The sequence below is a fragment of the Salipiger bermudensis HTCC2601 genome (genome assembly GCF_000153725.1).
Classification (GTDB): Bacteria; Pseudomonadota; Alphaproteobacteria; order Rhodobacterales; family Rhodobacteraceae; genus Salipiger; species Salipiger bermudensis.
The window spans coordinates 120,625-176,921 of sequence record NZ_DS022279.1; the positions used below are offsets into that span (position 1 = coordinate 120,625).

Sequence of the window (56,297 nt, forward strand, 5' to 3'; positions counted from 1 at the left end):
CATCCTCGCGGGCACGCTGATGGGCTCGCTCGGCATCGCCGAGCGGATGATCCGTTTCTTCCGGGTGCTGATCGGCGCGACCCCCGGCGGCATGGGCGTCGTCGGCACCGTGGTGTGCCTGTTCTGGGGCGCGGTCAGCGGCTCGGGGCCGGCCTCGGTCGCGGCCATCGGGCCGATGATCATCAAGGGCATGGTCGAGGACGGCTACCCCAAGCCCTATGCCGCCGGGCTCGTCTGCACCGGTGCCGCGCTGAGCATCGTGATCCCGCCCTCGATCGGGCTGGTGATCTACGGCGTCATCGCCGAGACGTCGATCTCGAAACTGTTCCTCGCCGCCATCCTGCCGGGTCTGTTCATGGGGCTGATCATGCTGCTGACGCTACCCCTTGCCAAACCAGGAGGTGGCCGATCCGCGACGCTCGAGGCGCTGAGCCCTGCGCCCCATGCCGGCCGGCCCTACCTCGTGCAGCTGTGGCTGTCCTTCAAGGACAGCTTCTGGGGCCTGATGACCCCGGTCGTGATCCTCGGGGGCATCTATTCGGGCATCTTCACCCCGACCGAGGCGGCGCTGGTCGCGACGGTCTATGCGCTGCTGGTCGGCGGGCTGATCTACCGCACGCTGACGTTCCGCGGCCTTTACGACTCGCTCTCGAACGCCGCGGCCTCCTCGGCCACGGTGATGCTGGTGGTCGCCTACGCCAGCCTGTTCGGCTGGGTGGTCACCGTCGAGGATCTCGTCGGCAGCTATTCCGGCGCGCTGCTCGGCCTGAGCGGCAACGAGATGACGATCCTTCTGGTCATCATGCTGATCCTGCTCGTCGCGGGGATGTTCATGGACGCGGTGACGGTGATGTTCATCTGCCTGCCGATCTTTCTGCCGGTGGTGCGCGAGCTTGGCTGGGATCCGGTCTGGTTCGGCGTGCTGGTCATGGTCAACCTCGCCATCGGGCTGATCACGCCGCCGGTCGGCATCAACCTCTACGTCGCCGCCAACGTCACCCGCCTGCCGATCGAGCGCGTGGCCAGAGGGGCGACGCCGTTCCTGCTGGTCTGCCTCGTCGGGCTCGTGGTGATCGCTTTCGTGCCGCAGCTGTCGCTTGCACTGCTCGGCCCCGCCAACTGAGGAGACCTTTCCATGTCGCAAACACCCGAGCAGAAGACCGCCATCGTTACCGGGGCCGCCCGTGGCATCGGCCTCGCCACCACCAAGCAGTTCCTCGCCGAGGGGCGCCGGGTGGCGATGATCGACCGCGACGCCGAGGCGCTGATGGCCGAGGCGGGCGCGCTCGAGAACGTGTTGCCGGTGGTCTGCGATGTCTCGCAGCCCGAGCAGGTCGACGCGATGATCGCAGAGGTGGCCGGCGCCTTCGGTCGCATCGACGCGCTGGTCAACAATGCCGGCGTGGCGGATTTCGGCCCCATCGAGGAGACCTCGTTCGAGCGCTGGCGCACCGTCATGGCGACCAATCTCGACGGCGTGTTCCTGTGCTCGCAGGCGGCGATCCCGGAGCTGCGCAAGACCTCCGGCGCCATCGTCAACATCGCCTCGATCTCGGGGCTGCGCGCCTCGACGCTGCGGGTGGCCTACGGCACCTCGAAGGCGGGGGTGATCCAGCTGACCCAGCAGCAGGCGGCAGAGCTCGGCGAGTACGGCATCCGGGCCAACTGCGTGGCCCCCGGACCGGTGCGCACCAAGCTCGCCATGGCGGTGCACAGCCAAGAGATCATCGACGCCTATCACGATGCGATTCCGCTCAACCGGTATGGTTCGGAGGACGAGATCGCCTCGGTCATCGTCTTCCTGTGCTCGGACAAGGCCAGCTACGTGACCGGTCAGACCATCGCCTCGGATGGTGGCTTCCAGTCCACCGGTGTCGGCCTGCCGGCCCTCCGGACCTGAGCCGCAGGTCGCGTCACCGGGCGCCGTGGCCTAGGCGCGAGCAGCGCCCTGTTCGCCCCACTTGTCGAGCGAGGCGCGCAGCTCGGGATGATCGCCGGCCATCTCGTCGAGCGACCGTCCCGCCACCGCCGCGTCCCATGCCTGCCGGATCGCGCGGACTCCGGCCGATGTGCCCATCGGGTGGCCGTGGATGCCGCCGCCGCCGAGATACATGAGGTCGAGGGTGCGGCCCGTGCGTTCGTAGGTCTCGACGGCCTGGCCGCCCCATTGGCCCGAGCAGACCACTGGCAGCGGGCGGTCGTCCTCCGAGAAGATCGGCGTCATGACGTCGTGGAAGGATTTGACGAAGCTCTCGTCGGGCTCCCAGTATTTCGCGGCGATGCCGTTGATCTGGAACTGGTCGACGCCGAGCAGCCGCCAGATCTTCTGGTACGCTCGGAACTCCAGCCCGAGGGCGGGGTGCCGGGTCAGGATGTCCCAGCCGTTGCGGTGCGCATGCAGGCACAGCTGAGAACGCTTGCGCAGAAAGCTCATGCCGCCGTGGCCGATGGAGTTGATGTTCACCACCGCCGCGTTGCCGCCCCGCGCCGCGACGTAATCGTGATTGCGCATCATCCGGTCCGGGTCGGCCGAGGAGATCCCGAACGCATACATGACCCGTTTTCCGGTCTTCTGTTCGTGCGCGTCGATCACCGGCATGATGGCATCGACCCGCGCCTTCAGCGGCGCGTAGCCCGGGTCCATCATCTTCTCGTCGTCCTTGATGAAATCGACGCCCGCGGCGCAAAGCTCGGCGACCACGGCGGCCGTCTCATCCGGCGTGAGCCCCAGTGATGGCTTGATGATCGAGGCGATCATCGGTCCCTCGGAAACACCCATGAGCCGCCGCGACCCGCGGATGCCGAATTGCGGGCCGGGATGGCAGGCCCAGCTTGGGGGCAGGTCGATGTCCATCACGCGCACCCCGGTGAGCCCGCTGACGGCGAAGACACCGCCGATCGCGACGGTCATGAGGGCGGCGATATCGGTGCCGATGGCCTCGATCGGGAATGCGATGACCACGTCGGCGCGGTTGTAGGGGCCGGGGACCTCGGTTGGAAATCCCGGGAGCATGGCCTGCTCCAGCGCGGTGATCCGTTCGACCCGCGCTGCGCATCGCTTGCGCACGGCATCGGTCTCGCCCGGAAGCGCGGTGAAGGTCCCGGTCGACTGGTCCGACGCGATCTTTTCCGCCATCGCCTCGACGCTGCCCGGGCACTCGATACGGTAGGTGACGCGGATCATTTCATCAGACATGGGCTCTCCTCAATTTTCTCAAACAGTAGTACTCATCATACCTGTTGACAATCACAATATCATAACACAGGCTGACCCTCGATCAGGGAGGAACAGGCTCCGGTCGGGGCCGGTCTGATCAGTGGAGGAGAGTTACATGAGCATTACCCGCCGCCTTTTCGTTTCCGGACTGGCCGTCACCGCCGTGCTGCCCACCGTTCGCGCCGCCCACGCGCAGGACAAGGGGCTGATCGCGATCATCACGCCGAGCCACGACAACCCCTTCTTCAAGGCCGAGGCCGTCGGGGCCGAGACGCGGGCGCAGGAGCTGGGTTACGAGACCATCGTGCTGGTGCACGACGACGATCCGAACAAGCAGTCCGAGATGTTCGACACCGCCATCGCGCGCGGTGCCTCGGCGATCATTCTCGACAACGCGGGTGCCGATGCCACGGTGGCGCCGGTGCAGCGCGCGAAGGATGCGGGCATCCCGTCCTTCCTCATCGATCGCGAGATCAAGGAAAGCGGCATCGCGGTGAGCCAGATCGTCTCGAACAACTACCAGGGCGCCCAGCTCGGTGCCGAGGAGTTCGTCTCGCTGATGGGCGAAGAGGGCCCCTATGTCGAGCTTCTTGGCCGCGAGGCCGACACCAATGCCGGCATCCGTTCGGCGGGCTACCACGACATCATCGACCAGTTCCCGGATCTCGAGATGGTGGCCCAGCAGTCGGCCAACTGGTCGCAGACCGAGGGCTACGAGAAGATGGAGACCATCCTTCAGGCCAATCCCGGCATCAAGGGCGTGATCTGCGGCAACGACACCATGGCGATGGGCGCGTGGGCCGCGCTCGAGGCCGCGGGCCGCACCGAGGTGATCGTGGTGGGCTTCGACGGTTCGAACGACGTGCGGGATTCGATCCTCAACGGCGGCATCAAGGCAACGGTCCTGCAGCCGGCCTATCGGCAGGCGCAGCTCGCCGTGGAGCAGGCCGACCAGTATCTCGAGACCGGCTCGACCGGCCAGCCCGAGAAGCAGCTGATGGATTGCGTGCTGATCACCTCCGAGAACGCGGGCGACCTCGAGACCTTCGCGCTCTCGAGCTGAGCCAAGACGCGACGGCCCGGCCTCGCGCCGGGCCGCCCCACTTCCAGACAAACGCCGGATATCCCATGCGCCAAGCGATACTCTCGGGGGCGCTCGCCTGTCTCATGCTGCCTGCCGCGGCCTGCAAGATCGTGCCGAACCCCGATCCCGACGCCCAGTCCGAAGCCTCGGCCGCCCAGACCGACGAAGCCCGCATGGCGGTCTATGTCGAGGACCGGTGGCAGGGCGAGGTTCTGCCCGTCATTTCCGAGAACACCGTCTCCTACGACGACCTGCGGGCAAGGCTCGACGATGGGCTCGATGCCGCCGGCGCGGCGCACGGGCTGCGGCCCGAGGGCGAGGCCAACCCGTGGAATTTCGTCGTGACCGGCAGCGGCACCGTGACCGAGGCAAAGCTCGACAGCCGCGCCGCAAAGATGCAGGTCGACATGGATGGCGACGGCAGCGCCGACGTGACGCTGCAGCTGGGCCCGGTGATCCGGGGCACCGCGCTGCGCGATGCCATGCCGTTCATCGTCTTCACCGATTTCCGCGACCAGATCGAATTCGCCAAGCTTGCCCGGGCGATGAACGACCGCGCCAGCGCCGGGCTCGAGAAGCCCGAGGGTGACGTGGTGGGCAAAGAGGTCAGCTTCACCGGCGTCTTCACCCTGCGCGCGGCGGGCGACACCCCCGAGATCGTGCCGACCGAGCTGTCGATGGGCGGTGCGCCATGAGCGGCCTGGCGCATCCCATAGGCCTCAGCATCCGCGAGGGCACCAAGGTCTATCCCGGCACCGTGGCGCTGAAGGCGGTGGATTTCGACCTGCGCATGGGCGCAGTGAACGTGCTGGTGGGCGAGAACGGGGCCGGCAAGTCGACGATGATGAAGGTCATCGCCGGGGTCGAGCAGCTCAGCTCGGGGCGGGTCGAGATGGACGGCCGCGAGGTGCGTTTCCACTCGACCGACGAGGCCGAGCGCCACGGCATCGGCATTGTCTTCCAGGAGCTGAACCTCTTTCCCAATCTCACCGTCGCCGAGAACATCTTCATGGCGCACGAGAAGACCCGCCTTGGCGTCGATATCGATGCCGAGGCGCAGCGCGCCGAGACCCGTGCGCTGATGCGGCGGCTCGAGCACGACATCGACCCCGACACGCTGGTGGGCGACCTCAAGGTCGGGCAGCAACAGATCGTCGAGATCGCCAAGAGCCTGTCGCGCGACGCCCGCATCCTGATCCTCGACGAGCCGACCTCGGCGCTGTCGAATGCGGAGGTCGAGATCCTGTTCCGCGTCATCGAGGAGCTCAAGGCAGAGGGCGTGGGCATCGTCTACATCTCGCATCGCCTCGAAGAGCTGATCCGTGTGGGCGACTACATCACCGTGCTGCGCGACGGTGTGATCACCGGGGCGCAGTCGATGGAGGGCGTCGACATCGCGTGGATCGTGCGCAACATGATCGGCGAGAGCTCCAAGGACTTTGCCAAGGAGATCGAGCACCCCTTCGGCGAAGAGGCTCTGCGGGTCGAGAACATGCGGCTGGCCGACAGCGGCGGCGGCTTTGCGGTCGACGGCGTGTCGCTGTCGCTGCGGCAGGGCGAGATCCTCGGCATCTACGGGCTGATGGGCGCGGGCCGCACCGAGCTGCTTGAGGCGATCATCGGTCGGTACCACCACGTCACCGGCGATGTCTGGGTGCATGGCGAGAAGATGGGCAAGCCCCGCGTCGCCGACCGCATCGCGAAGGGGCTCGCGCTGATCCCCGAAGACCGCAAGCATGACGGGCTGGTTCAGATCCTGTCGATCCGCGAGAACATGACGCTGTCGTCGGTCGAGGCCTTTACGCAGGGCTTTCACATGGACCTGCGCGGCGAGCGCTCGCGCGTGGCCGAGTTCGTCAAGCGCATGGTGATCAAGATCGCCTCGCCCGAGAACCCGGTCTCGGCGCTGTCGGGCGGCAACCAGCAGAAGGTGGTGATCTCGAAGGCGCTGATGACCGGGCCGCGGGTGCTGCTCATGGACGAGCCCTCGCGCGGGATCGACATCGGCGCGAAGGCCGAGGTGTTCCGGGTCATGCGCCAGCTCGCCGCCGAGGGCCTCGGCATCGTCTTCGTGACCTCGGATCTCGAGGAGGTGCTGAGCCTCTCGGACCGCATCATCGTCATGTCGAACGGCCGGATCACCGGAGAATTCAGCAAGGAGGAGGTCACCGAGACGAAGCTCGTGACCGCGTCCGCCGTGGGCCATGCGCCCGACCGCGCGGAAAGGGAGACCGCATAATGACCGACACCACCGCATCCGCCGCCGCACCGCAGGCGGGGCCAAACAACACGCTTCTGCTGCTGCTGAAGGCCCGGACCTTCATCGCGCTGATCCTCGTCTTCGTCTTCTTCTCGATCTTCGCGCCGAACTTCCTGTCGACGGCGAACATGGTGATCATGTCGAAGCACGTAGCGCTGAACGCGTTTCTTGCCATCGGCATGACCTTCGTGATCGTGTCGGGGGGCATCGACCTGTCGGTGGGCTCCATCGTCGGTCTGTGCGGGATGGTCGCGGGCTACCTGCTGCTCAACGGCATCGACATCGGGCTGGGCTGGTCGGTGCAGTTCAACACGCTCGAGATCTGCCTGATCGTGGCGCTGGTGGGCATCGCGATCGGCGCGATGAACGCCTTTCTTGTCACCAAGCTGAACGTGGCCCCCTTCATCGCGACGCTGGGCACGCTCTACATCGCGCGCGGCGCGGCGATGCTGTCGAGCGAGGGCGAGACCTTTCCCAACCTCACGGGCAACACCGAGTACGGCTCGCACACCTATCGGATGATCGGCTCGGGCGACTTCCTCGGCATCCCGATCTCGATCTGGATGCTGATCGCCGTGGGCCTGCTGGCCGCCTACATCGCCAAGCGTACGCCGCTCGGGCGCTTCATCTACGCCGTCGGCGGCAACGAGCGCGCGGCCGGCCTCTCGGGCGTGAAGGTGACCCGGGTCAAGTACTTCGTCTACATGTTCTCGGGGTTCTGCGCGGCGCTGGTGGGCATCATCATCTCGTCGCAGCTGGTGGCCGCCCACCCGGCGACCGGCGACACCTTCGAGCTCAACGCCATCGCCGCGGCGGTGCTCGGCGGCACCTCGATGTCGGGCGGGCGCGGCAAGATCGGCGGCACCATCGTCGGTGCCTTCGTGATCGGCGTGCTGTCGGACGGGCTGGTGATGATGGGGGTCTCGGCCTTCTGGCAGACCGTCATCAAGGGTATCGTCATCATCGCCGCCGTGGTCATCGACCAGGCGCAGCAGAAGGTCCAGGCCAAGGTCGCGCTGCAGGCGCAGGCCGCGGTCGGCAAATGAGGGAGGCCACATGAGCCGCATCAGGGGCGCACTCATCGGTTGCGGGTTCTTCGCCCGCAACCAGCTTCACGCCTGGGAGGGGATCGAGGGGGTCGAGATCGTGGCGATCTGCGACCGCGACGAGACCCGCCTTTCCGAAACCGGCGAGGCCTTCGGCATCGCCCGCCGCTACACCGATGCGGAACGGATGTTCGAGGAAGGCGGCTTCGATTTCGTCGATATCGCCACGACCGTGGCCGCGCACCGGCCGCTGGTCGAGATGGCGGCGCGGGCCGGGGACGGCGCCGGTGTGCACGTCATCTGCCAGAAGCCCTTTGCCGAGAACATGGAGGACGCGCGGGCAATGGTCGCGGCGATCGACGCCACCGGCAAGACCCTCATGGTGCACGAGAACTTCCGCTGGCAGTCGGCGGTGCGTGCCGCCATCGAGACGCTGCGCGGCGGGGCCATCGGCACGCCGTTCTTCGGTCGCGTGAGCTTCCGCTCGGGCTATGACGTGTTCTCGGGCCAGCCCTATCTTGCCGAGGGCGCGCGGTTCATAATCGAGGATCTGGGCATCCATATCCTCGACATCTCGCGGGCGCTCTTTGGCGACGTGGCGCGGATCAGCGCGACCACGACGCGGATCAACCCCGAGATCCGGGGCGAGGACGTGGCCACCATGCTGCTGGCCCACGAGAGCGGCGTCACCAGCGTGGTCGACTGTTCCTATGCCACGCGACGCACCCCCGAGACCTTCCCCGAGACATTGCTCGAGATCGACGGCACCGGCGGCACGCTGCGGCTCGACGCGGGCTACCGGCTGACGATCCAGGCGCGCGGCGGCGAAGAGGTCCGCGACGTGGCGCCGCCGGTGCTGCCCTGGGCCGAGCGGCCCTGGCACAACATCCAGGAGAGCGTGGCGCTGATCCAGCAGCATTTCATCGCGTGCCTGTGCGACGGCCGCGCGCCGGAGACCTCGGGCGCGGACAATCTCCGGACCCTCGCGCTGGTCGAGGCCGCGTATCTCTCGGCTGCCGAGGGCCGCACGGTGGCGCTGGCCGAGCTATGACCGATCCCGTCGCGCTTTACGGCACTGCGGTGCCACCGGCCCCTGCCACCGAGCTCTGCCACGGCGAGGTGACGCTGACCCTGCAGGAGGGGGCGCTGCGCCACATCCGCGTGGGCGGCACCGAGATCATCCGGTCGGTGGCCTTTCTCGCCCGGGACCGCGACTGGGGCACCATCGCGCCCGAGATCGGCGCGCTCGAACGGCACGAGGAGGACGGCACGCTGCGGCTCGTCCTGCCCCTGCGGTTCGACACCGGCAGCGCACGGCTCGACGTGTCGCTTCAGGTGCAGATCGCGGATGGGCGGCTTTGCGTTGCGGCCGAGGGGCGGACGCATGGCGATTTCGAAACCAACCGCGCGGGGTTCACCGTGCTGCACCCGATCGAGGGCGTGGCCGGCTGCCCGGTCCGCGTCACCCATGGCGACGGTCGGATCGAGGACAGCCGCTTTCCCGAGCTCATCGCGCCGTGGCAGCCCTTCATGGACATCGCAGCGCTCGAACATGAGGCGAACGGGATGCGGGTGCGCTGCGCCTTTGCCGGCGACACCTTCGAGATGGAGGACCAGCGCCAGTGGGGCGATGCATCCTACAAGACCTACAACCGGCCGCTCGCGCTGCCCTGGCCCTACATTCTCGGCGATGGCGCGGCGCTGGTGCAATCCTGCGAGATCACCTGGAAGCCCGCCCCGATCAGCGCGCCGGCGCGTCCCGCAAGCGCGGCTCAGACTGCCCTCGTGCCGCAGACCGCGCTCGTGCTGACCGCCGAGGATGCGCGTCGGCTGGCGCGGCAGCCGGAAGATCTCGACGTGGTCGGCCCGCAGCGGCTGCTGTGTCATGTCGACGCAGCGGCGGGGCCCGCGGCACCGCAGATCGCCGCCTTTGCCGAGGCGCAGGCCGCGTTGCCCGGCATCCTCTTCGACCTCGAGCTCATCTGTCGCTTCGACGGCAGTCAGTCCCCCGGCGAGGAGCTTGCCGCCCACGCCGCCGCCGTGCGCGACAGCGCGCTGGCGCCGGCGTCGGTGTTCGTGTGCCCCTCTGTCGACCGCCAGTCGACGCCGCCCGGCTCGGACTGGCCGGACTGCCCGCCGCTCGAGGAGATCCACGCCGCCGCGGCCCGTGCCTTTCCAGACCTGCCGAGGGGCGGCGGAATGGCGAGCCTGTTTACCGAGTTGAACCGCAAGCGGCCGCCGCTCGGCCATCTGGATTTCGTGAGCCACGCCTTGTGCTCGATCGTCCATGCCGCCGATGACGGCCATGTCATGGAAACCCTTGAAACCATTCCGCATATCGCGCGCTCGATGCGCGAGATCATCGGCGGATGCGGCTACCGGATCGGTCCTGCGACCATCGCCATGCGGCAGAACCCCTACGGCTCGCGGACCATCCCCAACCCCGAGGGCGGGCGGGTCTGCATGACGGATGACGACCCACGCCATCGCGGGGCCTTTGGCGCGGCCTATGCGCTGGGGCTGGTGGCGGCGCTCGCGCCCTTCGACATCGCTGTCTGGACGCCCGCCGCGCTTTATGGGCCGCGCGGGCTCTTTGGCGACAACGGCCCGCTGCCGCTGGCCGACGCGCTGCGCGCGGTCTCGGATCTGGCCGGCAAGCCGGTCCGTGAGGCGGGCATCGCCGACGGCATCGCCACGCTGGCGACCGACGACGCGCGGCTTTCGGCCAACCTCACGCCTGCCATCAACAACGGTCTGCCGCGCTATGGCTGGCATCTCTCGCGCGGAGCCGAGATTGAGACTCGCGCCCAGAGAGGCTACTTATCAGGTTAACAGACCAGTAGACGCCGGAGGGCTCACGTCATGGAAAGCGGAACGCACGCCAAGGGCGACAAGATCGTCCGCCGCAAACTCTCGGAGCAGGTGCTTGAACGGCTGCACGAGATGATCCGCACGCATGAACTCAAACCCGGCGAATTCATGCCCTCGGAACGGGCGCTGATGGAGCGCTTCGGGGTCGGGCGGCCCGCCGTGCGCGAGGCGCTGCAATCGTTACACAATAGCGGCCTGATCACCATCAACCACGGCGAACGCTCCCGCGTGAACGAGCTGAACGCCGCCAGCGTGCTGTCAAAGTCCGACGAGCTGGCGCGGCTGGTGCTGGATTCCGCGCCCGCCAACCTCGATCACCTGAAACACGCGCGGCAGATGTTCGAGCTGGGCATGGTCCGCGTCGCCGCCGAGAACGCCACGCCCGAGGACATCGCCGAGCTGCGCGGCCTGATCGAGACGCAGCGCGGCGAACTTGGCGATGCGACGGCCTTCATCTCGACCGACATGGCGTTTCACCGCAAGCTCGCGTCTCTGGCGAACAACCCGATCATCCTGTCGGTCTCTGACGCGATGCTGGGCTGGCTCTTCGAGTACCACGTGAGCCTTCTGCACCGCTCGGGCAGCGAGGACGTGACGCTGGCCGAACACGCCAAGATCGTCGATCACATCGAGGATCACGACGTCGAGGGTGCCGTGGAGGAGATGCGCCGCCACCTCGAGCGCTCGCGCATCGTCTTCGAGCCGCGCGAGTAGCCTCCGCCGCGCCGCCGGTCCGCTCATCGCGGGCCGCCGCCGTCGCGGATCCAGCCGAAGAAGTCCTCGCTGCCCATCTGTCCGCCCTTGAGCGCGATCTGCAGCCCGTCATGCGCGCCACCGCCGTGACCGGTACAGAGCGCCGCGCCGGGAATGGTCGGTGCCAGCGCCTCGAGCGCCTCGAGTCCGAGCGCGCGCATCCCGTGGCCCGAGGTGTCGCCGCCCGAGATCACCGCCCGGCGCAGACCGCTCTGGCGCAACACCCGGTCCAGCACGCGTCCCAGCGCCTGGCCGATGCGGGCGTTGGCGGTTTCCATGTCAGTCGCGCTGCCCGAGAGCGCCGTGCGGAATGCCGCGACGCGTGGATCGTCCGGCCCGCCGGCAGAGGTGACGAGCGGGCTCGCGCCGCGCTCTGCCGCGCTCAGCGCGGCTCTGGCGCAGCGGTCGATTTCCGCCTCCAGCGCCTCGGGTGATCCCAGCACCGCGCCCGTGTCAAAGGCGATAAGCTCGAAGCCATGCGCCGCGGACCAGTCGAGCTGCTGCGCCGTGCTGGGCGAGACCGAGCCAGAGACCGCGGCGATCCGGTCGACCCCGCCGGCGCTTTCGGGGGCGGGAGGGGGCGGCAGCGTGCCGGTCTCCTGCCAGTGTCGCACCAGCGCGTATTCGAGCCCCTGCGAGCCCACAGCCACGCGCAGCCGCTCCCGGTTTTCCCAGACCAGCCGGCCCACCGCTGCCTCGCTTCTGGGCTCCATGCTGTCGAACGACAGGATGCGCGCGCCCGCGGCCAGAGCCGCGTCGAGCGCGGCCTGCGGATCGTCGGACCAGAGCGCTTCGAGGTCGACCAGCCGGGAGGGCAGGTCGGTCTGCTCGGCAAGGTGGCGCAGCAGGTCGGCTTCGGTCATCGGTGTCACCGGGTGGCGCGACATGACCGGGTGGCGGTCCAGCCGGAAGACGCCGTCGAAGGTGCCGGCAAAGAGATGCCCAAACGACTGGTAGCGGCGCATCTGCGGCGCGGCGGTCACAAGCGGCACGGCGTCGGACGGCCGCTGCGCAAGGCAGAGCGCGAGGGCGGTGCCGATGTTGCCGGAGTTGGGCGAGGAATCGAAGGTCGAGCAGACCTTGTAGTGCAGGATTTCGGCCCCCGTCGCATCAAGCCAGGCGAGCGGCGCGGGCAGATGCGCGCGCATCCAGTCCGGCCCGTGGGTGCGGGCGGTGGTGGCGATGCCCACCGCTTGGGCCGTGGCGAAGCGTGCGGTCAGCGCCTCTGAGGGGATGTCGGAGAACAGCACCGTCTTCAGACCTGCGAACGCCAGAACCTCCATCACGGCGGCGGAACCGGTGAAATCATCCCCAAGCCAGGCCAGTTTCGGCGTCATCGTGTGCTCCTCCCCCTGCTGCCACCGCGGACAATCGCAGTTGACATTACTTGTTGCATATTATCTGATCATACCAGTTGAACAACCCCTGAACCCGGAGGAGAACCTGCAATGACCAAAGTCGCGCTTTTCGGAGCCGGCGGCAAAATGGGAGTCCGTCTGTCGCTGAACCTTGCGAAGACGGATTTCGACGTCGCCCACATCGAGATCAGCGACCCCGGCAAGGACCGGCTTCGCGCCGAGGTCGGCGTGGAGGCCGTCGATGCAGAGACCGGGCTGGAGGGGGCCGAGGTCGTTATCCTCGCGGTGCCGGACACGGTCATTGGCAAGGTTGCGGCGAAGGTGGTGCCGGAGCTCGCGCCCGGGACGATGGTGGTGATCCTCGACGCGGCGGCGCCCTTTGCCGGGCATCTGCCCGAGCGGGACGACATCACCTATTTCGTCACCCACCCCTGCCACCCGCCGATCTTCAACGACGAGAGCACCGAGGCGGGCCGCAACGACCATTTCGGCGGGGTCGCGGCGCAGCAGGGCGTGGTCAACGCGCTGATGCAGGGACCCGAAGAGCACTACGTGCTGGGAGAGGCGGTCGCAAAGGCCATCTACGCCCCGGTGGCGCGCAGCTACCGGGTTACCGTCGAGCAGATGGCGCTGCTCGAGCCTGGTCTTTCCGAGACCGTCTGCGCCTCGCTTCTCGTGGTGATGCGCGAGGCCATGGACGAGGTCGTCTCGCGCGGGGTGAGCTACGACTGCGCCCGTGACTTCCTGCTGGGGCACATGAACATCCTCGGCGCAGTGATCTTCGACGAGGTCGAAGGCCAGTTTTCGGACGCCTGCAACAAGGCGATCGAGTTCGGCAAGCCAGCGCTGATGCGCGACGACTGGAAGAACGTTCTAGAGATGGAAGAAGTCGCGGCCAGCATCCAGCGCATCACCTGACGGCACCGTCGCGACCGCGTGCCGGCACACCGGCGCGCGCCGGGAGATCGCCGGCCAAGGCGCAGGGCGACCGGCATTCGCGATGCCCGGTCTCGTCATCTTGCCGGCAAGAGGGGGACCCTCTTGCCGGCAAGCCCCATTGATCTTCAGCCGCGTCCTGCCGTTGCCGCGCGGGCAGAGACCCTGCGGTCCACCAGGGTCATCACCAGAACGAGGGTCGCGGCCAGAGGCACCAGAACGGTGATCCCGGCCACCGGATCCGCAAAGACGGCGGCCAGCGTCAGCGACCCCACGAAGCCGACGCCGATCTGAAGGAAGCCGAGCACGGCAGAGGCGGCGCCGAACGCCTCCGAGCGACGGCGCAGGGTCTCGGAGACGAGACCGGGCATGGCCAACCCGTTCCCCATCACCCAAAGCCATATGCCGGCCATGTAGCTCCACGGGGCAGGGTGGGTTGCGACGGGCAGCAGGACGAAGAGCACACCCCCGCAAAAGATCGCCGCGATCCCCAGAGAGGTGACCCGCGCGGAGCCGATCCGCCGCGACAACCGGGTTGCCAGCAGCGACCCGGCGACGAAACAGCTGGTCTGCGACATGGTGACGAGCCCGAAGCCGAGCGTCCCGAGCCCCAGCCGGTCCATCATCAGGAAGGGCAGGCCGGCGGTCATAGTGTAGATCCCGCCGATGCAGAGGCCGATGGTCATCGCCATCCGAAGGAAGGCGCCGTGGCGCAGAATTGCCACGTAGTCGTCCAGCCGCGCACGCAGCTGCATCGGGCGCCGGTGGGAAGGGGGCAGGGATTCGCGCAGGAACAGCAGCGACACGATCATCATGACGATCCCGAGCGCTGTCATCATCGCAAAGACGCTGCGCCAAGGGGCCACCTGCAACAACAGCGCGGCGGCAAACGGGGCGATCAGCGGCAGGACCGCGTTGAAGGTGTTGGTGACGGAAAACACCGATGAGGCGACGTCGCCGCTATATTGGTCGCGGACCATCGCCCGCGACACCACGAGACCGGAGGACACGCCCACGCCCTGCAGCAGCCGCGCCACGATCAGAAGCCAGAGGCTTTCCGCCGCCATGCCGGTGAGCGATCCGACGACGTAGATCGCGGCGAAGACCAGTGCCGTCCGGCGGCGTCCGATACAGTCGGCCACGGCGCCAGCCAGAAGCTGGCATATGGCGAAGGCACCGAGATAGAGGGAGATCAGCAGGGTGACATGCGACGGTGCAATGGCCAGTTCCTGCGCGAGCAGGGGCAGGGCGGGGGTCAGGACCCCCATGCTGAGCGGCCCGGCGGTGATCAGCAGCGCGCCGATCACCGCCGAGCGCAAGGGAGGCATGACCGCCACCGGATCGCTGCCGACCGCATGCCGGCTGGTGACCGGGGTCACCGCGGCGGGCGAAGCGTCGTTCAGGCGGTCATGCATTCCGGTCAGCCCATCCGGATGCCGGTGAAGTCCTGATACCAGCTCTGGGCGGGATCGAAGTCTTCCACGTTCGGCGCAAGCGCGCGCGGGTTCATGTCGTGCACGACGAAGAGCCAGGGCGCTTCTTCGACCAGCACCTCGTGGGCGCGGGCCAGAAGCGCATCAACCTCTTCGGGGTCGAAGGTCACGCCGACCTGATCGATGAGCGCATCGAACTCTTCATTCTGCCAGTAGCCCCAGTTCGAGCCCACGGGCGGCAGGTTCGAGCCGTGGAACCAGCGCTGCCATTCCGCCGGTCCGGGGAAGGACAGGCTCATGTTGATCGCGTCCGCCCCTTCGCGCGCGGGGGAGTCCTTCTCGGCGCGGAAGGCGTTGATGAGCTGGCCCCATTCAAGCACCTCGATCTCGCAGGCGAACCCGACCTCGTTGAGGTTCTGCTGCATCAGCTGGTTCATCTGAACCGGCAGCAGCTGCCCCGAACCGGACGACGAGGTCAGAACCTTCATCGGGACCTTGTTGTCGGGGCCGTAGCCTGCTTCGGCCAGCAGTTCACGGGCGCGGTCGGGGTCGTACTTGTAGTCCTGCGTGGGCGAGCCGTACCAGGCATCTTCCGGCGGCACGTAGCCCGAGGCCGGGCGCACGGTGCCATTCATCAGGTAGGCGAGGCCTTCGCGGTCGATGGCGTAGTTCGCGGCCTGACGCACCCGCTTGTCGAGGAAGGGCGAGCCCTCGTTGAACGAGAAGATGTGCGGCCAGATGTGGGGGTAGGTCTTCATCGAGATCTCGAACCCCGCGGCTTCGAGGCCCGGGATCGCATCCGGCGGCGGCACCTCGATCCAGTCGACCTGACCGGAGCGCAGCGCGGCCAGTCGGGTGTTGGCGTCGGGGATCGGTGTCAGAACGATCTCGTCCACCTGCGCCATGCGTGCGGGGTCCCAGTAATCGGGGTTCTTCTGCATGGTGATCGACTGGCGCGGCACCACATTGGTGATGCGGAACGGGCCGGTGCCGGCCGGATCCTGCCCGACCTGCCCCCAATCGCCGCCCTTTTCCTCGAATTTCGAGGGGCTGGCAAAGAGCAGCTGCGTCAGCGCCTGCGGGAAATACGACGACGGCGCGGTCGTGATGAGGGCGATCGTCATGTCGTCGATCTTTTCCCAGCTCGACATCTGCGAGACGCGGCCCTGCGCGGTCCCGGCCGCGGCGACCTCGAACTGCGGGCTGTCCTCGTCCCAGAAACGCTCAAGGTTCCAGATCGCCGCATCCGCATTCCACAGCGTGCCGTCGTGGAAGGCCACGTCGGGGCGCAGGTTGAAGATCCAGCGCGTGTTGTCCTCGGGGTCGATTTCCCAGCTCTTGGCAAGGCCGGGCATGGTCTCGGCGCGGCGATCGGTGTCTTCGCGCAGGTTCCAGGCGACCAGCGGTTCGAACACCGGGTAGCCGGCAAAGCGCATGCCTTCGCCACCCTGGCTGGGCATGCCGGTGGTGGTGGGGATGTCGGACAGGGTCATCGCGATGCGCAGGCGCTGCGTGCCCTGCGCCATCGCCGGAAGCCCGAGCATGCCGGCAAACGGTGCGGCGGTCGCGGCTGCCAGACCGGTCTGGAAGAAAGTTCTGCGTTTCATGTCTTACTCCTGTTGGCAGGGCGGCGCGACCTTGGCGCGCCGGTCCGATCCGCGCTTGTGTGGCGGACTGTGCCTGCAGAAGAACCACGATCCGGGCGGCGAGGGGATGCAAAATCCGTCACGACACTCGTGACGAGTTTGCTGTTTCCGACCGAGCGTCCGGTTTCCGATAGTCCGGCCTGACCCAGTGAAAAGGATACCCCCATGGCCCGTGATGCCGCGACCCACTCAGGCGCACAGCGTGACGCCTACATCAATCATCGCCTCGCGCTGCTGGGGCTCGCGGCGGATGAGGCCAGCCTGTCACGCATCCGCGCCGTGGCGGACGATCTCGAGTTTTCCTTTGCCCGCGTGCGTCGTGCGCTGCCGTTCGGCGTTGAACCCTGCGCCGGCGCGACCACCGGTCTGGCGCGTGGGGAGCGCGTGAAATGAGCACCTCCTTCCTGACCATTGCCGAAGCCTCGGAACGGATCGCAGCCGGAACCCTGACCTCGGAGCAGCTGACGCGCGACTGCCTCGACCGGATCGCCGCCCTGAACGAGACGCTGCACGCCTTCGTGCTGGTGCGCGAAGACGAGGCCATGGCGGCCGCGCGCGCCGCCGATGCCGAGATCGCCGCCGGGCGGCGTATCGGTCCGCTGCACGGCATCCCCATGGGGATCAAGGACATCGTGGAAACCGCCGGGGTTCGCACCACGGGCCAGTCGGCGCTGTTTCTCGACCGCGTCCCCGAGCGCTCCGCCCATCTGTGGGAACGCCTCGAGGCCGCCGGTGCCATCCTGATCGGGAAGACCACCACGTGGGAGTTCGCCATCGGCGGCACCGCGCATGACCTGCCGTTTCCGCCCGCCCGCAACCCGTGGGACCCGAGCCGCGAAACCGGCGGGTCGTCTTCGGGGTCGGCGGCGGCGGTGGCGGCCGGCCTGTGTTCCGGCGCGATCGGCACCGACACAGGGGGATCGGTGCGGGTGCCGGCGGCATGGTGCGGCATTGCCGGGCTGAAGCCGACCTACGGTCTCGTGGGGCGGTCGGGCGTCTACCCGCTGTCGCATACGCTCGATCACCCCGGTCCGATGTGCTGGAGCTCCGAGGATTGCGCGCTGATGATGGAGGTGCTGGCCGGTGACGACCCGCGCGACGCCTCCACCCGTGCAGCACCGGCGCTGCCCTTCACCCGGCGCGTGACCGAAGGCGTGGCCGGACTGCGCATCGGGGTCTGGGACGCGATGACCGACCACATCCAGACCGATCCCGAGGTCGCCGACGCCATGTCTCGCGGCATCGACGCATTGCGTGAGGCGGGCGCGGAGGTGCGTTCCGTGACCCTGCCGCCGCTGAAGGAGATCGACGCGGTCTGCAACCTGATCTCGCGGTCGGAGAGTTTTGCCTATCATCGCGTCAATCTGGAAGAGCAGCCGGAGAAATACGGCTTCGAATCCCGTGCGCGCCTGCTTGCCGGCTCGATCATCGGTGCGGCCGAATATATCGAAGCGCAGCGCGTGCGCACACTCATCATCTCCGCCTTCGAGGACGCTTTCGAGGATTTCGACCTGATCGTCTGTGAAATGACCGGCTCGGTCGCGCCGCCGCATGGCGATGCCACCACCTACACCCGCCTCGGCTCGCGAGCGGGCAACGTTACCGGGCTTCCGGCGCATTCCGTCTGTACTGGCTTCGATGCGCAGGGCCTGCCGATGGCCATGCAGATCATTGGGCCGGCCTTCGCCGATGCGGTCCTGCTTGCTGCCGGGCACGTCGTCGAACAGGCCTGCGGTGCCCGCCAGACCCGCGCCCTGTCCCGGCCAAGAAAGGAATTGGCATGATCCGATATGCCCTGATCCGCATACTGTCGGCCATCCCGATCCTGCTCGGGGTGTCGGTGGTGAGCTTCGGGCTGCTCTTCCTGCAGCCCGGAAACCCGGTCGAGGCGCTGCTGCCGCTCGAGGCCTCGCCGCAGATCGCCGAGATGATGAAGCAGCAGCTCGGCTTTGATCAGCCGGTCTGGCGCCAGTATCTCGCCTGGCTGCAACGCACCGTGCAGGGCGACCTCGGAGTGTCGCTCTATGACGGGCTGCCGGTTGCCGGGCAGCTTGGCGGAGCGCTGTTCAACACCATGGTGCTGGCAATCCCGGCGGCAGTGCTGGCCTTCGTGCTGGGCGGGGCGCTTGGCCTCATCGCGGGCTACCACCGCAACACGTGGATCGACCGGTCGGCCAGCGCGCTGGCCATCGTCGGCGTTTCGCTGCCGCAATACTGGGTCGCGATCGTGCTCGTGGTGCTGTTTTCCGTGACGGTGAACTGGCTGCCGGCCTCTGGCATGGCCTCTCCTGACGGGATCCCGCGCAGCTTTTCCGATCTCTCCAACATGGTGATGCCGGTTCTCGCGCTGATGCTGGTGCCGATGGGCGTGGTGGCGCGCGTGGTGCGCGCCTCGGTGCAGGACATCCTGAGCCAGGATTTCATCGCCGGGTTGCAGGCCAAGGGCCTCGCGCGGGGGCGCATCCTGCGCCACGTGATCCGCAACGCCATGTCCGCCGCCCTGTCGGTGATGGGGCTCCAGTTCGGGTTCCTGATCGGCGGATCGATCCTGATCGAGGTGGTGTTCAACTGGCCGGGAAGCGGTCAGCTGCTCAACCTCGCGATCTTCCGGCGCGACATCCCCGTCCTGCAGGGAACCGTTGTCGTGGTCGCCGGGCTCTTCGTGCTCACCAACCTCGCGATCGATCTGGCGCAGGCCGCGATCGACCCCAGAATGCGGAGATAAGACCGTGACCATGACCCAACTGCAATCCGCAAGCCCGTCCGTCTCTGCCGCCGCGAAGGCCCCGGGGTACTGGCGATCCGTCGGTCAGCGCCTGATGCGCGACCGGGTCGGCATCGCCTCTGCGCTGGTCCTGCTGGCGATCGTGGTGTCGGCGCTGGCCGCGCCGCTGATCGCGCCGCACGACCCCAACAGCGGCTCGGTGATGACGCGTCTGAGCCCGATCGGCACGCCCGGCCACCTGCTGGGCACCGACGCCACCGGGCGCGACATTCTCAGCCGCCTGATCTGGGGCGGGCGCCTCTCGCTGCTTTCGGGGATCACGCCGGTGGTTCTGGCGACGCTGATCGGCGGCACGCTCGGCATCATCGCCGGCATGTCGGGCCGACTGGTCAACGGCATCATCATGCGGATCACCGATATCTTCTTTGCCTTTCCCTCGATCCTGCTGGCAGTGGCGATCTCGGGCGTGCTGGGCAACGGTCTGGGCAATACGCTGGTCTCGCTGACCGTCGTCTTCGTCCCGCAGGTGCTGCGCGTCGCCGAAAGCGCCACGGTGCAGATCGCGCGCCAAGATTATGTCGATGCGGCCCGGGCCACGACCGCCAGCCGCCTTCTCATCATGACAAGCCAGGTCCTGCCCAACGTGCTGAGCCCGATCCTGGTCTTCGCGACCAGCCTGATCGCAGTCAGCCTCGTGGTTGCGGCGGGCCTCAACTTCATCGGTCTCGGCGTCGCGCCGCCGGCGGCGGAATGGGGATCGATGCTGAACGAGCTGCGCGACGCCATCTACATCAACCCGACGCTCTCGATCCTGCCGGGCGTGATGATCGTGGCGACCTCTGTCTGTTTCAACCTGCTGAGCGACAGCCTCGGTTCCGCAATGAACATCCGGGAGACCGACAAATGACGCAACATATCCGTACAGAGAGCCTCGGGCTGCCGGATGTCGGCGGCCCCGCCCAGCCGCTTCTGATCGTGCGCGACCTGAAGAAGCACTTCCCCGTGCGCTCGGGGCTGATGGGCAAGGCCGAGAAGGTGCATGCGGTCGATGGCGTCTCGTTTCGGATCGGGAAGGGCGAAACCCTTGGCATCGTGGGTGAATCCGGGTGCGGGAAATCGACGACGACGCGGCTTCTTCTGGATCTGACGAGGCGCGATGCGGGCGAAATCATCTTCGACGGTCGCGGCCTTGGCGGCGGGCGTGACGGCATCTCGCTCAAGGAGCTGCGCCGTGGCATGCAGATGGTGTTTCAGGACAGCTCGACCTCGCTGAACCCGCGGGCGCGCATCCTCGACATCGTGATGTTCCCGCTGCGCGCGGCCGGCGTCGACCGGACCAAGGCCCGGGACCGTGCGAGCATGCTGCTCGACCGCGTCGGTCTGCACCCGCAGGCCTTCGGGCACCGCTTTGCCCATGAGCTCTCCGGCGGCCAGCGTCAGCGGGTCAACATCGCCCGCGCGCTGGCCACGGCGCCGCGTCTCGTCATCCTCGACGAGGCGGTTTCGGCGCTCGACAAATCGGTCGAGGCCGATGTGCTGAACCTGCTTGCCGATCTGAAGGCCGAAGAGGGGCTGACCTATCTTTTCATCTCGCACGATCTTGGCGTGGTGCGCGAGGTCTCGGATCGCGTGATGGTCATGTATCTCGGCCAGATCGCGGAAATCGGCCCGGCCGAAACCATCTACGACCGTCCGGGCCATCCCTACACGCGCGCGCTGCTCGCCGCCGTGCCGAGCCTCGATCCGGCGAAGCAGATCGCGGAACCGCCGCTGAAGGGGGATCCGCCGAACCCGATCAATCCCGAGCCGGGGTGCCGTTTCCGTGCCCGGTGCCCTTATGCCGAAGGGGTCTGCAAGGCGATCGATCCTGCGCCCGTGCCGGTCGGAGAGGTCGAAATCAGTTGCCATATGTGCAACCGGGCCTCGGGCCACAGTCAGGCCGCAGACTGGCTCGACGCGCTTACCAAGGAGACTGCAGATGCTTGATTTCACCAATCAGGGTACACCGTTGCTGAGCCTGCGCGATCTGTCGGTCCGGTTTCGCAAGGGCAAGGGCCATGTGCATGCGGTGAACGGTGTGGATCTCGATCTGGCGCCCGGCGAGACCGTGGGCCTGCTGGGAGAATCCGGATCCGGAAAGAGCATCACCCTGCGCTCCATCATGCGCCTGCTGCCCGACAGTGCCGCGCTTGGCGGCAAGATCAGCTTCGACGGGCAGGACGTGACGCAGCTGAACCGGCGCGGCCTGCGCAGTCTGCGCGGGGCAGGGATCGGCATGGTGTTCCAGGAACCGCTGGTGGCAATGGACCAGACCTTCACGGTCGGCGATCAGATCGTCGAGGCGATCCGGGCCCACGAGACGATCTCGCGGGGCGAGGCGCGCAAGCGCGCGCTCGAGCTTCTGGAGCTGGTCCAGATCCCGTCTGCGCGGCGGCGTCTGGACAGCTTTCCGCAGGAGCTCTCGGGCGGGATGCGGCAACGGGTGATGATTGCCGTGGCCCTGGCCGCGCGGCCACGCCTCCTGCTGGCGGATGAACCGACCACCGCGCTCGACGTGACGGTGCAGATCCAGATCCTTCTGCTGCTGCGCGAGATCCAGCGCGAATTCGGCATGGCGATGATCTTTGTCACCCACGACATCGGCGTTGCGGCGCAGGTCTCCGACCGGCTCGCAGTGATGTACGGGGGCCGTATCGTCGAGAGCGGCCCGGCGGGGCAGCTGTTGGCCGCGCCCGAACACCCCTATGCCGAAGGTCTGATCTCTGCGGCCAGGGGGCACCGCGACGGCGCGGGCCGCCTGATGGGGATCCCCGGTCGCCCGCCGCGGCTGGAGCAGGCGCCGCAGGGCTGCAGCTTTGCGCCCCGCTGTCCGCGCGCGATCGGCGCCTGCGCGGAAAGCCTGCCGGAGTTGGTGGCCACCGGGCGCACTGACCACGCGGTGGCCTGCTACGTGCCAACTTCGCGCGGATAGGGCCTTGGCGCGTCGTCATCGCGGGTCAGGATGTCCGCGAGGAAATCCACGAAACAGCGGATGCGGGCGTTCAGGTTGCGGCGGTCGTGGTAGACCGCATAGAGCGGGATGCCCTGCGTCGGGCGGAACCGTGGTAGCAGCTCGACCAGCCGCCCGGCCCTGAGATCATCGCGAACCTGATAGGTCATCAGGTTCGCGATCCCGACCCCGCTCAGCGCCAGCTGGCGCAGCATCGAGCCCTGGCTGGCGCGGAAGGCGCCATGGACCGGCTGCGGGCGCAATTCTCCGGCTTCTTCGAACTGCCAGGTGTTGAAGACCTCGCGCGTGCTCAGGATGCAGTTGTGATCGCGCAGGTCCGTCGGGCGCTGGGGCCTGCCCCGGCGCTCGAGATAGCTTGGCGCGGCACAGACCAGCAGTGGCGTGTAGCACAGTCGCCGCGCGACAAAGGTATCGCGGACCGGGGGTTCGTGCGAGATCGTGATGTCGACCCCTGCCTCGATCGGATCGACGTAGCCGTTGCGCAGGTGGAACGCGATGTCGATCTCGGGGTAGGCGGCGTGGAACTCGTGCATCATCGGGCCGATCCTCGCCTCCGCGGTCGACGCGGAGACCGAAACACGCAGCTTGCCCTTCGCCTGCAGTTTCGAGCCTGAAACGCTGGCCTCGGCGTCCTGCATGGCCTCGATGGCGCGGCAGCAGCCGTGATAGAAGGTGAGCCCTTCGGACGTGGCGACAAAATGCCGGGTATCGCGGTCGACAAGACGCACGCTCAGCGCGGCTTCGAGGCGGTTGATCGCCTTGCTCACCGTGGACGGGCTGATCGCGAGCCGGCGGGCGGCGGCGGCGAAGCCCTGTTCCTCGACCGCGGCGACGAAAAGATGCATGTCGGAATTGGTGTGCAGCACGATTGGTCCCTCTGCGCCCTCCTTCGGTGGCGCCGCCGCGGGGAACAAGAGACCGCGTGGTCAACGCCTTAATGCGCGATCGGAAGGTGACCAATTGTCATGCACAATGGCCGGCTATGCTGAATTCCTGACCACAGAGCACGGTGCGGGCGGCGCCCGGACAAGGGCTTTCCGGGCGGACAGGCTGAGCAGGCGGCCCTCTCCCGTACGCAGGAAGCCGCCTTTCGCCTTTTTCCAACGCCTGCGGATCCGGGATCAACTCGGGAGCCGGACGCTTTGCGTCACGTCGGCTCAGCGTCGCTAGAGGAATAGGGTGACGGTGACGGGCAACAGGGCAACGAGGATCAGCACCAGCATCATGACCGCGATGAACGGAAGTGTCGCCGCAAAGATCTGTTCGACTGACACATTCGGATCGTTCAGCGTGTTGTGGACCGTGAAGACCGAAATGCCGAACGGCGGTGTCAGGAGGCCGATCTCCACCGCGAGCACGGTCACGATGCCGAAATGCATGAGGTCCACCCCAAGCCCCTGTGCGATCGGCGCAGCGATGGGGACCATGATCAGAAGGATGGAGGTGCTGTCGAGGATCATCCCCATCAGGAGAATGATCGCCGCATAGAAGAAGATGAAGCCGAGCGGCCCGAACCCGGAGTCGGACACGAGGCCCGCGATGGCGTTCGGCAGGCCCGCGATCGCCAGCATGCGCGAATAGAACGAGGCGGCGATCAGAAGCAGCAGGATCGAGACGGAGATCACGCCCGTCTGCTTCATCACCTGCCAGAGCTTGTGGCGGTCGAGGCTCCTGCGCGACAGGGCAACGAGAAGCGCGCCGAAGGCGCCGACGCCGCCGGCCTCGGTCGGGGTGAAGAAGCCCGAGTAGAGGCCCCCGAGAACGAGAATGACGAGAAGGATGATCGGGATCAGCTTGCGGATCATCTCGCCCAGAGGCATGGGCGTGACATCTCTGTCCAGCCTGCGTGCGCGGGTGCTGTCGGGGTCGGTCAGCACGAAGCGCGGGGCCAGCATGGTCACCCCGACAAGCATGGCGACGAAGCCCCCCGCGAGCATCAGCCCCGGGATGATGCCGGCAATGAACATGCCGCCGATGGAGACCTCGGCCAGCACCCCGTAGATGATCAGCAGCAGACTTGGCGGGATCAGCATGCCCAGCACGGAGGACCCCGCGACCGTGCCTGCGGAAAATGCAGGTCGATAGCCGTGGCGTGTCATTTCCGGCACCGCAACGCGTGTAAAGACCGCGGCGGAGGCGATCGACACGCCGGTGACGGCGGCGAAGATCGTGTTTGCCGCCACCGTGGCGACCCCGAGCCCGCAGATCATGCGCCGCAGCAGCTCTTCCGCGACCGCGAACGTGTCGCGCCCGACGTTGGACACGCTCACGAGCAACCCCATGAGGACGAAGAGCGGGATGGTGGCAAACAGGTAGTCGGCGATGCCGGAATAGGCCGTCAGCTCGAGCATTCTGAATGCCAGGCCGATATTGTCGCGAATGATCCAGATGCCGACGAAGGCGATGGAAAACAGCGCATACGCGATCTGCATGCCGAGCAGCACGAGGGCGATGAGCACGGCAATGAGCAGGAAGCCGATGGTCAGGGTGGTCATGGCGCGGCCTTCAATGTCTGAAACTCCCGGGTCACCCGGTAGAGGGCGGCGAGGGTCGCGGTGGCGGCGCCCAGCACGGTGATCCCGCGGAAGGGCCAGGTCGGTATGGTCCAGACGCCCTGCACCCCGAAGAATTCGCCGCTTGCCCAGGCCGAGGTGAACTTCGGCCACGATGACCAGACGATCAGCGCGAAGACGATCGCGCCGACGAGGCAGAAGCACATTTCCATGAGCGCCACGGCCCGAGGCGAGCTGCGTGCGATCCGCCGCACGAGGAAATCGGCGCGGGTGAGGCGCAGTTGCAGGATCGCCGCCGGAACCTGAAGGAAGACGATGGCAACAACGGTGCGTCCGGCGATTTCCGAGACGCCGGTGATCGGGAGGTCGAGCAGGTTGCGCCCGATCACGTCAGCCACGATCAGCAGCATGAGCGCCCCGATGGCGGCAGTCCCGATGGCCGACATGGCAGCTGCAAGGCTGCCGAGAACTGCGCCCACGGGGGCGTCCGAAAACGCCGGGACGAACTGGTCCTCCGGGGTCGCGCTGGTGTCTTCGCTCATGAATACCTGCCCTTGGTGACCAATCCTGCCGCATGGTCGGCCCGACCTTCGCAGGTCGGGACGGGGTGATCAGATGCGTCGTCCGGGACGGGTCACAGACCCTCGGCCCAGTTCCGCGCAGGCGTCGCGCCACGGTCCGCAAGGGCATCGAAATACGCCTTCAGGACGGTCTTTCCGGCCTCGCCCGTCTGCTCCAGCCACGGCTCGACGATGTTCGGCAGCCCGTCGACCCACTTGGCCTTTTCCGCATCGGGCAATTCGTGGATCGTGAGACCGGCCGCCTGCATCTCGTCCAGAGCGCGGGCCGCGAGGTCCGCGACGTAGTCTCCGTGAGCGACCGACGTGGCCTGCGCCGCCTCGCGGAAGGCGGCCTGGACGGCGTCTGGAAGGCCTTCGAAGAAGTCCTGGTTGGCCGCGATTCCGCCGAAATACATCGAGCCGATGCCGACGCGGGTCAGTTCCGGAGCGACCTCGTAGACGCGGGTCGGCAGGATCCCGGAGGCGAAGGACAGGGTGCCCTCGGTCACGCCGGTCTGAATGTTGGTATAGTAGGTGGTCAGCGCGCCATCGACGGGGGTCGCACCGGTTTCCCGCAGCCAGTTGGCGGACGTGCCGGGGGCGTTCAGCTTGCGGTTCTGGAGGTCCTCCATCGTGCTGACCGGGAAGGTGGCGTAAATGTCGTAGCTGTCGGTGATCAGCGACGAGAGGTGGACCATGCCATTCTCCGACCAGCTGTCCTTCAGCTCTGGCAGGTTCTCCGAAAGATCATCGAAGATCTCGATGATCATGCGGTGATCCTCGGTCGCGAAGGGCGTGAAATAGGTCACGTTCTGGAGCGGCATGTTCGCCCCCTCCCACACCGTGCCGACCATGCCCACGTCGACGATGCCGTCCATGACCGCCTCGCGCGTGTCGGTGAACTTGTAGAGCGTGCCGGAGTAGTTCTCGACCCAGTTCACCTGGTACTCGTTGCCGTTCTCCTCGAGGATGCGGTTCACCTCCGGCTGGAAGGTGTTCTTCATCGCGTAGACCCAGATGTTGGCCTCCGGGTGCGATGAGCCGATGTTGACGGTGATGCTCTGCTGCGCCAGCGCGGCGCTGCCCATCAGGACAGCGCAAACGCCGGTGGTCGCGAATTTCATGAAAGTCATTGGGTCTCCTCCCTTTTGTCAGGGCGCTCTCCCGACGCCCCTTTGCAGTCTGTTCGTGTCAGTCCTCGATCGTTCCGAGCGCACGCAGGATGCGTTCCGGTGTGAAGGGCATCTCGGTGATCTGGCCGCCGAGCGGGCGCAGCGCATCGTTGATCGCGTTCATGACCGCGGCGGGCGCCCCGGCCGTGCCGGCCTCTCCCGCGCCCTTGGCCCCCAATTCGCTTTCCGCAGTCGGTGTTTCGACGTGGCCGATGATCATGTCCGGCATCTCGGCCGCCATCGGCACGAGGTAATCTGCCATCGACCCGTTCAGAAGCTGGCCGTCACTGTCGTAGTGTATCTCCTCGTAAAGCGCCCCGCCGAGCCCTTGCACGATACCGCCCCGGATCTGCTCGTCGACGAGCTGCGGGTTGATGACCCGCCCGCAATCCTCGACGCACCAATGCTTCAGCAGGGTGACAACCCCGGTTTCAGTGTCCACCTCGAGGTAGGACGCCTGCACGCCGTTGGTGAACGCGAAGGGGTAGTCCATCGTGATGAAGTGGCGGGTCTGTACCAGTTCGCGCGGCAGGTCCTTTGGCAGCGTATCGCCGCGGAAGTAGACGATGCGGCCCAGCTCCTCGAGCGGCAAGCGTGGCGCGCCGCTGTCGCTGTCGACCACCTGGCCGTCGCGAATGTCGAGCGCGCCCGGATCCGCCTGCAGCATGGATGCTGCGACCTCGAGGATGGACTGCCGAAGCGCCCGCGCGGCCTGCAAGGCAGCCTCGCCCCCGATGCCTGCGCCACGCGAGGCCCAGGTGCCGCCGCCATAGGGCGTGACCTGCGTATCGCCGGTGATGACGCGCACGGTGGACGGAGACACGCCGACGCCCTCGGCGACAACCTGGCTGAGCATCGCCTCGGTGCCCTGTCCCTGCTCGGTGACGCCCGACAGCGCGACGATCGAGCCGTCAGGGTCCATGCGGACGGTACAGCCGTCCTGCGCCGAGATGCGGGCCCCGCCGATGCCATACATGAAGGGCGACGGGTTCGTCAGCTCGATGAAGGAGGCGATGCCGATGCCGCGAGACTTGCCTTGCTTGCGCGCCTCGGCCTGATCGGCCCGCAGCGCATCGTAGTCCATCATCTCCATCAACTTGGTCATGGACGCGTGATGCGACAGCCCCTCGAACCGCATCTTCGCGGGCGACGTCACCGGGTAGCAGTCGTCGGCGTACATGTTGCGGCGCCGGATCTCCACCGGGTCCATGCCGATGGCGGCGGCGGCCATGTCGACCAGCCCCTCGGTGATCGCCACGGCAATCGGGTGCCCCACGGCGCGGTACTGGCAGGTCGGGGCCTTGTTCTGGAAGACCACGGTGGTCTTTGCGCGGTAGTTCGCGAACTCATACGGTCCGCCGCAGAGGTTCACCACCTGGTTGCCCTCGATGGCCGAGGTGCGGGGATAGACGGAATAGGGGCCGATGCCGGTCCAGTCGTCCACGTCGATGGCGAGGATCTTGCCCTCCGCATCCAAGGCGATCTTCGCCTCGATCTCGTGATCCCTCGCATGGATGTCGGTGGAGAAACTCTCCAGCCGGTCGGCGATGAACTTCACCGGGCGGCCCATGATCCTCGCAATGGCAGCGGTGGCCACTTCGTCCGGATAGACGTGGACCTTGATCCCGTAAGAGCCGCCAACATCGCCACAAATCACCCGGACGCGGCTTTCCGGCAGGTCCAGGTGCGTGGCCAGGACCGTCTGGATCATGTGCGGCGCCTGCGTGGCGTGATACGCGGTCATCTGTCCCTCGGCCGGGTTCCAGTCGACGAGGATCGACCGCGGCTCAAGCGTCACGCCGGTATGGCGGGCGGTGCGGAACTGCGCCGAGACCACCTTGTGTGCCGAGGCCATCGCGGCCTCCACGTCACCTTCCTCGTGCAGGCGCTGGAAGGCGAGGTTGTCCCCGAGATCGGGGTGGATCAGCGGCGTGTCCGCGTCGAGCGCGGTCATCGTGTCCGTCACCGCAGGCAACGGTTCGTAATCCACATCGATCAGGGCGACGGCATTCTCGGCGGCGGCACGGGTGGAGGCGACGACGGCCACGACAGGTTCCCCGACCCACGTGGCGCGGTCCACGGCAAGCGCATGCTGGGGCGGCGACTTCAGGCCCTTGAGATGCGCCAGTACGCCGACCCACGGCGTGCAGACCTTCGCGATGTCGGCACCGGTAAAGATGCGCAGCACGCCCTTCACGGCCTGCGCCTCGCCGCTGTCGATCTCCTTGATACGGGCATGGGCAAAGGGCGAGCGGACGAATGCCACGTGCACCATCCGGGGCAGGGTGATGTCATCGACGTAACGCCCCCTGCCTTGCACCAGCTTGGGCGCGTTCGGACGGGGCACGGTCTTGCCGATGTAGGAATTGGGCCTGTCCGGGTTTCCGAATGCGATGGTCATGACAGGCCCTTTCCAGCGCGTGCCCGCGCGACGCTTTCCACCACGTCCACGATCGCTTCGTAGCCGGTGCAGCGGCAATAGTTGCCGGACAGATGTTCCCGGATCTCGGCCCGCGTGGGGCGTGCAACCTGCGCCAGAAGCTCCTCGGCGGCGACGAGCATGCCCGGCGTACAGAAGCCGCATTGCAGCGCGTTGCGCGCGACGAAAGCGTCCTGAAGATCGTTGATCGACCCGCTGTCGGTGAGCCCTTCGACGGTCCAGACCTCGGCACCATCCACCTGCGCCGCAAGAGTCAGGCAGCCGCGCACCGACTGGCCGTCCACCCGGACGGTGCAGGCACCGCAGACTCCGTGCTCGCAACTGGCATGCGCCCCGGTGAGCCCCTGTTCGGTCCGCAGGAAATCGATCAGATGCTGGCCGGCGGGCACGCGGGCCTCCACTGGCTCTCCGTTCACGGTCAGCGAAACATCCACCTTGTCGCGAAACGCTTGTGTCATGCGGTCTCTCCTTCGATGCGGGCGATGGCGCGTCGCAGGAGGACCCCTGCGAGGTGCCGCCGGTAGCTCGCGGTGGCCTGGGTGTCCGACGACGGTTCGATCTCCGCGCGCAGCGCCTCGACGGCGGCGTCGGCATCCCCGGCGTCAAGCGCGGTCATCGCGCCCTTGGCGAGGATCGGAACCGGCCCGGCGGAAAACACGCTCAGCCTGTGCCCGGCGGACCGACGCACGAGGCACAGACCGGTCAGGGCATAATCGCCGGAGCGCCGGGCCATCTCTTCGATGACATGTCGTTCACCGGGCTCGGCCTTCGGAACCGAAATCGCGGTCAGGATCTCGTCTTCGGCGAGCGCGGTGGTGAAGACATCCTCGAAAAATGCCTCTGCCGGTATGTCTCGGTCGCCGTCGGGGCCGTGCGCATGCAGGGTCGCCCCGAGCGCAAGGATGCAGGCGGGAAATTCCGCAGCCGGATCGGCGTGGGCAAGAGCGCCACCGATCGTGCCGCGATTTCGGATCGCCGCGTGGGCAATAAAGCGCACGGCGTCTGACAAGAGCGGGGCGTGCTGGCGCAGCAGGGGATCGCGTCCGATCTCGGCGTGACGCGTCAGGGCGCCGATCCGCAGGCGCTCGCCGTCCTCCGCAACGCCGGACAGGCCGGGGATTTTCGAGATGTCGATCAGCATGTCGCCTTCGGACAGGCGCATGTTCATCGCTGCGATCAGGCTCTGCCCTCCCGCGAGGAACCGGCCGGCGCCTTCGGAGCCTGCCATCAGTTCCAGTGCGTGGGGCACGTCGACGGCCCGGGCGTAGCCACCCGCTGATGCCTTCATGATTGTATCCTCCCTACAGGAAAGCGATCCCGACATGCTGTCTTAATGATCGGTTGCTCACTCCTGTTGATCGGATGATCTATTATTTTCTGAGCATTTCAAGAAAAATTTGCTAAACGGAATTCGGGACGACAGAACGAGGGCATCGGCTTGGACGGCACAACGGGACAGGACGGCGATATCGGCACGCGACGCAGGCTGCCGCCGCGGGAGCGCCGCGAGCAGATCGTCGCCGAGGCTGTCCGCTTCTTCGCGGAGGTCGGCCTCGACGGCAACACGCGGCAGTTGGCGAAGCGGCTCGGGGTGACGCAGTCGCTTCTTTTCAAATACTTCGCCACCAAGGAGGACCTGCTCGAAGCGGTCTACGAGCGGGTTTATCTCGGCCGCTTGTCGGCAGACTGGCCTACCCGCATGGCGGACCGCTCAACCCCGCTGAGGACCCGGCTTCTGGAGTTCTACACGGAATACAGCGGTCTGATCTTCGAGCACGACTGGATGCGAATCTTCATGTTCTCGGGTCTTGCCGGGGCGGCGCTGAACCATCGCTATCTCGAGCATCTGAGCGAAACGATTCTCACGCCGGTTCTTGCAGAGACGGCCGCCTTGGCGACGACAGACAAGCAGCCGACCATGGAGGACATCTGGAACCTGCATGGCGGCATCGTCTATATTGGCATCCGCAAGCACATCTACGGACTGCCGACACCGGACTGCCCGGACGCAGCGATCGCCAACGCGATCGACAAGTATCTCAGCTATTTCGATATCGGGTACGGCAAGGACGCATCCCCGCACATTTCGCGTCCCGACCGGCCGGATGATGGCCCTCCCGCGCCCGGAGACTAGCACTGCTGTCGGCGAAGCCCGACGCTTCGAACCGCGCTCCGCCCCGCAGGCGTCTCACGCCAGGCCTTGCAGGCCCTCGAAGCTCAATGCGCCGAAGCCGCTGAGCACACGAGGGGCCGGTCCAAGATCCAAAGTCTGCCCTGCAGGCCCTCCAGCCGCGGGAAGCTTGGGAGAGCCGATCGATCAGGGCTTTCTCCCGCCGCAGCAAAGGCCGAGCGGCGGCGGGGCGGGTCGTCAGCGTATGGTCCAGCCGCCATCGACCACGAGGGTCGAACCGGTGCAGAATGTCGCATCGTCGCTGGCAAGGAAGAGGATCGCGTTCGCGATCTCTTCGGGGCGCCCCATCCGGCCCATGACCTGCCGGTCCTCAAGGCCCTTGCGCAGCGCGGCCGCGTCCGGGGACTTGGCGAAGATCTCGGTGAAGTAGGGCGTTTCGATGGTGCCGGGGGCGACGCAGTTCACGCGGATATTGGCATCGGCGTGGTCGATGGCCATGGCACGGGTCAGCGCTGAGACCGCGCCTTTCGAGGCGGTGTAGGCGGCCCGGTTGGCGATGCCCACGATGGCCCCACCCGACGCGGTGCTGACGATGATGCCGCCGCCCTGCGCGGTGAAGATCGGCACCGCGTGCTTGCAGCCAAGATAGACGCCGCGCACGTTGACCGAGAACAGTGCGTCCCAATCCTCGACGCTGGTGTCGGCGACGGTTCCAGCGATGCCATAGCCCGCGTTGTTCACGAGGATGTCGAGCCGGCCGTGCCGCTCGACCACGCCATCGAGCAGCGCCTTGACCTCGGCCTCGACAGAGACATCGAAGGCCACGGCTTCGGCCGCCGCGCCGGTGTCACGCAGCTCCTGCGCGACGGTCTCGGCGGCGTCTTCATTGCGGTCGGCGACGATGACGACCGCCCCTTCGCGCGCAAAGCGTCTGGCGGTTTCGTGACCGATCCCGGACGCGGCGCCGGTGATCACGGCGATCTTGTCTTGCAGTCTCATAATGTCCTCTCAGCTTGTCATGGTCTCGGCGCGGCCTGAGAGCCAGTCTGCGACCAGCGGCGCAAATGTCTCGGTTCGCGAGCCGGGGTAGAAATGGCCGCCATCGGGCAGGAGCCGGAGCTCGGCGCCAGCCAGCTCGGCAGCAAGGTCCTCTTGCAGGAAGGCCGGAACGATCATGTCGTCGCGCGCACCCAGCACCAGAGTGCGCGCAGCAACGCGGCCGATCTGGTCGGACCCGTCATAGGCCAGCAGGGCGCGGATGCGTTCGGCGACGATGGCCTGCTTGGCGGGATCGGTCGGCGGGGTCGCGGTGGCGCGTTCGTATTTCGTCCAGTTCGCCTCGAGCCATTCGGGCGCATAGGAGAGCAGCGCGGCGCTCTCGGCATAGGCGGCAGGGTCGGTCGCGAGCAGGCGGAGGCGGAATTCGAACAGCGCCTTCAGGTAGTTGCCGGGCCGCAGCCATGCGGCGCTGAGCACCAGATTGCGCACCCGTTCGGCGGCGGTGACCGCAATGGTCTGCACGATACAGCCGCCGGTGGAGTGGCCGAGGAAATCCGCGCTCTCGACCCCCATGGCGTCACAGACGGTGAGCACGTCGGCGGCGAGCTGCGCGATATCGACCGGCGCGCTGCCGCGGCTCGATCCGGCGATGCCGCGCTGATCGAAGGTGATGAGCTCGAACTCCGAGCCCAGCAGGGCGATGGCTGGATCCCAGAATCCGGCGGTCCCGCCGAGGCCGCTCACAAGCACCAGCGGCTGCCCCTGTCCGTGCCGACGGGCCTTGAGCTTTGCGCCGTCGGGGGTGGTGACGACAAGCTCGGTCATTGCAGCGGCGAGAAGTCGACGGGTGTCAGGATGCGTGTGTTCTGGCTCTGGATCAGGCCGTCCACCATGGCGAGATAGGCGCTCCATTCCGGGTCTGCCAGCATCCGGGCCCGCATCTCGGCGCGCTGGTCGAGGCTCTCGTAGCCCCAGAGCGCGACCACGTGGTTCAGCTCTCCGATCTCAGTGGTGAAATAGGAGATGAAGGTGCCGAGGTGCTTCTTCTGCAGCTCGACACCGTGGTCCCGGTAGAGGCCGACGAAGGTTTGCAGCTTGCCGGGTTTGATGTGGTAATCGCGTTCTTCGTAGATCATGCGCGTGTCGGTCCTGTGTGTGAGGGGCGCTTGCGAGCGGTGGCCGGCGAGGGGCCCGGATCAGCCGTAGATCAGCTTCGGCATCCAGGTCGCCAGCTCGGGGAAGGTGATGACCAGCGCCAGCACGATGAGCTGGCAAATGATGAAGGGAATGACCCCCCAGTACATCTGCTTGAGCGTCATCGTCGGCGGGGCGATGGCCCTGAGATAGAAGATCGACGGCGCCATCGGCGGGGTCAGGTAGCTGGTCTGCAGCGTGATCAGGAACACGATGGAGAACCACAGCAGATCGACATCGTAGAGCTTCAGGATCGGCACCGAGATCGAGGTCATGATCAGCACGATCGAGGTCAGCTCGACGGCGAAGCCGAGGATGAAGGTAATGATCAGGATCAGCGCGATCACGCCGGCGGTGCCGAAGCCGAAGCTGTCGAGGAAGCCGCGGATCGCCATCATCCCGCCCGAGGCGAAGAGCACGCCCGAGAACATCACCCCGGCCAGCACGATGGCGAGGATCATCGCGGTCAGCGAGACGGTCTGCAGCGAGGCGTCGAGCACCATCTTGAAGCTCAGCTTGCCGTAGCAGAGCGCCAGGAACAGCACTCCGGCGGAGCCGCAGGCGGCGGCTTCGGTGGGCGTCGCGAGGCCGCTGAACAGCGTGCCCAGCACCAGCGCGATAAGCACCACCGGCGGCACCAGCGCCTTGAGCGTGAAGCGGATCTTCTCGCCCATCGTGAACGGGTCGGGATCGGTGTCGCGCGGCGCGAGCGAGGGTTTCAGCGTGGCCGAGACGATGATGTAGAGCGAGAACATCGCCGCCATCATCAGGCCGGGCACCAGGATGCCGGCCATGAGATCTCCGACCGGCAGGGTCATGATCGGCGCCAGAACGATCACCGGGATCGAGGGCGGGATCACCGTGCCCAACGAGCCGCCGGCGCAGATCGTGCCCGCGATCAGGGAATTGTCATACTTGCGCTTGAGCATGGCCGGGATCGCCAGCATGCCCACGAGCGTCTCGGTGGCGCCGACCACGCCCGAGGCGGCGGCGAAGATGGTGCACATGACCAGCGCCGCGATGGCGAGCCCGCCGGGCAGGCGCCGGGTCCACATGTAGATGGCATCGAACAGGCGCTCGGCGATGCCGGCGCGTTCGAGGATTGCGCCCATGAAAATGAAGAGGGGGATCGCGCCGAGAACGTAGTTGGAGGCCACCTCGTCCACGCGCTGCGCGAACTGGCGGAAGACGATCTCCTCGAAGCGGATGAAGCCGAAGACGCTGGCCACAAGGACCATCGAGAAGGCGATCGGAATGCCGAGCGCGATCAGGACGATCAGCGCCGGGAACATCAGAAGGACTGCATCACCCATCATGCCGCCCCCGCCTGCTCGTCGGTGGTGGCTTCGGGATGCTTTGGCGGGGTGCCGCCGAACAGCACCAGCAGCGCTTCGAGAAGCCGGCCAAAGACCTGCAGCGTGAACAGCGCAAAGCCGATGGTGTAGACCAGCCGGAACGGCCAGACCTGCGGGTTCCAGGCCGACAGGCCAGAGCCCTCGCCGGTGCGGTAGGTGCGCGCGACGCCTTCGCCCAGCGTGACGGTGAGCCAGACCAGAACGACGGTCATGCCGCCGAAGGCCACCACCTCGATCGCCGCATTGGCGCGCCTGGGCAGGATCGACGGCAGAATGTCGACATTCACATGCGCGTTGTTGCGCAGGCAGTAGGACAGCCCCAGTGTGAAGATCGCGCCCATGAGCATGTAGCTGATCTCGAAGGCCCACTGGGTCGGCGCCGCAAAGACGTAGCGGCTGACGACTTCGTAGACCATGGCGAAGACAAGGGGCACCAGCAGCAGGGCTGCGAGCCGCCCTGTCCAGAGCGAGATGGTTTCGATGAGTGAGATCAGGGTCCTCAAGGTGTGCTCCCCTGGGCATTGCTCGGCGTGGTGGGCACGCAGCGGCGCGCCGACCGCGTCGGGACGCGGATGGAAACGCCAGCGGACGGACCGCCAGCGAAGGTATTGTCATGGTGGGGCGGTGTCCGGCGCGCCAGGAATGGGCGCGCCGGGGGAGCGCTGAAACTTAGCGCGAACCGGGAGCGAAGCGGAACTCCGAGAGGCCCGACAGACCTTCGAGGAAGGCGGATTGGTCCTCGAAGACGCGCTTGAACCACTCGTTCTCGGCGGATTGCTCGGTCGCCCATTCGTTGGACGCTTCGGTGGCCGCTTCGACGAGGCTCTGGTCGATCTGCACCATCTCGACCGGCGACTCTTCCTTGAGCTTCTCGAACGCGACGAGGTCGTTCTCGGCATAGCCGAGATAGGTGTCGAGCATGGTCAGGCGCCCGGCGATTTCCATCAGCGCCTTGTCGCCATCCGAGATCTTGTCCCAGGCGGCTTCGTTGAAGATGCAGTCATGCACGGCGGCGCGCGAGTGCACGCCCGGCATCATCATGTAGGGTGCGATCTTGTCGAAGCCTTCCTGCATGTTCCCGCCGGGGCCGCCCCATTCGATCGCGTCGACGACCTGGCGCTCAAGCGCCGAGAACACCTCGGAGCCGGGCAGGGTCACGGTCGACACGCCCAGCTTGGGGGCGATCTCGGCCCAGGCCGAGGAGGTGCGAAGCTTCAGTCCCTGCAGATCCTCGGGCGTCTGCACCTTCTTGTGCGAGTGCATGAAGACCTCGGTTTCGGTCACGCCGCAGGGGATGGCGACCACGTCGAACACGTCGGCGCGCCACTCTTTCCACAGCTCCAGACCGTTGCCGTTGTAGAGCCACATCATGTACTCCTCAGGCGTCGGGCCGCCCGGCCAGCCGCCGAACAGCGCGCTGGTACGGTCGACCGACCAGTCGTAGCCGCCCCAGGCGTGGCCCATGTCGGCGATGCCCATCTGAACGGTCTCGGTCACGTCGAGCGCCGGGCCGAGCGCGCCGGCAGGGAAGACGTTGATGGTGACGCGGCCTTCGGTCAGGTCCGCGACGTTCTCGGCGTAGCTGTTGGCGCCGATCTCGAGCCAGTGGCCGCCGGCCCAGGGGGTGGCCATGCTCAGCTCGACGGTGTCCTGAGCTGCAGCGCCGGTTGCGGCAAGGCCGACGGCAAGGGCCGCGGAGGCGGTGGTTTTCGCCAGTGTCTTCATGGTTTGGATCTCCTGTTGGGGTCGTTGCTTATGATTTTGATCTTGGTGCGGCGGGCCATCCGGCGACGGCCCGGCCGGAGGCGTCACTGCAGCGCCTCGAAGCGACGCAGCGTGGCCGCGACCAGGCTGTAGGCGGTGATCGCGGAGGTCTTGGGATTTGACGGATCGGGCATGTTGCAAAAGCTCATCGTGCTTGTGCCCAATGGCCCCGAGACGACGATCTCGTGGGTGTTGCGCGCCACCGCCGGATCGGCGACCACCCGCACGCGCACGCGGTCGAACCCGGCGGCAAGGGCGATGGTGAGCCCGGCATTGAGGTTGCGCGGGTAGCGTGCGGCCGCCTCACGGGCATTGCCCTCGTAGAGGCTGACCTCGCCCCGGCTCGCGGCCTCGGTCTGGCCCATCGCCTCGAGCTCGGCGCTCCATGCGGCGGGCGGCTTGCGCGAGACATAGGTGACGGTGGTCTCGGGATGCAGGGCTGCGGCGGCGATATGGTCGAGCCCGCCGACCGCACCCGCAGGCACCACGAGGCGGCTGCCGGTCTCGCTGCAGATCGCAAGGATCCGATCCAGAAGGGCGCTGTCCTGCAACGCGCCGACGGAGGCTGCGACAACATCGATGCCCTGCCCGAGACACGCGGGCGCGGTCTGCGCGAAGGCCTCGGCTGAGGCGGCCTCGATCACCACGTCGGGCCCCCAGGCCAGCAGCGCGTCGGCATCGGCCAGCGCCTCGGCACCAACGGGCAGGTCGGCGGGCGCGCTGCGCGTCAGCACGCCAAGCGCGACGGAGGCCGGCAGCAGGGCGGCGACCGAGCGGCCGATGGCGCCAAAGCCGATCAGACCGACCTTCAGGGGTGTGTCTCGACCGGCCATGGTCATGCCCGGTCCACGCTGCCGCGCTCCGCCTTCAGCGCCCGGAGGGCGAGGATGGATTCATCGCGCCACGCCACCTTCTCGGGGAGCGCCTCAAGCGGGATGCGGCTGCGGGCATAGTCGTCCAGCGTGTCGATGGTTTCGGGCGGCAGCACGTCGCCCAGCCCGTACTCCCTGCCGCGGTCGCGAGCCAGGAAGCCGTAGCGCTCGAGGTATTGGCGAATGCCCCCGGGAGCGTTCAGGTCCACCCCTTCGAACGGGCCGAGGAAGGCCCAGCGAAGGCCGAACCCCTCGCTGATGATGGCATCGATGTCGCGGGCGTCGATCAGGTCTTCGCGCAGCAGAGTCAGCATTTCGACAAGCAGCGCCGCCTGCATGCGGTTCAGGACGAAGCCCTCGACTTCCTTCTTGATACGCACCGGAATCTGGCCGCATTCGCGCATGAAGGCGGTGGTGCGCTCACTGACCTCGGCGGAGGTGAACGGGGCGGGGCAGATCTCGGTCACCGGCAGCAGATGCGGCGGCGTCGCCGGGTGCACGATGATGCAGCGGTCGCGGCAGGCAAGATCCGAGGCGAAATGCGACACCGGAAAGCTCGACGTCGTGCTGGCAAGGATCGCCTCCGGCTCGGCAGCGTCGTTCAGCGCCGCGAAGATCTGCCTCTTGCTGTCGAGATTTTCCACGATGCACTCGTGCACGAAGTCGGCCCCCGCCACGGCAGCCTCGAGCGTGTCGTGCAGGGTGATCCTGGCGAGCACATCCTGCACGGTCTCGCCGTCGCGGAGTAGCGAGGCCGAGCTTGCGAGGCTGCTTTCCAAACGCTGCATCGCGCTGTCGCGAAACGCCTCGCTGCGCTCGTAGATCGCGACGTCGCACCCGGAGCGGGCGTATACAATCGCCCAGGATGCACCAATGACGCCGGACCCCAGGATCGCGATTTTTCTGACGGTCATCCGGTCTGATCCCTGCTCGTGCACGCTCACCGCTCAGGCTTTCGGCGAATAGCGGCGCGACAGCTCGGCGCGATCTTCGTAGCTGGCCTCGAAAACGGCCGCCGCGAGGGTGGCGCGCACATGCAGGATATCCTCGCCGATGTTCTTGAAACCGTGCATCGCACCACGAGGGATCAGAACCGACTGGTTCGCGGTCACGATCATCGTTTCGTCGTCGAGCCAGATTTCCGCTGTTCCGCCAATCACTTCCAGCACTTCTTCGACCGCGTGCTCATGGATTGGTGCGCCGAGGCCTTTGTCGCACCACTGCTCGAAGATGCACAGTTGATAGGCGCCGTTGAGCGCCGAGACCCGCATCTCGGTGCGAACGCCGTCGCGCCAGAGTTCGGTTTCGGACGGGTCGTGCTTGAGAACGGTCATCATGTCTTTCCTTCGGGTGTGTCTGCCTTGGCTCGGCACGACGAGTCTTTGTTTGCGGGTCGGGCGCGTCCCGCTCGCGGCTTGACGCTGGCAGGCGAACGAGGTCCGACCGTTGGGCTGACGCTACATTTTATACAATCCTGGGGAAGAGATTCGGGGGCGTCCGTCGAAAAGAACAGGTTAAATGCAGGTTTTTGAGCAAATTTTAGGCAAGTAGCGGCGTGCTTGCAGAGCTTCGCGACGCAAATTGCCGTTCCGCCGGCCAGGGCGCAGCTGTTTTGCCGCCACGAAGGATCAAGCGCGCAGGAGGCGCGAGCGCTCAAAGCATCGCGTTGCAGGAGGCATGTGTCGCTGTCAGCGCCGATTTCCCAGGACGACCAGCAGCTCGTCACGGGCCAGAAGGATATGCTCTGCCATCACCCGTCGGGCCTCGTGCACGTCGCGTTCGGCGCAGGCGCGCAGCAGCTTGCGGTGTTCGATATCCGCGCCTTCCTTGGTGCGCTCCGTCAGGCTCATGTGCATGCGCACGTAGCGCCCGCCGCTACGGTGCAGGTTGTGGATGATGCGCAGGGTGCGCTCGCGCCGGGCCGGCTCGAGCAAGGTCCGGTGAAACAGCCAGTTCTGTTCGCCCCATTCGCGTGCGTCCACGATCTTTCCGCCTTTTCCTTCCAATCTATCAAGCACTTCTCGCGCATCAGACAGATGCTGGCGCTTCATGAGCGGGATCGCACGCATGATGAGATCCGACTCCAGCATCGCCCGGAGATCGAATTCCTCGCTGATCTCCGCGAGTGACAGCTTGGAGACGGTATAGCCCCGGTTGGCCTGCTGGCGGACAAGCCCCTCGCCCTCGAGCTGCAGAAGCGCTTCGCGAACGGGGATGCGGCTGGCGCCGTAGCGGCTTGCCAGCTGGTCCTGTCGGAGAGCGGTGCCCTCGATAAGTGCGCCGGAGAGAATGTCTTCGCGCAGGCTGTCGAGGATGCGGGCGTGCAGGGTCGGATAGCTGGCGCGCGGCGTGCCGGTGTCGGCCTCAAGGATGGGCGCCCCGTGAGGGGTCGCGGTCTTGGGTTGCTTCATCCCCGTGGTGCTCCCGAATAATCCTGCGACCGACGTGGCGGCAGAATTATTTTATACAATATTTGTTGCGCGGGTCCACTCAACTTCGTATCCGCCATTCCATGGTCACCGGGGTGGGCGCCAGCTCTGAAGCGCAGACGGCGCAGAGTCTCGGAACCGGCAGGACTGTCCACCCAAGAGCAGGCTCGCTAGAGACTGGCCGGAAGTCAGTGCCCCGGCGTGGTACCCCCTTGAGATAAGGAGACCCACGCATGAGCATCGACAAAGATCTTCTGCAGGCGCTGACCCCGGCCTTGACAGAGCGTGCCCTGAGCGCCGAGGTCGATGACCAGCTAATCGAGGAGCGAGCGGAACCGCAGGCGGAAAGGGCATCTCAGGCTGCAAACCGGCGCAATCGGTACCCTGCAACCTGACAGAGCCATCGCGCCCCCGTTGTCATCACGGCCCATAAACGGTCTGACCGGCAATTGCGCCCGCTGCCGCCGTAAGCTTCTGGCTGCGAGAGGCCGAGAGCCCCGGGCACATCGTGGCGCCTTTGTTGCGTGCGAGGCGTGGTGCGTGAGTTCCGCGGGGGTGGTCATCACGTGGTGTGGGGGGCTGACCCTTCGGGTGAGTGCCGCCCGGCTTTCTTGCGGTCGCGTGGGATCGCGATCGAGCCTCAGCCCTCGTCGCCGCCGGTCGCGTCGCGGTACCACGTGACAATCTGGCGGCGTGCCTCCGGGTCCATCTGGATTGCGTTGGGCGGCGGCATGGCGTGGGTGCGTCCGGCCTGCAGGTAGATCTGGTCAGCATGGCGCGCGACATCGGCCTCTGTCTCCAGCACGACGCCCTTGGGCGGCCAGTGCATCCCGTCCCACGACGGCTCCCGACCGTGGCACATCGAACAGTTTCCCACCACGGCGAAATAGGCGTCTTCGAACGTCTCTGCCGAGGCGAATTTCTCTTCGTAGGGCGTCAGCGCGCGGGCCTCGCTTTCCTCGTAGGTGTCCAGGCCGGGAACGGTCGACAGCCAGGCGATGGCGATCATGATCCCCACGGTGACTGGCCAGGTCCAGGTCGGTCCCGTGCCGGTGCGATGCATGGTGTTGAAGTAGTGCCGGATCGTGACCCCGGTGAGAAAGATCAGCGACGCGATGATCCAGGCATACTGCGTGCCGAAGGCGAGCGGGTAGTGGTTTGCCAGCATCAGAAAGACGACGGGCAGCGTCAGGTAGTTGTTGTGGGTCGAGCGGACCTTGGCGATCTTGCCGTATTTCGGGTCGGGCTTGCGTCCTGCCTTCAGGTCGGCGACGACGATGCGCTGGTTCGGCATGATCTGGAAGAACACGTTGCCGGTCATGATCGTCGCGGTAAAGGCGCCCAGGTGCAGCAGCGCCGCGCGCCCGGTGAAGATCTGGTGATAACCCCAGGACATCGCCACGAGGATGACAAACAGCAGCAGCATCAGCAGCGTGGGCCTCTCGGCCAGCTTCGACTTGCACATCGCATCATAGGCCAGCCAGCCGATGGTCAGCGAGCCTCCCGAGATCACGATGCCCTGCCACAGGGCAAGATCCGCCTTGCTCGGGTCGATCAGAAACAGATTGCCGCCGACCCAGTAGATGATCATCAGAAGCGCCGCACCCGAGAGCCACGTCGTGTAGCTTTGCCATTTGTGCCAGGTGAGATGCTCGGGCATCTCAGAGGGCGCCACCAGATACTTCACCGTGTGGTAGAAGCCGCCGCCATGCACCTCCCATTCCTCGCCATGCGCCCCGTCGGGAAGGGCGGGGTTGGGCTTCAGCATCAGGTCGAGCGCGATGAAGTAGAAGGAGGCGCCGATCCAGGCCATGGCGGTGATGACATGCAGCCAGCGGACGGAAAAGGCGATCCAGTCCCAGATGATGGCAAAGTCGTACATGTGGTCCTCCGGGGTGTTGCGGGTCGCGCTGAGAGTAGCGGACACGTTTTTTCTTTGCTATTCGCAGGAAAGACCAAGCAGCATCAAAATATTCCGAAGAATGGGTGGCCTGTCCCCCAGCCGACCCTGAGGGATGCCGCTTCAAACAGGAAACCGGAAAGGTCGCCATGTCCTATTTCGACAACATCCGCACCTTTGTCCGTGTCTACGAATTGGGCAGCATGTCGGCTGCGGGCCGGGATCTGCGCATTTCCTCGGCGGTGACGTCCTCGCGGATCTCGCAGCTCGAAGAGCACCTGGGCGTGCGGTTGTTCCAGCGCACCACGCGCAGCCTGTCGCCCACCGAGCACGGGCAGAGTTTCTACCGCGGCGCGACGGAGATCCTGGACGCGGTGGAGAGCGCCGAGGCCCAGATCGTCAACGTGACCGAACATCTGAAGGGCGCGCTCTATGTGGCGGCGCCCCTGGGGGTCGGGCGGAGGTTGATCGCGCCGCAAGTGCCCCTGTTTCTGGCGGAATACCCGGATGTCTCGGTGCGGCTGCGACTGACCGACCGCAAGGTGGACCTGACGACGGAGGGGCTCGACCTTGCCTTCTTTCTAGGCCAGCCCGAGGACAGCAACCTGCGCATCCGCAAGATCGCCGACGTGCCGCGCGTCCTCTGCGCCTCGCCCGAGTATGTGGCGCGGCGCGGCATGCCCGACGATGGCGACGCGCTGCTGGCGGACCGGCACGAATGCATCAACCTGCGCTTTCCGGGCGCCGCGGAGTTTCAGTGGCGACTTCTGACACCCGACGGCCCCAGGCGCTTTGCCGTCACGGGGCGCTACGAGTCGGATGACGGCGACGTTTTGACAGACTGGGCGCTTGGCGGGCACGGGATCGTTCTGAAGCCGGTCTTCGAGGTGGCCGAGCACCTCAAATCCGGCGCTTTGGTGCCGGTGGCGGAGAAGACCCCGCCCGAGCCGGTGCAGATGGCGTGTCTGTTCACCCACCGGCGGCGGCAGGATCCCAAGACGCGCATCTTCATGGAGTTCGTGATCGACCGGATCGGCGCGGCGTTCCGGCAGCCGGTCTAGGGCCGGCGACCGGATCAGCGGTGCAGCGACCAGCCTTTCCCTCAGGCGATGATGCGCGCGCCACACCCGGTCCTGGGTGGCCGGTCTGTCTTTGCGCAAAACTCGTTGGAAAGAGCACCTGACCTGCCATGCGTCGCCCACGGCCCGTCAGCGGGAGAAGTTGGGCATGGCCCATGCGCGTCGGTGGCGTTTCGGCACGCCGGTGTCGCGAAGACCCAGGCGTACGCGTCTCAGCTCCCCCGGTAGGTGCTCATGCCGTAGGCCGAGAGCAACAGCGGCACGTGGTAGTGGGCTTCGGCATCCGACATGCCGAAGCGGATCGGTACCTCGTCCAGGAACAGGATGTCTCCGTCCGCCTGACCGGTCGCCCGCAGGTAATCGCCGGCAAAGAAGACCAGCTCGAAGGTGCCGGTCTCGAAGCGTTCGGCGGGCAGGATCGGCGCGTCTGTCCGGCCATCCGCATTCGTCACCGTCTCTGCGATCCTTTCGTGCGAATTGCCCGAGACACGGTAGAGCGCGATGCGGACGCCTTCTGCCGGGCAGCCGCGCGCCGTATCAAGGACGTGTGTGGTCAGATATCCGCTCATGTCTCGATCTCCAGATGGGTTTGCCTCTTCATACGCGCCCCGCCGCAGCCCGCAAACTCGCTGTCGTTTGAGGCACCTTCGCATTCTTTTTGATAATGCCCGCGACTTTTCTGGAATATGACATGATGAAACCGGAGGTGAGAGACTTGCAGCGTTATCCCAGAGACATGGCGGGCTACGGCCCCCGCATCCCGCAGGCGAACTGGCCCGGTGGCGCGAAGATCGCCGTGCAGATTGTGCTGAATTACGAAGAGGGCGGCGAGAACAACATCCTGCACGGGGATGCGGCGTCCGAGGGCTTCCTGTCCGAGATCACCGGTGCGCAGCCATGGCCCGGCCAGCGGCACTGGAACATGGAAACGATCTATGAATACGGCAGCCGCGCCGGGTTCTGGCGGGTCCACGCGTTGCTGAAGGACATCCCAATCACTGTCTACGGCGTCGCCACCGCACTGGCCCGCGCGCCCGAGCAGGTGAAGGCGATGAAGGATGCGGGCTGGGAGATCGCGTCGCACGGCCTCAAGTGGGTCGAACACAAGGACATGCCTGCCGAGGAGGAGCGCGCGCAGATCCGCGAAGCGATCCGCCTGCACACCGAAGTGGTGGGGACGCCGCCGCGCGGGTGGTACACCGGGCGCTGTTCGATGAACACGATCCCGTTGGCCGCGGAGGAGGGCGACTTCGCCTATATCGCCGACAGTTATTCCGACGACCTGCCGTACTGGACGCGCGCCGGCGACAAAAACCAGCTGATCGTGCCCTACACCATGGACTGCAACGACATGCGCTTTGCCATTCAGGCGGGGTATACCCGAGGCGACGACTTCGAGGCGATGATCCGCGACGCCTTCGACGTGCTCTACGCCGAAGGTCAGGCGGGCGCGCCCAAGATGATGTCGATCGGGTTGCATTGCCGCCTGATCGGGCGCCCGAGCCGGATGGCCGCGCTGAAGCGCGTGATGGATTATATGCAGGGGCATGAGGGCGTCTGGTTCGCCACCCGCGAGCAGATCGCCGACCATTGGGCCGCCGAGCATCCGGCGCCATCGGGCGTGACGCCCTCGCAGATGGACCGCGAGCGCTTCGTGGCCGAATTCGGCGGCATCTTCGAGCATAGCCCGTGGATCGCCGAGGGCGCGCATGCACTGGAGCTGGGCACCTACAGCGACAGTGCCGCAGGGGTGCATAACGCCCTTGCGCGGGTCTTCCGGTCGGCCACCGAGGACCAGAGGCTGGGCGTGCTGACCGCGCACCCGGACCTTGCGGGAAAACTCGCCGCCGCCGGACGGCTGACAGCCGAGTCGACCTCGGAGCAGGCGGGCGCAGGGCTCGACATGCTGACCGATGAGGAGCGCGAGACGTTTCAGCGGCTGAACAGCGACTATGTCGACCGGCACGGTTTCCCCTTCATCATCGCGGTGAAGGACAACACCAAGGCCAGTATCCTCGAGGCCTTCCACCGCCGCATCGGCAACGACCGCGCCACCGAGTTCGCCGAGGCCTGCCGTCAGGTCGAACGCATCGCCGAACTGCGCCTGATCGAGAAGTTGGGCGCGTGAGTATGATCCGCATCCAGCCCCTGACGGCCGAGGCCTTTGCCCCCTACGGCGAGGTTCTGGATACCGCGGGCGCGCCCGACAAGCTGATCAATCAGGGCCTTTGCGGTCGCTACCATGACCGCGCCACGCTGGATTTCACCCAGGAGGGCAGCGCGGGCATCAGCCTGTTCAAGGCAGAGCTGCGCGCGCTTCCGTACACGCTCGATATGATGGAGCGGCACCCGCTGGGCTCTCAGGCTTTCCTGCCGATGTCGATGGACGCGTTTCTGGTCATCGTTGCGCCGGATGTTGCCGGAAAACCGGGCACGCCGCGCGCATTCCGCACCGCCGAAGGGCAGGGGATCAATTTCCATCGAAACACGTGGCACGGGGTTTTGACCCCGCTCTCCGGTCCCGGCCTCTTTGCCGTGATCGACCGGATCGGCGGGGAGGAGAACCTGCAGGAGCACTGGTTCGGGACCCCCTACACGATCGACGCCTGACCGGGCGACAACCAATGGGCCGTCGGAAGAGGAGCCGGCACCCGCACGCCAGAGGGAGGAAAGACGCATGGCAGACACATCCATCGGGACACCCGAGCAGCTACGGGATCCGAATTACACCCCGCCGATGATCAAGGCCGTGCCGCTGGGCATCCAGCACGTGCTGGCCATGTTCGTCTCGAACGTGACCCCCGCGATCATCGTCTGCGGGGCGGCGGGATTTGGCTTCGGATCGAACAGTCCGGACTTCCCGCAGATGATCTACATGATCCAGATGTCGATGTTCTTTGCCGGCATCGCGACGCTGTTCCAGTCCATCGGGATCGGGCCGGTGGGCGCGCGCCTGCCCATCGTGCAGGGCACGTCCTTCGCCTTCATTCCGATCATGATCCCGCTGGTCGCCGGCAAGGGCGTCGATGCCATCGCGGTGCTGATGGGCGGCATCGTGGCGGGCGGTTTGTTCCACACCTTCCTGGGCCTCTTCATCGGGCGCCTGCGCTTTGCCCTGCCGCCGCTGGTGACGGGCCTCGTGGTCACCATGATCGGCCTCGCTCTGGTCAAGGTCGGCATCCAGTACGCCGCCGGAGGGGTGCCCGCCATCGGCACGCCGGAATATGGCTCGGGACTGAACTGGCTGATGGCCGGAACCGTGATCGTGGTGACGCTGGGGCTGAAGTTTTTCGCCCGCGGGATGCTGTCGGTCTCGGCGGTTCTGGTGGGCCTGCTTGTGGGCTACGCGCTGGCCTTTGCCCTGGGCCAGGTGAACTTGGGCAATGTCGGGACCGCCGCCCCCTTCGCCCTGCCCAACCCGCTGCATTTCGGGCTGGAGTTCACGGTGGCGGCGGTCATCGGCTTCTGCGCGATGTCCTTCGTCTCCGCGGTGGAAACCGTGGGGGATGTCAGCGGCATCACCAAGGGCGGCGCGGGCCGCGAGGCGACCGATGACGAGATCCAGGGCGCGACCTTCGCGGACGGGATCGGAACGGCGATCTCGGGCCTGTTCGGAGCGCTGCCCAACACCTCGTTCAGTCAGAACGTCGGGCTGATCGCCATGACGGGCGTCATGAGCCGCACCGTCGTGACCATCGGCGCGGTGTTCCTGATCATCTGCGGCCTCCTGCCCAAGATCGGTGCGGTGATTTCCTCGGTCCCGATCGAGGTGCTGGGCGGCGGCGTGATCGTGATGTTCGGCATGGTGGTTGCGGCGGGCATCTCGATGCTGTCGGACGTGCATTGGAACCGCCGCAACATGGTGATCTTTGCCATCGCCCTGTCGCTGGGTCTGGGCCTGCAGCTGGAACCGGACGCGCTGCAATACCTGCCCGGAACGGCAAAGGTGCTGGCGACCTCGGGTATCCTGCCCGCAGCGCTCATCGCCATCGTGCTCAACCTGATGCTGCCCGAGGAGCTGTCGGACGAAGCGACCGAGGAAGTGTCGGGCGGGATGGCCGGTCACGGACAGGGCTCCTATGCAAAGGACGAACGCGCCTGACAAGGACGTTGGGTCCGAAAAGCCCCGGCACGTTCGCTGGATCAATATGGAAAAGGGCGACCACATGCGTCGCCCTTTTTTGTGTTTTCGCAGGCTCCTGGGCGAGGATGCAGGGACGAACGACGCCGGCGCCGGGTCGACGCAAAAATGCGACCTGCGAAACGGCTGGACCGGGAGCGCATGAGGCCAGGAACGCGTCTGCGTAAGGCTGCAGGACACCAGCTGCGGATCGTTGTCCCGACGGGAGGCGCGGCGTTTAGCATAGCCATCACGAAGGCGGTGAATTGGATCTGGTCGAGGCAAACCCTGCTCTCGCCATCCGGCGATTCCCGCACGAACGTTCGGCCAGCTCCATCGCACGGAGCCCGATGCGCGCCATGGCATTCCGGTCTTCGAGGCGATCGTCAGTGCTGCCGTCTCGCCCCCTGAGCCTGCCTGCCAGTCCGACCCATCTCGCACCGGGCGGGTCTCGTCAGTGGGGTGCCCCGCGCCGTATGCGCAAGGCCAAGCATGGCGAAGACGGCGCCCCCCGCATGAACACGCCTTGTTCCCGAGCGGCGCTCGCGTGGACCAACCATCGTTGCAGGATGTGCTCTCACCATGCCCGTAGCCGCACCGAGGCCGGCGATCTTCATTCTGATCCGTGGCGCACGCGAGGGCTCGTGACCGTTGGCGCGTCATGGAAAAGGACCCTTGCGGGGCCCTTTCCTCTGATCTGCCGCAGAGGGCGCGCCTCAGTGGCCGCCTTCCGCCTGCATGGCGGCATACCGAAGATCTTCCTCGCTCATCTCGCGCGCGCCGTTGAACACCATGTTCAGCCCGACGGCGGAGATCGATGCCAGAAGGATGCCCGAGTCGATCAGCGGCTCGATCGCATGTGGCAGCCACATCGAGAAGTGCGGCGCGATCAACGGGATCATCCCCATGCCCAGAGAGATGGCGACGATCAGCCCGTTATAGCGGTTCACCTTGAAATCGACGCCGCCCAGAATGCGGACGCCGGTGGCGGCGACCATACCGAACATCACCAGTCCCGCACCGCCCAGCACCGCGACCGGCAGTGCCTCGACCAGAGCGCCCATCTTGGGCACGAGGCCCAGAACGATCATGATCGCGCCGCCCATCACGCAAACGTAGCGCGAGCGGATGCCGGTCACCCCCACGAGGCCCACGTTCTGGCTGAACGAGGTATAGGGGAAGGTGTTGAACAACCCGCCGATCAGGGTGCCCAGACCGTCGGTGCGCAGGCCGGCAGACAGCGAGGGCCGCTCGATCTCCCGACCGCAGATGTCGCCAAGGGCCAGGAACATGCCGGTGGACTCGATCATCACCACGATCATCACCAGCGTCATGGTCAGGATCATGACCGGATCAAAGATCGGCAGGCCGAAGTGGAAGGGCGTGACCAGTTCGAACCAGTCGGCCCTGCCCACATGATCGAAGTGCATCAGCCCGAGGCTGGCCGCCAGCGAGGCGCCCACGATGATGCCCAGCAGGACGGAGATATTGGCAAAGAAGCCGCGGGCGTATTTCATCACGAGGATGATCGTGGTCAGAACCACGGCGGATATCGTCATGTTCAGCGGCGTCGCGTAGTTCACGTTATCGACCGTCGGCGCCAGTGTCAGCCCTTCGGGTATCGCGGGAAGGGCGCCTTCGGGCAGGGCGGCAAGCGACTGCAGCCAGTCGGCATGGGCAGGGTCCACGATCTGCGGCGCAGTCGCACCGACTGGCACGCCGAAGATCCAGTTGATGCCCACGCGCATCAACGTGACGCCGATCACCAGAATGATCGTGCCGGTGACGACCGGGGGAAAGAAACGCAGCATCCGGCTGACCAGCGGCGCGATCAGCATTGCGATGATCCCGGCGCCCATGATCGCCCCGAAGATCATCCGCGCGCCCTCGGTCCCCGGGTTGCTGGCGGCGATCGAGACCATCGGGCCGACCGAGGCAAAGGTGACCCCCATCATGACCGGCATCCTAATGCCGAACCATTTCGTGGCACCCATCGACTGGATGATCGTCACCAGACCGCAGACGAAGAGGTCGGCGGAGATCAGAAAGGCCACCTCCTCCGGGGTCAGTTGCAAGACGCGGCCGACGATCAGCGGGACCGCGATGGCGCCGGCGTACATGACCAGGACGTGTTGCAAGCCAAGCGTGAACAGCTTGCCCGCGGGCAGTTTTTCGTTGACGGGATCGACCGTCATCGTCGTATCAGTCATCTCTCCTCCTCCTTGATGTGCCGCCGTTGCGACGGCGTCTCCGGGGCCAGGGCTGTCGTGCCTCGGCTCCGATGTTGCCAATTCCCCGAGCGGCGGGTCAGTGCGAGATCACCGCCACGAGGGTGCGCTTGGTGGTGTCGCCGGTGGCCAGCGCCGGATCCGTGGCGATCTCGGTCACGGCGTCGGCCATGCCGGGCGCAAAGGAGCGGCTGAGGTCGCGCGCCGGCGCCATGGGCTCGGTCGGGCAGATCGCAAGTGTGCCGGGACGCGAAAGCGCGTGATCGTCGACCGCCGCTCGATGCTTGCCCTCGTTGCGTCGAGGGCCATGGTGTCGTCTTCCTCTTGTCTTTGGTCGTCAGGCCATAAGATCGGGGCGCGCCGCCATGCGACGTGCCCACGCGATCATGCGGGCCGAGAAGCCCCATTCGTTGTCGTACCAGCCCAACAGACGCAGCTGCCGCGTGCCGGTTGTCATGGTATGCGGCAGCGACAGCACCAGAGACTCGGGCCGGGCCCGGAAATCGCTGGAGACGCAGGGATCCTCGGTCAGACCGATCAGCGGCGACCCGGCGAGCGCCTCGCGCAGGAATTCCGTGACCGGCTGCTCGATATCCTCGTTGGTCTGGATCACCGCATCCACCGCCGAGACCGACAGACAGGGAACACGCACGGCAGCGATGCTGATGCGGCCCTGAAGCTCGGGCAGCACGCCGATCACCTGGCCCGCGGCACTCGTGGTGGTGGGGATCATCGACACCGCCGCGGCGCGCGAGCGTTCCGGCGAGGGGCCGGGTGCGTCCGTCGTGGGCTGGCTGCCGGTGTAGCAGTGGATCGTCGTCACATGCGCCTTGTCGAGTCCCAGCCCGAGATCCAGCAGTCTCAGCAGGGGCGCGATGGCATTGGTGGTGCACGATGCGTTCGAGACGATGCGTGCCTGCCCCAGCTCCTGCTCGTTGGCACCCAGCACGACGGTCTTGTCCGCCGCCTCCGACGGGCCGGATATCAGAACGGCGCGCGCGCCCGCCTCCAGCCCGGCCTCCGCGATGGTGCGGGTCTGTGCCCTCCCGGTGCATTCGAGGACGACATCGACGCCGCTCAGATCGAGGGTCCGGAGGTCGGGCGCGTGGGTAAAGGCGATCCGGTGCGCACCGATGCCGATACAGTTCACGCCGGTTGTCACCGGCTCGGCAAGAGGGCCGTAGACGCTGTCATAGCGCAATAGATAGGCGCAGATCTCGAGCGGAGCGATGTCGTTGATGCCGACGATCTCGAGGCCGCTGTCGCCTCGCAGGATCTGACGCAACAGCGTCCGACCGATGCGTCCGAAGCCGTTGATGAAGACGCGGGTCATGCGAAGGCTCCGTCATGCAGAGGCGTGTGGCCAACCACGCGGCCAGACTGCCGCTGAAGCGGACACCAAGTGCCGTCTGCCAGCGGCGCGGGCGATCGCTGCGACATTGCCGGGGGGCGCGGGAACCGCAGGATCGATCCGGCCCGCCGAACGGGGCGCAATCCGGTGACAGGCACGGGAACGGCTGGCGCTGTCCCGCGCGCGGCTTCGGGCAGGCCCGAGAGCGCGACAGACAGCAGAGAGAGGGACAAAAGCATCGAGAGATCCGTTGACGCAGGACACAGGAAGACACCCGGATGCCCTCGGGGCACCCGGAATGTCGTTTTTCAACGCAGGTCTGGAACGTCAGAAATCGACTTCGGTGGCCACGCCCTTCTCGACGGCCAGATCCACGACCGCCGCAGCGACCGCCAGATCCTGAAGCCCGACCCCGGTGCCGTCGAAGAGCGTGATCTCTTCCGCCGATTGCCGGCCCGGATGGCTGCCGTTGATCACCGCGCCGAGCTGGGCGATGTCTTCGGCCTTCAGAGCGCCCTCGGCGACGGCGTGTTGCGCCTCGCCGATGCTGACCGACTGCGCGACCTCGTCGGTGAAGACGGTGGCGCGGGACAGAAGCGCGGCTTCCACCTCTTGCTTGCCCTTGGTGTCGGTGCCCATGCAGGCGATGTGGGTGCCGGGGCTGACATGCTCGGCCATCAGGGACGGCGAAAAGGCCGAGGTGATGGTAATGATGACATCCGCCTCCGTCATGCCGGGCAGCTCGACCGCCTCGAACGGCACGCCGGCCTCCTGCGCGACTTTCTCGAGGTTGGGCAACATCTCGGGGTGCAGGTTCCAGCCGATGACCTTCTCGAAGGCGCGCTGCTCCAGCGCGGCGCGCAGCTGGAACGTCGCCTGATGGCCTGCGCCGATCATGCCGAGAACCTTGGCATCGTCGCGCGCCAGATGCCGGATCGAGACCGACGAGGCCGCAGCGGTGCGCAGCGCGGTCAACAGGTTGCCGCCGACCATGGCCTTGGCCTTGCCGGTGTCGGGGTCGAAGAGGAAGACCGTCGATTGGTGATTGATCTCGCCGCGCTTTTCGAGGTTGTGCGGCCAGTAGCCGCCGGCTTTCAGGCCCAGCGTCAGGCCGGCGCGATCAAACCCGCCCTTGAAGCCGTAGAGCGCGTCCTCATGGCCGATCGCCTCGCGCACCACCGGAAAGTTGTAGGCCTTTGCGTCGGCCATGGCGGCGAACACCTTCTCGACGGCGGAAAAGGCTGCGTCGCGGGTCATCAGGGCGGCGATCTCGCGTTCGTGCACGATCAGCATGTGGGGTATCCTTTGCGTTGAGGCCGGGGCCGCCATCCGGGGCGGCCCCGGTGTCGGTCAGTTCGACGGCACGCGGCCGCCGGTGAAGATGTTGTAGAGCAGGCCCCCCAGCACCGCGCCGATCACCCAGGCGTAGCCGTTCAGGAAGCCAAGAGCGGGCACCCACACGGTGGCGATGGAGAACACGGCGGCGATGGCAAAGGCCTTGACCGCCGGGGCGTTCCAGCCGTTGCCATAGTGGTACGGCCCGCTGTTGAGCGTGTAGAGCGCGGCGCGATCCAGGGTCTGTTTGCGGTGCCAGTAGTAATCCACGATCATGATCCCGAAGATCGGGGCAAGCGTGGCGCCAAGGGTGTTGACGAAGCCACCGATCCCGAAGGCGCTGATGAAGCTCGTCCACAGCCCGCCGATCACCAGCGCAAAGATCGAGGTGATCAGACCACCCATGCGGAAGCTGATCCGCTGCGGGGCGAGGTTGGCAATGCCGTTCACCGCGGGGATGAAGTTGGCCACCAGATTGATGCCCACGGTCGCCGCAAAGAAGGTGACGGCGGCGATGATGCTGAGCAGCACGCTGTCGGTGCGCTCGACGATTTCCGTCGGGTTGATGATCGCCTCGCCATAGACGACCGCCGCGCCGCCGGTGGTGAGCAGGGCGAGCGCCGAGAACAGGATCATGTTGAAGGGCAGTCCGGCAAGGTTGCCGGTCTTCATGGCGCTCTTGTCCTTGGCGTAGCGCGAGAAGTCCGAGAAGTTGATCATCACGGCGGCGAAATAGGCGACCATGGTGCCGACGATGGCGATGAAGCCGTTGAATTCCGTGAGGAAGGTGGCGTCAGGGTTGGCAAAGATCGTGGCCGTGGCGTTGAGCAGCTCGCCGTCCGATTTCTGCCACAGGACGACAACGAGGCCGATCATCACGAGATAGACGAAGGGACCGGCGATGTTCAGGAAGGTCTCGACCCAGTTCATGCCACGCCAGAAGATGACGATGTGGAAGGCCCAGACCAGCACGAAGGACAGCCAGTCGATGCCGGTGAGGCCCAGAAACTCGGTGCCGCCGGATGCGCCGGTGAGCGAACGGATCAGCAGCGCCAGCGCGGTCGAGGCGAAGTAGACCTGCACCCCGTACCAGAAGACGGCGACCGTGGCGCGCAGGATGGCGGGTAGCTTGGCGCCTTGGGTGCCAAGACTGGCGCGCGCGAGCACGGGGTAGGGGATGCCGTATTTCTCGCCCGGTGCGCCGGACAGGTTGACCATCCACATGGTGAAAAGGCCCGCCGCGATCAGCCCGGCGAAGGCGGTCCAGCCGCTGACACCGTAGGAAATGAACAGCGAGGCCACCAGCGAGTAGCCGAACAGCGACTGCACGTCATTGGCCCAGATGTTGAAGATGGCGAACCAGCCCCAGGTCTTTTCGTGCGGCGTCACGGGATCCAGTGCCGTGTGGGCCCCCGGATCGGCGCCCCCGGCGGCGTCCTGCGTGATATCGGTCATTGTCTTCTCCCTTTCAGACAGTGGTACGTTGTTGCTCTTCCATCTGCCTTTTCGTGCGCCTGTCCGCCACCGCCCGGAGGAAGGGGCTTACGGAACAGTCGACTTCCCGGCCCCTCCCGGGCCGGGTCCTCCAATCACGAAAAGTCAGTAAGCCTTGCCGCGGGCCGAGACCGGCCAGACGGTTTCGACCTTTCCGTTCCGGACGCCGACATACCAGTCGTGCACGTTGGCGGTCGGGTCACAGTGGCCCGGGACGAGGCGAAGCTTGTCGCCGACCTTCAGCGCGCCGTCGGGGTCGCTGATCACGCCGTGCTCGTCCGAGCACTTGATGTATTCCACGTCGTCGCGCCCGAAGATGAACGGCAGCCCGCTGTCCACCGACTGGGCCTTGAGCCCGGCATCGCAGATCGCCTTGTCCGCCTTGGCGTGGGACATGACCGAGGTGAGGAGGAAGAAGGCGTTTTCCCACTCGCCCGCGTCGATGCGCTCGCCGTTCTCGTCGAGGATGCGGCCGTAATCGGCGTCCATGAAGGCGTAGCTGCCGCACTGCAGCTCGTTGTAGAGGCCCGAGTTCGCTTCGAAGTAGTAAGAGCCGGTGCCGCCGCCGGAGACGAGGCCGGTCGCGATGCCCTCGGCCTTCAGCGCCGTGACCGCGTCCCCGACCTGCGCCACGGCGGCGTCGATCTTGGCCTTGCGGTCGGCGTAGCTGTCCATGTGCTGCATCGCGCCCTGATAGGCCTGAATGCCCTTGTAGCTCAGCGCGGTCGCGGCCTCGACGGCCCTGACGATCTCGACGACCGCCTCGGTCGTGGTGACGCCGCAGCGGCCCGCGCCGCAGTCGATCTCGACAAAGATGCCCAGCTCGGTGCCGTGCTTCTGCGCCGCTTCGGACAGCTCGGCGACGTTCGCCACGTCGTCGACGCAGACGGTGATCTCGGACCCGTGCTTGGGCAGCTGCGCCAGCCGGTCAATCTTGGCCGGGTCGCGCACCTGGTTCGAGACCAGCACATCCTTGATGCCGGCGCGCACGAAGACCTCGGCCTCGGACACCTTCTGGCAGCAGACGCCTGCCGCGCCGCCGAGCTCCATCTGCAGCTTCAGCACGTCGACGGATTTGTGCATCTTGCCGTGGGCGCGGTGGCGCATCCCGTGCGCCTTCGCGTAGTCGCCCATCTTCTTCACGTTGCGCTCCAGCGCGTCGAGGTCGAGCACCAGCGCGGGGGTCTGGATGTCTGCGGCATCCATGCCGGGCTTGGCGGGAATGTCGAAACCGACTTCATAAGCGTCGAGGTTGGTCATGTCTTTCATCTCAGTTCCTTTTCGGGGTGCGCCGGGCAGGAGCCCGGCCTGCGGCAGTGCGGTGCGGCTCAGACCATCCAGGGCAGGCGGTCGAGGTCGACATTGCCGCCGGTGAGAACGATGCCCACGCGCTTGCCGCGGAAGGCGTCGGGATTTTTCAGCACGCAGGCCATGGGCACCGCCGAGGACGGCTCCATCACCACGCGGAGGTGCTTCCAGACCAGCTTCATCGCGTCGATGATCTCGGTTTCCGAGGCGGTGTAGATCTCGGTCACGTGGTTCGACACGAAGTGCCAGGTCAGGTCCTTGAGCGGCACCAGCAGCCCGTCCGCGATGGTCTTGGGCGCGTCGTCGGCGATGATGTGGCCGGCCTTGAAGCTGCGATAGGCGTCATCCGCCTGCTCGGGCTCTGCCGCGATCACCTGGCATTCGGGGGCCAGCGTCGCCAGCGTCAGGCAAGTGCCGGAGATCATGCCGCCGCCTCCGATCGGGGCAACGACCATGTCGAGCCCGTCGGTCTGCTCGATGAACTCCTTCGAGCAGGTCCCCTGACCGGCGATCACGCGCGGGTCGTTGTAGGGGTGAACGAAATCGCCACCGGTGGCCGCCTGCACCTCGGCAAAGGCGGCCTCGCGCGAGCTGGTCGAGGGCTCGCATTCGGTGATCCGCCCGCCGTAGCGGCGCACGGTGTCCTTCTTGGCCTGCGGCGCGGTGCGCGGCATGACGACGTTGCAGGGAATGCCCCGGCGCATCGCCGCGTAGCTGAGGCAAGAGGCATGGTTGCCGCTTGAGTGCGTCGCCACCCCCTTGGCCGACTGCGCCTCATCGAGGCCGAACACCGCGTTGCAGGCACCACGGACCTTGAAGGCCCCCGGCTCCTGAAAGTTCTCGCATTTGAAGAACAGGTCCGCGCCGGTGAGCTCGTTGAGATAGGCCGACCGGCGCACCTCGGTTCGCCGGACATGCGGCTTGATGCGCTCATGCGCGGTCAGCATGTCCTCGTAGCTGGGAATGATCATGGCGCTGTCCTTCATGCTGCGGCCCTCAGCGGCGCGCGGTTGGCGCGGTAGTAGTCCTGCGCCGCGGCGACCCCCGAGCCAAGCCGGATGTCCAGACCCAGATCGGCCATGACCATCTCTGCCGTGGCGATGCCGGAGAGCGCCATCACGTCGGTCAGCGAGCCAAGGTGCCCGATTCGGAAGACCTTGCCCGCGACCTCGCCGAGCCCCGTGCCGAAGGCCACGCCATAGGCGCTTGCCGCGTGCTCGACGATCCGGGTCGCGTTGAAGCCCTCGGGCGTGCGGATCGCGCTGACGGTGTCGGAGTAGACGTCCGGCGAGACGGCACAAAGCTCCAGCCCCCAGGCGCCCACGGCGGCGCGGACGCCCTCGGCGATGCGGTGGTGGCGGGCAAAGACGCTCTCCAGCCCCTCGGCCAGAAGCATCCCGCAGGCCTCGTTTAGCCCGTTCAGCAGGCCCACGGCGGGGGTGTAGGGATAGGCGTTGTTGGCATAGCCCTTGGCCATGTCCGCCACGTCGAAGAACGTTCGCGGCAGGGTCGCCGTCTTCGTGGCCTCCATCGCCTTGGCGCTGAAGCCGGTGATGGCAAGGCCCGGCGGCAGCATGAACCCCTTCTGCGAGCCGGCGACGGCAACGTCGACGCCCCATTCATCGAAGCGGAAATCCATCGAGGCAATGGAGCTGACGCCGTCCACGAAGAGCAGCGCCGGGTGACCGGCGGCGTCCAGCGCGCGGCGCACCGC

The 56,297-nt window shown here is 66.4% G+C and carries 53 protein-coding genes (2 of these 53 only partly in view); 22 read left to right on the plus strand and 31 right to left on the minus strand.

Annotation, left to right across the window (positions count from 1 at the left end; translation table 11 throughout):
• Both R2601_RS24490 and R2601_RS24495 read left to right on the plus strand, forming a co-directional pair.
• A protein-coding gene (locus tag R2601_RS24490; RefSeq protein ID WP_007803764.1) for a TRAP transporter large permease crosses the window boundary here: on the plus strand, positions 1–1,123 show its 3' portion. Its footprint begins 206 nt before the window's first position; the window shows 1,123 of its 1,329 coding nt (coding positions 207–1,329); its start codon lies beyond the left edge, outside the window; the stop codon is at positions 1,121–1,123.
• 12 nt (positions 1,124–1,135) lie between these two features.
• Positions 1,136–1,900, plus strand: a complete 765-nt coding sequence (locus R2601_RS24495; protein ID WP_007803766.1) for an SDR family NAD(P)-dependent oxidoreductase — start codon at positions 1,136–1,138, stop codon at positions 1,898–1,900.
• Between the two features lie 30 nt (positions 1,901–1,930).
• Here R2601_RS24495 and oiaX read toward each other — a convergent pair whose 3' ends face one another.
• Entirely contained in the window at positions 1,931–3,196 is a 1,266-nt protein-coding gene (gene oiaX, locus R2601_RS24500; protein ID WP_007803767.1) for a 3-oxo-isoapionate-4-phosphate decarboxylase OiaX, read from the minus strand.
• A gap of 136 nt (positions 3,197–3,332) precedes the next feature.
• Between oiaX and R2601_RS24505 the strand changes: the two genes are divergently transcribed.
• The 7 genes from R2601_RS24505 to nanR all read left to right on the plus strand — a co-directional run bounded on the left by R2601_RS24505 (position 3,333) and on the right by nanR (position 11,192).
• Entirely contained in the window at positions 3,333–4,280 is a 948-nt protein-coding gene (locus R2601_RS24505; RefSeq protein WP_007803769.1) for a D-ribose ABC transporter substrate-binding protein, read from the plus strand.
• Between the two features lie 65 nt (positions 4,281–4,345).
• The gene (locus R2601_RS24510; protein WP_007803770.1) at positions 4,346–4,996 is read left to right on the plus strand and encodes a DUF2291 family protein; all 651 of its coding nucleotides are present in this window, start codon (positions 4,346–4,348) and stop codon (positions 4,994–4,996) included.
• Entirely contained in the window at positions 4,993–6,540 is a 1,548-nt protein-coding gene (locus R2601_RS24515) for a sugar ABC transporter ATP-binding protein (protein ID WP_007803772.1), read from the plus strand. Before R2601_RS24510 ends, R2601_RS24515 begins: the two co-directional genes overlap by 4 nt.
• Positions 6,540–7,607 carry an ABC transporter permease gene (locus R2601_RS24520; protein ID WP_007803774.1) on the plus strand — a complete coding sequence of 356 codons (1,068 nt, stop codon included), beginning with the start codon at positions 6,540–6,542 and terminating at the stop codon, positions 7,605–7,607. Before R2601_RS24515 ends, R2601_RS24520 begins: the two co-directional genes overlap by 1 nt.
• A 10-nt stretch (positions 7,608–7,617) precedes the next feature.
• Entirely contained in the window at positions 7,618–8,658 is a 1,041-nt protein-coding gene (locus tag R2601_RS24525) for a Gfo/Idh/MocA family protein (RefSeq protein WP_007803776.1), read from the plus strand.
• Positions 8,655–10,439 (plus strand): D-apionate lactonase family protein, encoded by a 1,785-nt coding sequence (locus tag R2601_RS24530; protein WP_007803778.1) that lies wholly within the window; start codon positions 8,655–8,657, stop codon positions 10,437–10,439. The genes R2601_RS24525 and R2601_RS24530 overlap by 4 nt, the downstream gene beginning before the upstream one ends.
• A 30-nt stretch (positions 10,440–10,469) precedes the next feature.
• A complete protein-coding gene (nanR, locus tag R2601_RS24535) occupies positions 10,470–11,192 on the plus strand; it encodes a transcriptional regulator NanR (RefSeq protein WP_007803780.1) in 723 nt (240 codons plus the stop codon).
• 23 nt (positions 11,193–11,215) lie between these two features.
• Here nanR and R2601_RS24540 read toward each other — a convergent pair whose 3' ends face one another.
• Positions 11,216–12,568, minus strand: coding sequence for a four-carbon acid sugar kinase family protein (locus tag R2601_RS24540; RefSeq protein ID WP_007803782.1), 1,353 nt, complete (start codon positions 12,566–12,568; stop codon positions 11,216–11,218).
• Between the two features lie 111 nt (positions 12,569–12,679).
• Here R2601_RS24540 and R2601_RS24545 point away from each other — a divergent pair, with 111 nt between their 5' ends.
• Complete coding sequence (locus R2601_RS24545; RefSeq protein WP_007803784.1) at positions 12,680–13,507, plus strand: phosphogluconate dehydrogenase C-terminal domain-containing protein; 828 nt, start codon at positions 12,680–12,682, stop codon at positions 13,505–13,507.
• A 146-nt stretch (positions 13,508–13,653) separates the two neighbouring features.
• Here the strand turns inward: R2601_RS24545 and R2601_RS24550 are convergent, their stop codons facing one another.
• Entirely contained in the window at positions 13,654–14,940 is a 1,287-nt protein-coding gene (locus R2601_RS24550; protein ID WP_007803785.1) for a multidrug effflux MFS transporter, read from the minus strand.
• Between the two features lie 5 nt (positions 14,941–14,945).
• Positions 14,946–16,565 (minus strand): ABC transporter substrate-binding protein, encoded by a 1,620-nt coding sequence (locus R2601_RS24555; RefSeq protein ID WP_007803787.1) that lies wholly within the window; start codon positions 16,563–16,565, stop codon positions 14,946–14,948.
• A 204-nt stretch (positions 16,566–16,769) separates the two neighbouring features.
• Here R2601_RS24555 and R2601_RS24560 point away from each other — a divergent pair, with 204 nt between their 5' ends.
• The 6 genes from R2601_RS24560 to R2601_RS24585 are packed head-to-tail and all read left to right on the plus strand — an operon-like array spanning position 16,770 to position 22,300.
• On the plus strand, positions 16,770–16,997 hold the full coding sequence (locus R2601_RS24560; RefSeq protein ID WP_007803790.1) for a hypothetical protein: 228 nt from the start codon (positions 16,770–16,772) through the stop codon (positions 16,995–16,997).
• A complete protein-coding gene (locus R2601_RS24565) occupies positions 16,994–18,388 on the plus strand; it encodes an Asp-tRNA(Asn)/Glu-tRNA(Gln) amidotransferase GatCAB subunit A (RefSeq protein ID WP_007803792.1) in 1,395 nt (464 codons plus the stop codon). The genes R2601_RS24560 and R2601_RS24565 overlap by 4 nt, the downstream gene beginning before the upstream one ends.
• Entirely contained in the window at positions 18,385–19,329 is a 945-nt protein-coding gene (locus R2601_RS24570; RefSeq protein WP_007803793.1) for an ABC transporter permease, read from the plus strand. Before R2601_RS24565 ends, R2601_RS24570 begins: the two co-directional genes overlap by 4 nt.
• Before the next feature lie 10 nt (positions 19,330–19,339).
• Positions 19,340–20,236 (plus strand): ABC transporter permease, encoded by an 897-nt coding sequence (locus tag R2601_RS24575; RefSeq protein WP_040546065.1) that lies wholly within the window; start codon positions 19,340–19,342, stop codon positions 20,234–20,236.
• Entirely contained in the window at positions 20,233–21,315 is a 1,083-nt protein-coding gene (locus R2601_RS24580; RefSeq protein ID WP_007803797.1) for an ABC transporter ATP-binding protein, read from the plus strand. Before R2601_RS24575 ends, R2601_RS24580 begins: the two co-directional genes overlap by 4 nt.
• Positions 21,308–22,300: an ABC transporter ATP-binding protein gene (locus R2601_RS24585; protein WP_007803799.1), complete on the plus strand. Its 993-nt coding sequence runs from the start codon at positions 21,308–21,310 to the stop codon at positions 22,298–22,300. Before R2601_RS24580 ends, R2601_RS24585 begins: the two co-directional genes overlap by 8 nt.
• On the opposite strand, the gene R2601_RS24590 is transcribed toward R2601_RS24585, so the two are convergent.
• The 7 genes from R2601_RS24590 to R2601_RS24620 form a co-directional block, all read right to left on the minus strand.
• Entirely contained in the window at positions 22,276–23,205 is a 930-nt protein-coding gene (locus R2601_RS24590; RefSeq protein ID WP_007803801.1) for a LysR family transcriptional regulator, read from the minus strand. The genes R2601_RS24585 and R2601_RS24590 overlap by 25 nt on opposite strands.
• 300 nt (positions 23,206–23,505) lie before the next feature.
• Positions 23,506–24,834: a TRAP transporter large permease gene (locus tag R2601_RS24595; RefSeq protein WP_007803802.1), complete on the minus strand. Its 1,329-nt coding sequence runs from the start codon at positions 24,832–24,834 to the stop codon at positions 23,506–23,508.
• Positions 24,831–25,394 (minus strand): TRAP transporter small permease subunit, encoded by a 564-nt coding sequence (locus R2601_RS24600; RefSeq protein ID WP_007803805.1) that lies wholly within the window; start codon positions 25,392–25,394, stop codon positions 24,831–24,833. The genes R2601_RS24595 and R2601_RS24600 overlap by 4 nt, the downstream gene beginning before the upstream one ends.
• Positions 25,395–25,486: 92 nt before the next feature.
• Positions 25,487–26,545, minus strand: a complete 1,059-nt coding sequence (locus R2601_RS24605) for a C4-dicarboxylate TRAP transporter substrate-binding protein (RefSeq protein WP_007803806.1) — start codon at positions 26,543–26,545, stop codon at positions 25,487–25,489.
• A gap of 58 nt (positions 26,546–26,603) precedes the next feature.
• The gene (locus R2601_RS24610) at positions 26,604–28,985 is read right to left on the minus strand and encodes a xanthine dehydrogenase family protein molybdopterin-binding subunit (protein ID WP_007803808.1); all 2,382 of its coding nucleotides are present in this window, start codon (positions 28,983–28,985) and stop codon (positions 26,604–26,606) included.
• Positions 28,982–29,482, minus strand: a complete 501-nt coding sequence (locus R2601_RS24615; protein WP_007803810.1) for a (2Fe-2S)-binding protein — start codon at positions 29,480–29,482, stop codon at positions 28,982–28,984. The genes R2601_RS24610 and R2601_RS24615 overlap by 4 nt, the downstream gene beginning before the upstream one ends.
• Entirely contained in the window at positions 29,479–30,312 is an 834-nt protein-coding gene (locus R2601_RS24620) for an FAD binding domain-containing protein (RefSeq protein ID WP_007803811.1), read from the minus strand. Before R2601_RS24620 ends, R2601_RS24615 begins: the two co-directional genes overlap by 4 nt.
• A 150-nt stretch (positions 30,313–30,462) precedes the next feature.
• Here R2601_RS24620 and R2601_RS24625 point away from each other — a divergent pair, with 150 nt between their 5' ends.
• A complete protein-coding gene (locus tag R2601_RS24625) occupies positions 30,463–31,158 on the plus strand; it encodes a TetR/AcrR family transcriptional regulator (RefSeq protein WP_007803813.1) in 696 nt (231 codons plus the stop codon).
• A 234-nt stretch (positions 31,159–31,392) separates the two neighbouring features.
• Here R2601_RS24625 and R2601_RS24630 read toward each other — a convergent pair whose 3' ends face one another.
• The 10 genes from R2601_RS24630 to R2601_RS24675 all read right to left on the minus strand — a co-directional run bounded on the left by R2601_RS24630 (position 31,393) and on the right by R2601_RS24675 (position 39,750).
• Complete coding sequence (locus tag R2601_RS24630; RefSeq protein WP_007803815.1) at positions 31,393–32,154, minus strand: SDR family oxidoreductase; 762 nt, start codon at positions 32,152–32,154, stop codon at positions 31,393–31,395.
• Positions 32,155–32,163: 9 nt separating this feature from the next.
• Entirely contained in the window at positions 32,164–32,979 is an 816-nt protein-coding gene (locus R2601_RS24635; protein ID WP_007803818.1) for an alpha/beta fold hydrolase, read from the minus strand.
• On the minus strand, positions 32,976–33,290 hold the full coding sequence (locus R2601_RS24640) for an NIPSNAP family protein (protein WP_007803819.1): 315 nt from the start codon (positions 33,288–33,290) through the stop codon (positions 32,976–32,978). The genes R2601_RS24635 and R2601_RS24640 overlap by 4 nt, the downstream gene beginning before the upstream one ends.
• A gap of 60 nt (positions 33,291–33,350) precedes the next feature.
• Complete coding sequence (locus R2601_RS24645; RefSeq protein ID WP_007803821.1) at positions 33,351–34,661, minus strand: TRAP transporter large permease; 1,311 nt, start codon at positions 34,659–34,661, stop codon at positions 33,351–33,353.
• Positions 34,661–35,206, minus strand: coding sequence for a TRAP transporter small permease subunit (locus R2601_RS24650; protein WP_007803822.1), 546 nt, complete (start codon positions 35,204–35,206; stop codon positions 34,661–34,663). Before R2601_RS24650 ends, R2601_RS24645 begins: the two co-directional genes overlap by 1 nt.
• Positions 35,207–35,372: 166 nt before the next feature.
• Positions 35,373–36,428, minus strand: coding sequence for a type 2 periplasmic-binding domain-containing protein (locus R2601_RS24655; RefSeq protein ID WP_007803823.1), 1,056 nt, complete (start codon positions 36,426–36,428; stop codon positions 35,373–35,375).
• Positions 36,429–36,511: 83 nt separating this feature from the next.
• Positions 36,512–37,306 carry an aspartate dehydrogenase gene (locus R2601_RS24660; RefSeq protein ID WP_007803825.1) on the minus strand — a complete coding sequence of 265 codons (795 nt, stop codon included), beginning with the start codon at positions 37,304–37,306 and terminating at the stop codon, positions 36,512–36,514.
• Positions 37,303–38,253, minus strand: a complete 951-nt coding sequence (locus R2601_RS24665; RefSeq protein WP_007803828.1) for a 3-hydroxyacyl-CoA dehydrogenase — start codon at positions 38,251–38,253, stop codon at positions 37,303–37,305. The genes R2601_RS24660 and R2601_RS24665 overlap by 4 nt, the downstream gene beginning before the upstream one ends.
• A gap of 33 nt (positions 38,254–38,286) precedes the next feature.
• The gene (locus R2601_RS24670) at positions 38,287–38,673 is read right to left on the minus strand and encodes a cupin domain-containing protein (protein ID WP_040546106.1); all 387 of its coding nucleotides are present in this window, start codon (positions 38,671–38,673) and stop codon (positions 38,287–38,289) included.
• Positions 38,674–39,027: 354 nt separating this feature from the next.
• Complete coding sequence (locus R2601_RS24675; RefSeq protein ID WP_007803832.1) at positions 39,028–39,750, minus strand: GntR family transcriptional regulator; 723 nt, start codon at positions 39,748–39,750, stop codon at positions 39,028–39,030.
• A gap of 251 nt (positions 39,751–40,001) precedes the next feature.
• Between R2601_RS24675 and R2601_RS26850 the strand changes: the two genes are divergently transcribed.
• A complete protein-coding gene (locus R2601_RS26850; protein ID WP_007803833.1) occupies positions 40,002–40,163 on the plus strand; it encodes a hypothetical protein in 162 nt (53 codons plus the stop codon).
• 245 nt (positions 40,164–40,408) lie between these two features.
• Here R2601_RS26850 and R2601_RS24680 read toward each other — a convergent pair whose 3' ends face one another.
• Positions 40,409–41,650: a urate hydroxylase PuuD gene (locus tag R2601_RS24680; RefSeq protein ID WP_007803835.1), complete on the minus strand. Its 1,242-nt coding sequence runs from the start codon at positions 41,648–41,650 to the stop codon at positions 40,409–40,411.
• Between the two features lie 167 nt (positions 41,651–41,817).
• Between R2601_RS24680 and R2601_RS24685 the strand changes: the two genes are divergently transcribed.
• A complete protein-coding gene (locus R2601_RS24685) occupies positions 41,818–42,729 on the plus strand; it encodes a LysR family transcriptional regulator (protein ID WP_007803836.1) in 912 nt (303 codons plus the stop codon).
• Between the two features lie 230 nt (positions 42,730–42,959).
• Here R2601_RS24685 and uraH read toward each other — a convergent pair whose 3' ends face one another.
• Entirely contained in the window at positions 42,960–43,316 is a 357-nt protein-coding gene (uraH, locus tag R2601_RS24690; protein WP_007803838.1) for a hydroxyisourate hydrolase, read from the minus strand.
• 146 nt (positions 43,317–43,462) lie between these two features.
• Between uraH and puuE the strand changes: the two genes are divergently transcribed.
• The 3 genes from puuE (at position 43,463) to R2601_RS24705 (ending at position 46,849) form a co-directional block, all read left to right on the plus strand.
• Positions 43,463–44,875 carry an allantoinase PuuE gene (gene puuE / locus R2601_RS24695; RefSeq protein WP_040546068.1) on the plus strand — a complete coding sequence of 471 codons (1,413 nt, stop codon included), beginning with the start codon at positions 43,463–43,465 and terminating at the stop codon, positions 44,873–44,875.
• Positions 44,876–44,877: 2 nt separating this feature from the next.
• The gene (locus R2601_RS24700; protein WP_007803842.1) at positions 44,878–45,357 is read left to right on the plus strand and encodes an ureidoglycolate lyase; all 480 of its coding nucleotides are present in this window, start codon (positions 44,878–44,880) and stop codon (positions 45,355–45,357) included.
• A gap of 67 nt (positions 45,358–45,424) precedes the next feature.
• Positions 45,425–46,849 carry a uracil-xanthine permease family protein gene (locus R2601_RS24705; protein ID WP_007803844.1) on the plus strand — a complete coding sequence of 475 codons (1,425 nt, stop codon included), beginning with the start codon at positions 45,425–45,427 and terminating at the stop codon, positions 46,847–46,849.
• Between the two features lie 734 nt (positions 46,850–47,583).
• Here the strand turns inward: R2601_RS24705 and R2601_RS24710 are convergent.
• The 8 genes from R2601_RS24710 to bhcA all read right to left on the minus strand — a co-directional run.
• Positions 47,584–49,077 (minus strand): nucleobase:cation symporter-2 family protein, encoded by a 1,494-nt coding sequence (locus R2601_RS24710; RefSeq protein ID WP_007803846.1) that lies wholly within the window; start codon positions 49,075–49,077, stop codon positions 47,584–47,586.
• 97 nt (positions 49,078–49,174) lie between these two features.
• Positions 49,175–49,309, minus strand: coding sequence for a hypothetical protein (locus tag R2601_RS27635; protein WP_007803848.1), 135 nt, complete (start codon positions 49,307–49,309; stop codon positions 49,175–49,177).
• Positions 49,310–49,432: 123 nt separating this feature from the next.
• Entirely contained in the window at positions 49,433–50,428 is a 996-nt protein-coding gene (locus R2601_RS24715) for a type I glyceraldehyde-3-phosphate dehydrogenase (protein WP_007803850.1), read from the minus strand.
• A gap of 345 nt (positions 50,429–50,773) precedes the next feature.
• Positions 50,774–51,739, minus strand: coding sequence for an iminosuccinate reductase BhcD (gene bhcD / locus R2601_RS24720; RefSeq protein ID WP_007803852.1), 966 nt, complete (start codon positions 51,737–51,739; stop codon positions 50,774–50,776).
• A 57-nt stretch (positions 51,740–51,796) separates the two neighbouring features.
• Positions 51,797–53,236, minus strand: coding sequence for an NCS1 family nucleobase:cation symporter-1 (locus R2601_RS24725; protein ID WP_007803855.1), 1,440 nt, complete (start codon positions 53,234–53,236; stop codon positions 51,797–51,799).
• Positions 53,237–53,380: 144 nt separating this feature from the next.
• Complete coding sequence (gene bhcC / locus R2601_RS24730; RefSeq protein ID WP_007803856.1) at positions 53,381–54,544, minus strand: 3-hydroxy-D-aspartate aldolase BhcC; 1,164 nt, start codon at positions 54,542–54,544, stop codon at positions 53,381–53,383.
• A gap of 59 nt (positions 54,545–54,603) precedes the next feature.
• Entirely contained in the window at positions 54,604–55,569 is a 966-nt protein-coding gene (gene bhcB, locus R2601_RS24735) for a beta-hydroxyaspartate dehydratase BhcB (RefSeq protein ID WP_007803858.1), read from the minus strand.
• Positions 55,566–56,297 carry the 3' portion of an L-aspartate--glyoxylate aminotransferase BhcA gene (gene bhcA / locus R2601_RS24740; protein WP_007803860.1) on the minus strand. The gene runs 456 nt beyond the window's last position, so 732 of the gene's 1,188 nt are visible here — the last part of the coding sequence; its start codon lies beyond the right edge, outside the window — the gene reads right to left on this strand; it ends in the stop codon at positions 55,566–55,568. Before bhcA ends, bhcB begins: the two co-directional genes overlap by 4 nt.

Bases quoted from the DNA above. Each gene is read 5' to 3' on its own strand.
- R2601_RS24495 (WP_007803766.1), top strand. From the start codon at position 1,136: ATGTCGCAAACACCCGAGCAGAAGACCGCCATCGTTACCGGGGCCGCC.
- oiaX (WP_007803767.1), bottom strand. From the start codon at position 3,196: ATGTCTGATGAAATGATCCGCGTCACCTACCGTATCGAGTGCCCGGGC.
- R2601_RS24505 (WP_007803769.1), top strand. From the start codon at position 3,333: ATGAGCATTACCCGCCGCCTTTTCGTTTCCGGACTGGCCGTCACCGCC.
- R2601_RS24510 (WP_007803770.1), top strand. From the start codon at position 4,346: ATGCGCCAAGCGATACTCTCGGGGGCGCTCGCCTGTCTCATGCTGCCT.
- R2601_RS24515 (WP_007803772.1), top strand. From the start codon at position 4,993: ATGAGCGGCCTGGCGCATCCCATAGGCCTCAGCATCCGCGAGGGCACC.
- R2601_RS24520 (WP_007803774.1), top strand. From the start codon at position 6,540: ATGACCGACACCACCGCATCCGCCGCCGCACCGCAGGCGGGGCCAAAC.
- R2601_RS24525 (WP_007803776.1), top strand. From the start codon at position 7,618: ATGAGCCGCATCAGGGGCGCACTCATCGGTTGCGGGTTCTTCGCCCGC.
- R2601_RS24530 (WP_007803778.1), top strand. From the start codon at position 8,655: ATGACCGATCCCGTCGCGCTTTACGGCACTGCGGTGCCACCGGCCCCT.
- nanR (WP_007803780.1), top strand. From the start codon at position 10,470: ATGGAAAGCGGAACGCACGCCAAGGGCGACAAGATCGTCCGCCGCAAA.
- R2601_RS24540 (WP_007803782.1), bottom strand. From the start codon at position 12,568: ATGACGCCGAAACTGGCCTGGCTTGGGGATGATTTCACCGGTTCCGCC.
- R2601_RS24545 (WP_007803784.1), top strand. From the start codon at position 12,680: ATGACCAAAGTCGCGCTTTTCGGAGCCGGCGGCAAAATGGGAGTCCGT.
- R2601_RS24550 (WP_007803785.1), bottom strand. From the start codon at position 14,940: ATGCATGACCGCCTGAACGACGCTTCGCCCGCCGCGGTGACCCCGGTC.
- R2601_RS24555 (WP_007803787.1), bottom strand. From the start codon at position 16,565: ATGAAACGCAGAACTTTCTTCCAGACCGGTCTGGCAGCCGCGACCGCC.
- R2601_RS24560 (WP_007803790.1), top strand. From the start codon at position 16,770: ATGGCCCGTGATGCCGCGACCCACTCAGGCGCACAGCGTGACGCCTAC.
- R2601_RS24565 (WP_007803792.1), top strand. From the start codon at position 16,994: ATGAGCACCTCCTTCCTGACCATTGCCGAAGCCTCGGAACGGATCGCA.
- R2601_RS24570 (WP_007803793.1), top strand. From the start codon at position 18,385: ATGATCCGATATGCCCTGATCCGCATACTGTCGGCCATCCCGATCCTG.
- R2601_RS24575 (WP_040546065.1), top strand. From the start codon at position 19,340: ATGACCCAACTGCAATCCGCAAGCCCGTCCGTCTCTGCCGCCGCGAAG.
- R2601_RS24580 (WP_007803797.1), top strand. From the start codon at position 20,233: ATGACGCAACATATCCGTACAGAGAGCCTCGGGCTGCCGGATGTCGGC.
- R2601_RS24585 (WP_007803799.1), top strand. From the start codon at position 21,308: ATGCTTGATTTCACCAATCAGGGTACACCGTTGCTGAGCCTGCGCGAT.
- R2601_RS24595 (WP_007803802.1), bottom strand. From the start codon at position 24,834: ATGACCACCCTGACCATCGGCTTCCTGCTCATTGCCGTGCTCATCGCC.
- R2601_RS24600 (WP_007803805.1), bottom strand. From the start codon at position 25,394: ATGAGCGAAGACACCAGCGCGACCCCGGAGGACCAGTTCGTCCCGGCG.
- R2601_RS24605 (WP_007803806.1), bottom strand. From the start codon at position 26,545: ATGACTTTCATGAAATTCGCGACCACCGGCGTTTGCGCTGTCCTGATG.
- R2601_RS24610 (WP_007803808.1), bottom strand. From the start codon at position 28,985: ATGACCATCGCATTCGGAAACCCGGACAGGCCCAATTCCTACATCGGC.
- R2601_RS24615 (WP_007803810.1), bottom strand. From the start codon at position 29,482: ATGACACAAGCGTTTCGCGACAAGGTGGATGTTTCGCTGACCGTGAAC.
- R2601_RS24620 (WP_007803811.1), bottom strand. From the start codon at position 30,312: ATGAAGGCATCAGCGGGTGGCTACGCCCGGGCCGTCGACGTGCCCCAC.
- R2601_RS24630 (WP_007803815.1), bottom strand. From the start codon at position 32,154: ATGAGACTGCAAGACAAGATCGCCGTGATCACCGGCGCCGCGTCCGGG.
- R2601_RS24635 (WP_007803818.1), bottom strand. From the start codon at position 32,979: ATGACCGAGCTTGTCGTCACCACCCCCGACGGCGCAAAGCTCAAGGCC.
- R2601_RS24640 (WP_007803819.1), bottom strand. From the start codon at position 33,290: ATGATCTACGAAGAACGCGATTACCACATCAAACCCGGCAAGCTGCAA.
- R2601_RS24645 (WP_007803821.1), bottom strand. From the start codon at position 34,661: ATGGGTGATGCAGTCCTTCTGATGTTCCCGGCGCTGATCGTCCTGATC.
- R2601_RS24655 (WP_007803823.1), bottom strand. From the start codon at position 36,428: ATGAAGACACTGGCGAAAACCACCGCCTCCGCGGCCCTTGCCGTCGGC.
- R2601_RS24660 (WP_007803825.1), bottom strand. From the start codon at position 37,306: ATGACCATGGCCGGTCGAGACACACCCCTGAAGGTCGGTCTGATCGGC.
- R2601_RS24665 (WP_007803828.1), bottom strand. From the start codon at position 38,253: ATGACCGTCAGAAAAATCGCGATCCTGGGGTCCGGCGTCATTGGTGCA.
- R2601_RS24670 (WP_040546106.1), bottom strand. From the start codon at position 38,673: ATGACCGTTCTCAAGCACGACCCGTCCGAAACCGAACTCTGGCGCGAC.
- R2601_RS24675 (WP_007803832.1), bottom strand. From the start codon at position 39,750: ATGAAGCAACCCAAGACCGCGACCCCTCACGGGGCGCCCATCCTTGAG.
- R2601_RS26850 (WP_007803833.1), top strand. From the start codon at position 40,002: ATGAGCATCGACAAAGATCTTCTGCAGGCGCTGACCCCGGCCTTGACA.
- R2601_RS24680 (WP_007803835.1), bottom strand. From the start codon at position 41,650: ATGTACGACTTTGCCATCATCTGGGACTGGATCGCCTTTTCCGTCCGC.
- R2601_RS24685 (WP_007803836.1), top strand. From the start codon at position 41,818: ATGTCCTATTTCGACAACATCCGCACCTTTGTCCGTGTCTACGAATTG.
- uraH (WP_007803838.1), bottom strand. From the start codon at position 43,316: ATGAGCGGATATCTGACCACACACGTCCTTGATACGGCGCGCGGCTGC.
- R2601_RS24700 (WP_007803842.1), top strand. From the start codon at position 44,878: ATGATCCGCATCCAGCCCCTGACGGCCGAGGCCTTTGCCCCCTACGGC.
- R2601_RS24705 (WP_007803844.1), top strand. From the start codon at position 45,425: ATGGCAGACACATCCATCGGGACACCCGAGCAGCTACGGGATCCGAAT.
- R2601_RS24710 (WP_007803846.1), bottom strand. From the start codon at position 49,077: ATGACTGATACGACGATGACGGTCGATCCCGTCAACGAAAAACTGCCC.
- R2601_RS27635 (WP_007803848.1), bottom strand. From the start codon at position 49,309: ATGGCGCCGGCGCGCGACCTCAGCCGCTCCTTTGCGCCCGGCATGGCC.
- R2601_RS24715 (WP_007803850.1), bottom strand. From the start codon at position 50,428: ATGACCCGCGTCTTCATCAACGGCTTCGGACGCATCGGTCGGACGCTG.
- bhcD (WP_007803852.1), bottom strand. From the start codon at position 51,739: ATGCTGATCGTGCACGAACGCGAGATCGCCGCCCTGATGACCCGCGAC.
- R2601_RS24725 (WP_007803855.1), bottom strand. From the start codon at position 53,236: ATGACCGATATCACGCAGGACGCCGCCGGGGGCGCCGATCCGGGGGCC.
- bhcC (WP_007803856.1), bottom strand. From the start codon at position 54,544: ATGAAAGACATGACCAACCTCGACGCTTATGAAGTCGGTTTCGACATT.
- bhcB (WP_007803858.1), bottom strand. From the start codon at position 55,569: ATGAAGGACAGCGCCATGATCATTCCCAGCTACGAGGACATGCTGACC.